Here is a 57671-nt window from a genome sequence, read left to right on the forward strand (position 1 = left end):
CAATGGCGCGCGGACACCACCGGCACGCAAGCCAATCAGCTCACTGCCATGCTTGATCGATTGCACAAACTTGCCGCCTTCAAGAAAGTCCATCAACGGCAGCAGGGCCGACATGATGCGGCGGCCTTTGTCGAAGTCCTTTTCAATCACGCAGGCTTCATACAGCGCAACGTGTTCGCGAGGAATGAAATTGGAGCCGGCGCATACCCAGCTGCGAGCGCCCCAGGCGAAGAACTCCAGGGCTTGATCATCCCAACCGCACGAGATCTGGATCGAAGGATGGGCGCAGGCCAGGCGATGCAGGCGATTCATTTCCCCGGAGCTTTCTTTGATTGCTTCAATGTTTTTGCACTGCGCAATCGCTTCGAAGAACTCATCCCCCATCGCCACCCCCATACGCGCCGGGTAGTTGTAGAGCATGATGGGGAGGCCTGCTGCCTTGTCTACCGCCAGCACATGGGCGGCGATTTCTTTTTGGGTGGGCAAGGCATAAGGCGGCGAACCCACCAGGATCGCATCTGCCTTGATCGCTTTCGCTTGCTCAGCGAAATACACCGAATCCTCGGTTCTGATCCCGCCGGTGCCGACAACCAGCGGCAGACGACCTTGCAGGACACTCTTCGCACGTTCAGCCACCGCCAGACGCTCAGCAGGCGTATGAGCGTAATACTCGCCCGTGGAGCCGCCGATAATGATGCCGTGAACCTTGGACTCGACCAGGTATTCAAGCACTTCATCAAAGACCGAGTAATCAACTTGACCATCCGAAGAGAGCGGAGTTATCGCGGGGGTAAAAATGCCGTCAAAGTTCATGCTGTTTTCTCCAGTAATTCCAAGGGTTGATCCAGGGGTTGCTAATTCAACGAGGCGGCTTGTTGCAGGTTGAGTGACCGCGTTTCAGGCGCCAGCACCCAAGACAACACGAGCCCCACCAACGAAATGGCGGCGGCGACATACAGGGTCTCGGCGACCCCTAACTTGTTCAATGAAATAGGCGCCAAGTAAGTGCCCGCGGCAGCCCCGATGCGTGAGAGCGACGTGCCTACGCCGACCGCAAAAGCGCGAATTTCTGTGGAAAACAGTTCATTGGGATAAACCAGTGTGAGCACTTGTGCGCCGCCGATAAACAGGGCGTAAACGACGAAAAAGAACAGCACCAGAAGGCTAGGGCCCGCATGGCCGATGGCCAGACCCAACAACGCCAAGCCTGAACACAGGAAACTGTAAATAAGCAGATTTCGCCGACCGATCGAATTGATTATCCGGGTGGAGATAATGCAGCCGATGACGAAGAACAATGTGATCGCAACCGAGCCCAGCGAGGCCGAATCACCGGTAATTTTCAACGCCGCCAACACCTTGGGGGCGAATGCATAAACAGCGAACAGCGGCACGACAGAACAGGTCCAGAACACCACCACAAACAACATGCGCTTACCGTAACCGGAATGCACAAGATTGAAGATCGTGATCTTTTCGCCGGAAGGTTCCTCGGGCAGATTAGCCAGCGAGAAATGCTCGCCATACACCTGCTTGATAATCGCCTCGGCCTCCGCTGTTCGCCCCTGCTTGATCAGCCAACGCGGTGATTCCGGCGTGCCCAGACGCACGATAAACAACAGGACGCCGATGACTGCGGCGCTGGCCAGTACCAGTCGCCAGGCATCCGAACCCAATGCATTGAACATGACTTCGCCGACGATGTAGGCGGTCGCGGCACCAGCGAACCAGAGGATGGTCAGCATCGCCAATCGTGGGCCACGGAATTTCTTGGGAAGGAATTCGACGAGTAACGATGTTGCCACTGGGTATTCGATACCAACGGCAATACCCAACAACAACCGCAGGAAAAATATAACGATGGCCGACTCGGCCCAATATTGCGCCAGGGACGCGACGATGAATAAGGTAGGCCCCGCAAACAAGAGATGTTTGCGCCCCATGACATCGGTCAACCAACCGCCCAGGAAGCCACCGAAAAAAATCCCGATCAATGCGGAGGCGGCAATCATGCCCTCCCAGAAATCATCCAGCGCCAGGGACTTTGACATATGTATCAGCGCGACGCCGATAATACTCAGAACGTATCCGTCAACAAAGGAACCGCCGCCTGAACGAACAGTAAGTAGCCGGTGAAACCCATTGAGCGGGACGTCTTCAATTGAAACAACAGCGCTCTTCATTTCTTGTCCTTATCCTCAGTGCTTGCAATAGCCAGCTAAAGTGACCTCAGCTTTCTCGACCGGCGCGGTACTGCCCCCATTTAAGATTTGCGTTGACACCCCACGAGAGAAACGGCTGCGGCGGGTTACTGTTCGGCCCGGGTGCGTTCAATAGAAAGTCGATCCGTTCATCACGTTGGCCCGCGAGCCACTCTGCAAGCAGTTGCCCTGTCACTGTGCCGCGGGTCACGCCTAGGCCATTGCAACCCAATGCCCCATAAACGTTGGGGGCCAACTCACCAAAGAAACCGTTGTGGTTTCGAGTCATGGCCAATGCACCGCCCCAGGTGTATTCAAAATTGACGTTGGGCAACATGGGAAAGCGTTTATCAAACGAGGCTTTATGTCGGCGTAGGAATCGCTCGTTATATCGACTGTCGCTGCGGCCGTCGGGATTAAAGCTAAAACTGTTTCTGATCAGTAAGCGATTATCCGGTGTACGCCTGACGGTGGTCCCAAATGGATCAGCTGGGATCGCGCCCCAATACGGTTTTCCACCGAGTTGTGCCTGCTCTTCTGGCGTCAATTGCCGCGTAATACTGCCGTAGGTATAGATGGGCAGCATCCGGCCCTTGAGGAAACCAAAGCGCATGCCAAATGAGTTGTTCGCGAGGATCAGCTTGTCGGCGGTGATACTTCCATTGGCATGTTTCAGTACGGTTTTCGCACCGTACTCAACTTCGAGAATCGGCGTACGCTCATACAACGTCACGTTGGCTGGCAGATGGTCAGCGAGCCCCTTGACCAGTGCCGATGGCTGAAGCAGAACGGCACCTGGCGTATATAAAGCTTTGCGGTAGAAGTGCGTACCCAGGTGATGAGGCAGCTCATCTTGCTCAATCATTTGATAAGGCTGATCCAACTTATCCAGCCCACGCCGATAGGCTTCGAGTACCGCGATGCCGCGGTCCTCCACGGCCGCCTGATACTTGCCGCAGGCCTTCATCTGACAGTCGATGCCATGTTGATCGACCAAGTCGCGCAGAATGGATTGCCCCGCCAGATTGAGCTTCAGGCTGGTCCTGGCGAGGGTGATGTCGCCGATGTAATCCTCTGCCCCAATATCATGGGGCAGATCGATAGCGAACCCGGCATTCCTGCCGGATGGCCCCAGGCCGACCTCCTGAGCCTCAACCAGCACGATCTCGTCATTCGGAAAACTCAACGCCAGTTGCCGTGCTGCCGCCAACCCGGTAAAGCCCGCACCAACAATCACCCAACGGGCAGTACTGTGCCCCTGATGGGCGGGATTAGGCTTACGCGGGCGGCTTAAATGAAACCAGCCACAGCTATTATCGTCGGCGGGTAACGAGGTAACTTTCATAATAGTAGGCCGTTAAGTTGAATGCATTACCGGGTCCAACACAACACAATGCGCAGGACGAAATAAACTGAGTAACTAACCGACGACACAGCGGCAAAACGCGTTTCAAAAACCTGCCGCAATGGCATAGCGTTCCGAATTGCTAAAGTCGCTGGAATAGTAGTTATCCCGGAACGTCATGGGCGGCAGGCCGAACAAATCCTTGAAGCGCTTATAAAAGTGCGGATAGCTGACAAAACCGGTAGCGAGTGCCACGTCCGTCAACGAGCGATTACTTTGAGTAATCAGTTGGCGGGCGCGGGTAAGTCGCAGTTCCAGGTAGTAGCGGTTGGGCGCCGCGTTTAAATAGCGCGCAAATCTGCGCTCAAGCTGTCTACGCGAAACCCCCACGTGGCTGGCGATCTCATCGATTTCCATGGGTTCTTCAATGTGGTTTTCCATCAGCGAGACCGCAACGTTCAGAGGGCGAGGTACCGGTTTAACCAGGCTGACAGCACCTAGGGTTACAGTATTGAATTGAGGCTTTTTGGGTTGATGTACACGTTTGATTTCATCCACCAGATCAGCATCGCGCTGTGAGCTGAGGTCCTGCATGATTGCCAGGATCATATCCAGCGTGGATGAAGCACCAGCGCACGTCGCGCGCCGCTGGGTAAAGGTGTATTCGGACTCCCCCGTTTTCACTTGGGGGTAATACTCGTTTATCAACGCACAACTATCGGCATGACAGGCGCAATCCTGGTCATCGAGCAAGCCCGCATCGGCCAGGTAAAACGCAGCATTCCATACACCAGCGACGATGCCCCTTCCCCCTGCCGCCTTTTTCAATGCGCGGCGAATGGTGGGGTTGCTGGACAGCCTTACCCGCTGGCCACCGATAACCACAAGTGCATCGTGATTGATTTTTTCAACGTTCAAACGTTCCGACGACAACGGTATGCCGATATCACTTTCAACCAGTCCGCCCAAGAGCGAATACGTCGATACTTTGTAGACGGTATTACTGTTGATCAGATTGCCGGTCGCCAGCGCGTCCATCGCTGTTGAGAGTGCGGTTAATGAAAAGTGGTCGAGCAAAATGAATGCCACCCGTACAACTTTTTCATGACCGACCGAGTCGGTAGTTTGCCGAAATCCAATATTCTGGAACTTCAACGAGCTTTGGAAGGTATCCATTATCTTCGCCACCTGATCACTTTATTACGTAAAACAAACGCAGCCGGTCCCGCGTACGGCCAGCTCAATCGAGCTGGCAGCACTTTCCTTGCTGTTTTCTATTGCTTGGCTGCGGCGCGCGCGTCACTCAACCAACCATCGTATTGCGCCTGGTGAGCCTTGATCCATTCGGCCGCATGGCGCTTGATGTCAGCGAGTGATTTCTCACCCTTTTGCATGCGCAGGTTCTGGGCACTTTCGTCGTCCGTGGTGATACTGACTTCCGACAGAAACTTGCGAGCCACCGGGTTCTTCTCGGCAAACTCTTTGTTCATCACAGCGTTAACGGTATCCACCGGGAAACCGAGATTTTTACCCTGATAAAAGGTGTCTTTACTGTCTTGGCCATCAGGCAACGAGGTGAACGGAACCGGCAGCCATACGACGTCGCGCCCTTCCACCAGCACGCTGGAGATCCATTGCGGCACCCAGGTGAAATACAACACGGGTTTGCCCTGCTGGAACCTGGCGATAGTATCTGCCATCAGCGCGAAGTAAGAACCCCGGTTGTCCACGACGGTTGGGCTCAGGCCATAGGCTTTCATGTGGTATTCAACCATCACTTCGCAGCCCCAACCGGGGTTGCAGCCTGTCATGTCTGCCTTGCCATCGCCATTGGCGTCGAACAGCTTGGCGATCTCCGGCTTCTTCAAATCCGAGAGATCCTTGATGTTGTATGCGTCGGCTGTTTTCTTGTCGATCATGTAGCCCTGCAGCACGCCCTTCATGACCTGGCCAACTTTCACCATGGTGTCGTCGCCGCCGCCTTTCTTATAAAAGGCAGCGTGCAGGTTCTCCCACTCATGCACGGTGAAATCCGCATCGCCATAGGAGAGCGCCAGGAACATCGCGGGGTAATCAACTTCCTTTGGGGCCTTCACGTCATAGCCAAGGTCTTTCAAGCCTGCAATCGCCACCTCACCGCGAAAACGCTCTTCAGCGATAGTCGGGAAAATAGGCGTGATGGAAACACCGTCACCCGGTTTGTTTGCATCAGCGGCGTACGCTGCCGAACATGCAGTTGCACCCAACATGGACGCCATCAGCGTCGCGACGACGGTTTGCTTGAGATTTGCAAGTTTCATATTTCACCACGCTTGAATTTATAGTAGGTGAGCAGGTGTGCTTAGTTAGTCACTGGGTGTGCTACGTTCTTTTTCTTCTTGAGTTTCATCACTAGGCCAACCGGCCCGGTTTCGTACCAACGCTGGCCGGTTGCCAGATCACTGCTGCGCTCACCCATCGCTTGGGTCAAACGATCGAGGAAGACAGCCAGGAGTACCAGGCCAGCACCGCCGACGCTGGCCAGCCCCATGTCCAGGCGGCCGATGCCGCTCAATACCATCAGCCCAAGCCCGCCAACGGATATCATCGAAGCAACGACGACCATCGAAAGTGAAAGCATAAGTGTCTGGTTCAATCCGGCCATCATGGTCGGCGCCGCAAGGGGCAGTTGGACCTTCAACAGCATCTGGGTGGCGGTGCAGCCAAACGCACGTGCGGCTTCGACCTTATCGGCGGGTACCTGGCGAATGCCCAAGTTGGTCAGGCGCACCAAGGGCGCAACCGAGAAAATAATCGTCACGATCACGCCTGGAACGTTACCGATGCCAAACAACATCACCACAGGCACCAGGTAAACGAAAGCAGGCAATGTTTGCATCGCGTCCAACACCGGACGCACGATCACTTCCATTCGGTCGCTGCGGGCACAGAAGATGCCCAGGGGAATACCAATAACCGCACAGAAGAGTAATGAAGTCAGGACCAAAGCGAGAGTCACCATGGCATCGGCCCATACACCGATCAAGCCTAGTCCGGTCAATGTAGCGATACTGAAAATTGCGATTCGTTTACCGCCGATCTGCCAACTGATCAATCCGGCGATAAGAATGAATACTGTGGGGGGCACGGAAAGCAGGCCCCACTGAACACCATCAAGCACTTGGTCAACCGGCCATCGAATCGAGCGAAAGACTTCCCGAAAGTTATGTACCAGATAAGTCAGCGTCGCTTCAACCCAAGCGCCCAATGGAACAGTGAAACTTTGGAACGGGTCCAAATAATTAAAGTCCGACATGATACTTCCTCGCCCTCAGAACTTGAGACTGCTCTGATTATTCAAATTAACTATTATTCAGGCAGCTCAGAAGATGGCCTTGAGAAATCGAGCCCTTATACAGGCCAACTTCATCCACCACCGGCATAGGCGTTGCGGAGGCCGCGACGATATGCAGAATCTCTCTGAGCGAAGCTTCTGCTTTTAGGGGGGTGTGACGACCAGGCTCATAGGTGATGCTGGTGTCCTGTTGAGCGATATCGCCCGCTTTCAGGATTCGACTGGTGTCGAATCCATTAAAGAAATCGCGCACGTATTTATTGATGGGGTTGCACAGTAACTCGCGCGGTGTACCAATTTGCACCACCCGACCGCCTTCCATGATTGCGATGCGGTGGCCGATCCGTACGGCCTCTTCAATGTCGTGGGAAATGAAGATGATGGTGCGGTTCTGCTCGGCCTGAAGCTTAATCAATTCGCCCTGCATCTCGCTACGAATCATCGGGTCGAGGGCCGAAAACGCCTCGTCCATCAACAGGATCGCCGGGTCATTGGCCAGGGCTCGGGCGAGGCCGACGCGCTGTTGCATGCCGCCGGAGAGTTGATGGGGAAAGCTGAACTCCTGACCAGCAAGCCCAACCTGGGCCAGCGCGCCCATGGCGCGGCAGTAGCGTTCTTTCTCGGCGACGCCGCTGATCTCCAAACCAAAGCTGACGTTGTCGATGACGCTCATGTGCGGCATCAGCGCAAAGGATTGAAAGACCATGCCCATGTCTTTCCTGCGCACTTGCAGAAGGTCTTTATCCGCCAGACCGGTGATTTCCTTACCATTCAGAAAGATCGAGCCACTGGTGGGTTCAATCAAGCGGTTGAACAAGCGGACCATGGTTGACTTACCGGAGCCCGACAGCCCCATGATGACAAAGATCTCGCCGCGGCGGACGGAAAAGTTCGCATCAAAGACGCCAATAGCTTGCCCGGTTTTTTTAAAGACCTCTTCTTTCGAGGCCCCATCAGCCAGCAACTTCATTGCAAGGTCCGGTTGAGTGCCGAATACCTTATAGACATTTTTGACGGAAATGATTTCGTCGGAATTAGTCATACCTTGCCCCTTCGTGTTCAGCACTATTCGCTTTAAGCGATGCGCAAACGATCGAAAATAGTTTTAAACGGCAGCGGGAATGAATAGAGAGTTTCACGACGGGTTTCCTTTTATTATTTTTTGGCCCCTAGGAAAGAGGGATGTTTCAAATTTAGTAGTAACCCACCGTCAATTCCAACTACATTTACAGGGACAATTGGATAACGTCGGGTTATAGATCGTCTCAAGCGGACAGTTTTCTTGCTGCGGCACACAGGAACGACCCGTAATGTCTCAAAAACGACCTGCACACCGTTTTTACCGCCTGGCTTCAGTTACTCTCGCGTCGCTTCGCTGGGGAGCGGCTGCATGAGGAGAACGTAAGGATGTCAAAGCATGTCGACCCTGACAGCATTCTGCTGAAAATGCCGTCGTTGAGGGCCGTGAAAGCGTTTGTAGCGGCTGCCAAGTACGAGAGCTTCACTCTCGGCGCCGAGGCGCTTTGTGTTTCGCAGGCGGCTATCAGCCGGCAGATTCGCGAGCTGGAGGAGTACTTGGGTGCGCAGCTTTTCAACCGCGTAGGGCGTGCTGTCGAACTGACTTCTGCCGGGGCAGTGTTCTTTGATGCCGCGCAGCTGTCATTTGTAAACATCGCCCAGGCAGCCGAGCGAATCCGCAGCAGCCAGTCCTCCAAAAAAATGCTGACCGTCTGCTGCTCTCCCGCCTTTTCCGCCCTATGGCTGTCAGACCACCTGCCCGAATTCATCAGACAAAACCCCGGCATTGAGTTGAACCTGGTCACGACGCAGAACTTCCTGACCATGGAGCCCGGGGTACAGCCGGACGTCTTCATTACCAAAATGGCCCGTGTCCGGGACGACTATAAAAGCTACCCGTTGTGCCATGACGTGATCTATCCCGTGTGCAGCCCGCAATTTTTGGAGCAACACCCGGAAATCTCGACGATCGAAGGCCTGAGAGACTCAGCCCTGCTGAACCTGAGCCCCTACGGACGATCCCAGGTAGCCGAGCACGTTGACTGGGGTGTCTGGTTTGCCTTTCAGTCGATTGACATTGATGATCGCCCGCAAGACAGCCCCCAGATTTTCAATGCCAACGACTACAACTTGCTGATCAGCATGGTGCTGACCCACCAAGGTATCGCCCTGGGTTGGAACCACCTGGTTACCCGGCTGGTAGAGCGTGGGGTGTTGGTGCGGCCGATCCAGCAGCAAGTTCAGCTGCGCAACAGTTCGCACTACTTAAGCTGTCGAGAAAACGCCGAGAACGAAGATGAGCTGCGCCGGTTTCGTGAATGGCTCCTGGCCAAGTTCCCCCGCTGACGCCGCATGCCTTAGAAGCAGAGTCGTCATTTTTGTTATCGATTGCCCTACGAAAATGTTGCTGGAACGGTGAGCCCTCGCTGGATCATCGTGCAGCGACACCATAATGATTTTCGTAAGGAATGCCCGGGATGTCACTGTTCGAATTTTGTCGCGATTTCGATCTCCAACAAGCACCCGCCCACACGCAAGCGATACTCAGAAACAGCCTGTTGGATATCGTCGGTGTGATGGCCGGTGCGGCATCCAATGACACCAGCGAGATAATGCGCAGCTATGCACGCCTCCACTACCCCGGTGGTGTGTACACCAGTCGGCTGATGTTCGATGGCCAGCGCGTCAGTATGCTTGGAGCCGCCTGGGCTGGCGGATTTTCCGCAGACAGCCTGGACGCTCACGAAGGGCACTTCAAATCCAAAGGGCACGCCGGCGCAACGGTGGTTCCGGCGTTGCTGGCCCTGGCCGACGCATTGCACCACAACGGCCTGGAGATCAGCGGGCACGAACTTCTTTCGGTGCTGTGCATTGGCTATGAAACCGCGCTGCGCGCTGGCACTGCATTGATGGCAACCTCACCCACCTACCACGCTTCTGGTGGTTTTTCCGCCATGGGCGTGGTGTGTGCTGGAGCACGATTGCTTGAGTTCGATGAGCCGACCTTTCGGCACGCATTGGGCATTGCCGAGTATTTCAGCGCACGCTGCCCAATGATGCGTGTGGTGCTGGCACCGACCATGTTGCGCGATGCACATGGAGCAGGCGCTTACGTTGGCTTGAATGCACTGTTGATGGCGCAGGCAGGCATGACCGGTGCCCCCGCGGAGATCGTGGAAGACCCAAGTGTCGCGCCGCACTGGGCGGATATAGGAAACCGCTGGGAAATCGATAGCCAGTACTTCAAACCATGGCCCGTATGCCGATGGGCACAACCCGCCTTGACGGCAATGCTTGAATTACAGCGCCAGCATCCCGAAGTGAGCGCGAGCACTCTTGAAACAATTCGCGTGGAAACGTTCTTCGAATCGATGTGCCTGCAGGGCCATACCCCACGTAACGCAGATGAAGCCCAATACGCGTTGGCGTTTCCGCTGGCAGCGCTGATTGTGCGAGGCAAGCTGGGGCCTGATGAAATCACGGGGGGCTCAATCACCGCACCCGATATTCTCTCGCTGAGTTCACGCATCGAGATTGTCGAAGCGGCGGATATTTCCGCGCGTTTCCCGGATGAAATTCTTTCCAGACTTACCCTTACCTTGAAAGACGGTACGATCATCGTCAGCCCTGTGACAGCGGCAAAAGGTGATCCGCACACCGCGATGACGGCCGCTGAGCTGGATGGAAAATTCGACCTGTTCAGTAGCAATCTTGGAGTTGAACGAAGCCTTGCGGTGAAGCACGCGATTCATTCATTGGGTCAGGCGCACTCAGCCATTACGACGCTGGAGCCTATATTTTCAGGCGTTACGCATTCCGAGGAAGCGGCTGATCGATAACCTGGAATTATTGATTGCCCCTACGAAATGTCGTTTGCGGGCGTCGCGACAGCCCCCTAGGCTGTCATCTATCTAAAAAAGGCCATGAAGTTATTGCACCGCTACTAAGCAGCCAACCGATGCCGAACTTTTAGAGCACTACAAAAGTCACCGTTAAAGGTGAGCGCTCACGTTATTTATCCTGGGAGGATAAGATGGATAATAAAGAAACCGTGTTTGACCTGATTGCCCAACGTAAACCATGGCACTCACTCCCGGGAAAGCTCTATAGCAGCGAAGGCGTCTATCGCCAGGACCTTGAGCAAATTTGGCACAAAGACTGGATCTTCGCCGGACACACGTTTGAACTGGAAAAGCCCGGTCAGTACTTCACGCTGCAAGTGGGTGACTACCCGGTGGCTGTGGTACGCGGCAAGGACGGCCAGGTGCGAGCATTTCACAATGCTTGCCGCCACCGTGGCGCCAAGATTTGTGAAGCCGACCATGGCAAAGTCGCCAAAATGGTGTGCCCTTACCACAAGTGGACCTACGAGCTGGACGGCAACCTGCTATTCGCCGGGAACATGGGGCAGGATTTCGACAAATCCGAATACAACCTCAAAAGCGTTCACTGCGAAATCGTGAACACCTTTATTTATGTGTGTGTCGCGAGCAAAGCACCGGATTTCGAACACTTCCGTACCGCCGTGACCCCCTTTGTCGCCCCGCATAACCTCGATGACTGCAAAGTGGCCTTTGAGTCCAATATCGTCGAGAAAGGCAATTGGAAACTGGTCTTCGAAAATAACCGTGAGTGCTACCACTGCGACGGATCTCACCCCGAGCTGCTGCAATCGTTCGTGGACAACCTTTCCGTGGGCGGCACCAGCGGCGACGACGACCCCGAGCTTTCCGCTTACTGGAACAAATGCGAAAAAGCCGGCTTGCCGAGCCGCTTGGTGATGGACATCAAAGGCCAGTTCCGCATGACCCGCATCCCATTGTCCAAGGGCGCGGTGAGCTACACCATGGATGGCAAGCCCGCAGTGACCAGCCGCCTGGATACCACCGGCGAAGCGGATATCGGCGCACTGCTGTACTTCAACTATCCGTCGACGTGGAACCACTTCCTGGGGGACCACGCTCTGAGCTTCCGCGTGCTCCCCATCAGCGCGACGGAAACCTTGGTGACCACCAAGTGGTTGGTGCTCAAAACTGCCGTAGAAGGCGTGGACTACGACATTGATCGACTGACAAAGGTATGGATCGCGACCAACGATCAGGACCGCACTCTGGTAGAAGGCACGCAGCGTGGTGTGACTTCACCCTCTTATGAGCCAGGCCCGTATTCCGAGACCGCCGAGACCGGTGTCTGCCAATTCGATGATTGGTATTGCGCCACCATGATGGAAAGGATCAAGGGGCCTATCCCCTTGAAGTCTGTCGGATAATAACGATGCCTGATGGGTAAGCCTTTCAATACAGTCGTGCATTGAAAGGCTTACGCCTTAGCAACTTGTCCCTTCCTCCTTCCAGGCCTCAGCGCAGTCGCTGCCAGGCCTTTCTTCGTGTGCCTGTTTGGGTGATTCAAATGACTACGTCATCGTTAGCGATCAACGCCAATTACGGCGAACGCACGTCAACCCGTATTGCTTTCCTGATCGCAGGGCTTGTCATGTCGGCATGGGCGCCCTTAGTGCCGCTTGCCAAGGCGCGCACGGGGTTGGACGAAAGCGGGTTGGGGCTTTTGCTGCTGGGCCTGGGCGTGGGGTCGATTGTTGCCATGCCGTTTGCCGGGCACCTCACCGCACGTTACGGCTGCCGCCCAGTCATTGTGTGTTCCACTGCGACTTTATGTGTATTGCTTGTACTGTTGAGCAGCCTCAGTTGGCTGCCGGGCCTGGCATTGGCCGTAGTGCTGTTTGGCGCGGCTATGGGCATGCTGGATTGTGCGATGAACATTCAGTCCATCATTGTGGAAAAAAACAGTGGCGAGGCACTTCAGTCGGGGTTCCATGGCCTGTACAGCGTCGGAGGCATTCTGGGTGCCGGCGCGTTGACTGCACTGTTGAGCATAGGATTAGAACCGGTGTTTTCAGTGCTGTGCGTCGTCATCGTGGTAATGGGGTGCCTGTATAAAGCGATTCCAAGTTTATTGACCTATGGAACCGAAAAAAACGGCCCGATCTTTGCGATCCCAAAAGGCATTGTCTTTTTACTGGGCGCGCTGTGCTTCATCGTTTTTTTAACCGAAGGCGCAGTACTGGACTGGGGTGCTGTCTTTCTCGTATCCAGCCGGAACATGGAGCCCACCTTGGCCGGCTTGGGTTATGCCAGTTTTGCGGCGGCGATGACCCTGGGACGGCTGACAGGGGATGCCCTCGTACGCAGATTCGGCGGCGTGCGCGTGGTGGCTTATGGCGGAATGATTGCTGCCACCGGCATGCTCGTATCGCTTGGATTCGAGGGCTGGCCTGCCTCGTTACTGGGATATGCATTGCTCGGCGCAGGATGCTCGAACATTGTTCCCGTGCTGTTTACCGCCACCGGAAAACAGGACCGCATGCCCCAAAGAGTCGCCATACCGGCGGTTATCTCCATGGGCTATGCAGGAATTTTGATAGGCCCGGCGGTGATCGGTTTCGTTGCCCATATGAGCAGTCTTTCATTTGCGTTAGGGGGCCTGGTGTTTCTTCTACTATTTGTGAGCGCTGCCGCGCACTGTCTGCGCGTGTGATCCATCAATATTTGGATAACTAGAGATTATCGCTGAATAGGGGCTGAGAAACAGGCCCGACAAGTTCGCTTAGGGATATCCACTCATATTCCATATCCTTTTCCGAACGACCACGGATTTGCCACATTCGGGTTCTCATCCAGTATCGGGAGGCGCACTGAATACCAACCACGGCCACCCAGATCCATGTCATAAATCGCCACTCGCGATCACTCCCACACCCAGTGCAATTGGGGCAAAAATTGGGGCAAAATTCTATGTTTTCTGGCTGTAACTACCGTTTTAGAGCCCAGTCAAAATGTTCTTTGGCGATCCAGAGAGCCTCTAGAAAATAAACGGTACTCACCCTTCGAACAGCCATAACCTCAAAACACAAAACCATGCCCTAACTCCCCTTCCATCCATCCCAGAAATCGCCTGACCCTGGGATAACTGGAATGAGCCTTCGGGAAAACCAGATGGTGGGCAGCTACCGCAGCGCTCAGCGCTTCGGGGGCGACTTCAATCAGTGAGCCGCTGGCGAGGTATTTTTGCGCCAGCAGTGTGCTTTCGAGGGCGAATCCCAAGCCGTGGCTCGCCGCTTCCAGGCTCATGTAGGATCGGTCAAAACTCAAGGCGTAGGGTTTTTCGGGGTGTGCCAGGCCATGCTGGGCGAACCACTCGGGCCATCGGAGCAAGGTCGCTTCGGAAAGAATCAGATCTTGCGCCAGCAGATCCGCGGCGGTGTTCACCGTGCAGCGCGCGATCAGCTTGGGCGAGGCCAGCACAGCGAAGCTTTCGTTGCGCACGGTGCGCACTTCATAGCTGGGCCACTCGGGCCGGCCATGACGAATATCGACATCGATCTTGTCGTGGCTGAAATGCAGCGATTCATACGAGCAAGACAAGTTGATTTGGATGTCCGGGTTGGTCAAGCGAAACGACTCCAACCGGGGCATCAGCCAGAGCAAGCCGAAGCTGGGTGAGGAATGCAGCCGCAGGCAATCCAGGCTCACGTCACTCGCGGCCCGCTCCGTAGCGACTTCAAGACTCTGCAACAGACCGGAAATGTCCTTCAAGTACTGCGCACCCACGGGGGTCAGCGTTACGCCGCGCGCCGCCCGGACGAACAACTGTCGCCCAATCATGACCTCCAGCTTGGCCAGTTGGTGGCTGATCGCTGAGGGCGTGAGGTCCAGCACTTCGGCGGCCCTTGCCAGGTTGCCGAAACGGGCGGTTTGCTCGAAGGCTTGAATTGCTCTCAGCGGTGGCAGCTTGGATGAAGGGATATCGTCCTGGTGCATCAGTGTCCAGCCTATTGTTTTGGTCTCGAACGGGTAATCCCATTCAAGCATTTGCGGCTTATGTTGACGAGCGCTGAATTTTATTCATGTAGCAGTGACGTTTGCGTTATTGCTCGGCCTGCCGACGGAGACCACTCTGAGTCATCGATTACTGAATCGAACCATAAAAACAATCAGAGGAAATCCTCATGCTTCTTCAAGGCAAAGTCGCGATTATCACTGGCGCTGCATCCGAACGTGGTATCGGCCGCGCAACGGCGATTACCTTCGCCAAACACGGCGCCCGCGTTGTGATCCTGGATCTCGACGAATCCGCCGCCCGTGACGCTGCGGCCTCCCTCGGCGACGGCCATCTGGGCCTGGCCGCCAACGTCGCCGATGAGACACAAGTCAAAGCAGCCGTCGCCAAGGTTATCGAGCAGTACGGCCGTATCGACATACTCATCAATAACGCCGGCATCACGCAACCGATCAAGACCCTGGACATTCGTCCCAGCGATTATGACAAGGTTCTGGATGTAAGCCTGCGCGGCACGCTATTGATGTCGCAGGCGGTCATCCCGGCGATGCGTTCCCAGGCTTCGGGCAGCATCGTCTGCATGTCCTCCGTCTCTGCCCAGCGCGGCGGCGGAATTTTCGGCGGGCCGCACTACAGCGCGGCAAAGGCCGGTGTGCTCGGATTGGGCAAGGCCATGGCGCGGGAGTTTGGCGCGGACAACATTCGCGTCAACTCCATCACGCCAGGTTTGATCCATACCGACATCACCGGCGGCCTGATGCAGGATGATCGGCGCCACGCCATCATCGAAAGCATCCCGCTGGGCCGGCTTGGCGCCGCCCAGGATGTCGCCAATGCGGCGCTGTTTCTTGCCAGCGACTTGTCCTCTTACCTCACCGGCATCACGCTCGATGTAAACGGCGGCATGTTGATCCACTGACGACAGGGATTGCCACACGCTGTCCATTAAGTTCTGGATCGAAGATACGTCGGGCCGCAAGTCCGGCGTTCTATAAAAACAAGAGATCAGACCATCATGATGACCACCATGACACTCGACGCTGTGTCCTCGGTACGCTCAAGCGCGTATCGAAAAACTGCCTGGCGACTGATGCCTTTCCTGATGCTGTGCTACCTGTGCGCTTACCTTGACCGGGTAAATGTCGGGTTCGCAAAGCTGCAGATGATGAATGACCTGTCCCTGAGCGAGACCGTATACGGCCTAGGCGCGGGCGTGTTCTTCCTTGGCTATTTCCTCTGCGAAGTGCCAAGCAACCTCATCCTTCACAAGGTCGGTGCCCGGCGCTGGATCGCGCGCATCATGATCTCGTGGGGCATCATTTCCGCCCTCTTCGCTTTCGTCGAAACCGCCTGGCAGTTCTATACGTTGCGCTTTCTGCTGGGTATCGCCGAGGCCGGTCTCGCGCCGGGCTTGCTGCTTTACCTCACGTACTGGTTCCCCTCCTACCGCCGCGCCAAGATGACCGTGCTGTGGTTCATCGCCATTCCGCTCTCAGGGATGATCGGCGGGCCGCTCTCGGGCTACATCATGACCAAGTTCGCAGGTTTTCATGGCTGGGCGGGCTGGCAGTGGATGTTCGTGATCGAAGCCATTCCGACCGTCATCGTCGGCCTGATGGTGCTGGCTTACCTCAAGGATGGCGTCCACCAGGCGACCTGGCTCACCGACGAAGAAAAAACGCTGGTGAGCAAAGAGTTGGCCGAGGACAACAGCCGCAAGGTCACCCATGCATCGGTCGGGGCGTTCCTGCGGGACCGTCGCCTTTGGACTCTCGCGTGCATCTACTTTTGCGTAGTCATGGGCCAATACGCGATCACCTTTTGGTTGCCGACGCTTATCCGCAACGCCGGGGTAGCCGACCCGATGTACATCGGATTGCTGACCAGTCTCCCCTACCTGTGCGCCATCGTCGCGATGGTCCTCATGGGGCGCAGCGGCGACAAGCACCAAGAACGCCGCTGGCACCTGGTCGGGCCCATGATCGCCGGCGCGCTGGGCCTCACGTTGGCGGCGGTGTTCGGCGCAAACCTGACGCTGTCGGTGTTGTGCCTGTGCCTTGCAGCAGCAGGTGTGCTCTCGGCGTCTTCGCTGTTCTGGATGCTGCCCACCACATTGCTCGGTGGCGTCTCCGCCGCTGCGGGGATCGCCGGAATCAACAGCTTCGCCAATCTTGCGGGTTTCTGCTCGCCGTACCTGATTGGATGGGTCACTACCACGACCGGTTCGAGCGCCATTGGCATGTACCTGATTACCGCTGTGCTGTGTATCGGTGCCTGCCTGGTGCTGCGCATTCCAGCCGCGTCGGTCAATCGTTGAGTTAACGGAGAATTTCCATGACTGTCACATTATCTCGCGCGTCGTCCACCACCCTGGTGCAGCGTGCCCATAACATTCGCCGCCATGCCTTGCGCATGGGTCAAGTCCAGGGCCAGGGCTACGTCGGCCAGGCGCTGGGCGCGGCAGATTTGCTGGCCGTGTCGTACTTTCATGCCTTGAACTACAAGCCCGAAGATCCCGAATGGGAACAGCGTGATCGCTTTTATCTTTCCATCGGCCACTATGCGATCGCGCTATACGCCGCGCTGATCGAAGCTGAAATCATTCCACTGGACGAGCTTGAAACCTACGGTTCGGATGACAGCCGCTTGCCCATGTCCGGCATGGCCGCATACACCCCCGGCATGGAAATCACCGGCGGCTCGCTGGGCCAGGGGCTGGGTATCGCGGTTGGCGCCTGCCTGGGTTTGAAGCGCAAGCAATCCGCCTCTTTCGTCTACAACCTGCTGTCGGATGGCGAGCTGAATGAGGGGTCTACCTGGGAAGCGGTCATGTCCGCTTCGCACTGGAAACTCGACAACCTGATCGCCATCGTCGACGTCAATAACCAGCAAGCCGACGGGCATTCCAGCGAGGTGCTCGCATTTGAACCCATCGTTGACCGATGGCAAGCCTTTGGCTGGTTCACCCAGCGGGTAGACGGCAACGATCTCGACGCTTTGGTCAAGGCGTTCGACGCCGCCCGCCACCATCGCGCCGCGCAACCGCGCGTGGTCATTTGCGATACCAAGATGGGCAAAGGCGTGCCGTTCCTGGAAACCCGCGAAAAAACTCACTTCATCCGCGTGGATGAGCATGAATGGGATGTGGCCCTGAACAACCTCGAAGAAGGCAAGACGCTATGAGTAACGCGACCAACACTACGGCTCAGGCGCCGGCGACCGTGAAGAAAAAACTGACAACTTCCGCAATGATTGCATCGATTGCCGCTGAAGGTCAGGCCACCAGATCCGCACCTTTTGGACATGCCTTGGCCACGCTCGCGGATCAGCGCCAGGATATCGTGGGCTTATCGGCTGACTTGTCCAAATACACCGACCTGCATATTTTTGCGAAAGCGCACCCGGAGCGTTTTTACCAGATGGGCATGGCCGAGCAGTTGTTGATGAGCGCGGCGGCGGGCATGGCTCGGGAGGGATTCGTGCCCTTCGCCACCACTTACGCGGTGTTTGCTTCGCGCCGGGCCTATGACTTCATTTGCATGGCGATTGCCGAGGAAAACCTCAACGTCAAAATCGTTTGTGGCTTGCCCGGGCTCACGACCGGGTATGGTCCCAGCCATCAGGCAACTGATGACTTGGCGATCTTGCGCGCCATGCCCAACCTGATGATTGTCGATCCCTGCGATGCCCTGGAAATCGAACAGGCCGTGCCCGCCATAGCGGCGCATCAAGGCCCGGTGTACATGCGATTGCTGCGGGGTAACGTACCGCTGGTGCTCGACGAATATGACTATACATTCGAGATCGGCAAAGCCAAGACCCTGCGCACCGGCAATGACGTCTTGATCATTTCCACTGGCTTGATGACCATGCGCGCCCTGGAAGCGGCCAAGGCGCTTCAAGCTGACGGCGTGGATGTCGCGGTGCTGCACGTTCCCACCATCAAGCCCTTGGATGAACAAACCATTCTGGCGGAGGCCAGGAAGCCGGGGCGACTGGTAGTGACGGCGGAAAATCATTCCATCATCGGCGGATTGGGCGAAGCGGTGGCAACCGTGCTGTTGCGCAATGCAGTGACGCCGACGTTCAGGCAAATCGCCTTGCCGGACGCCTTTCTCGATGCTGGCGCGCTTCCGACATTGCATGATCGTTACGGTATTTCTACCCAAGCTGTGTGTACGCAGATCAAGGGTTGGTTATAGGGTTTAAATCGGCGGGGGGCCGATCAGCCCCCTGACAAGGAGGAAGTATCCCTTGAACGTTGACCACCTGCTGGACCCCGATTACGCGTTTTTCCTTGAAGAACCCTCCAGCGAATGGACGCTCGCCGCCCTCCCCGGCATCCGAGCCCGAATAGGCGCGAACTCGAAAACCCCCGAGACGTCGCGCGGCGAACAGCGCTGGACAGGCGATACCGCAGATGCCGATGGGGTGCGCCTGTGCATTTACCGACCTGCCCCTGTTATTGAGACCCCATCGCTCCCCTCTATCCTCTACTTGCATGGCGGCGGTTTCGTGCTGGGAAGCCCGGAAATGGCCGACGATTACTTGGCCGATCTCGCTGACGAGTTGCAAGCGGTGATCGTCGCGGTCGATTATCGGCTGGCTCCAGAACATCCATTTCCTGCGCCGCTGGAGGACTGTTACACGGCGCTGGACTGGCTTTTTCGTCAAAGCCATGCGCTTGGCCTCGATCGGCAAAAAGTCGTGATCATGGGCCACAGTGCCGGTGGCGGCCTGGCTGCCACATTGGCCCTGCTGGTTCGCGAGCGCCGCGAGTATTCAGTCGCAGGCCTGCTCATGATTTACCCGATGCTCGACCACCGAACCGGCTCGGCGGCAGCACCTTCGGCCAATCCCACCACCGGCACGTTGAATTGGCGGCCACAGGCCAACCAGTTTTGCTGGCAATGCCTGCAAGGGTCGTATGCCGCCCGAGACGAAAAAGCCTGCCTGTTTTCACCCGCGCTGGCGGATGATCTAGGGGGGTTGCCACGCAGCTTTATCGGCGTCGGAAGCTTGGATCTTTTTCTTGAGGAAGGTGTGGACTTCGCACTGAAACTCTCCCGCTCAGGCGTGTCCAGCGAGCTTCACGTCTACCCGGGCGTCCCGCATATGTTCGATCAGTATCCCGGGCGAATGACCGATCAATGCAGGAGCGATGTCGCGCTTGCCCTTGGCAGAATGTGGACCGCGTCAGCGTGATCTTCACGGCAAGGCCTTTCACTTCAGCCCATTGGACAGAAACTGCTGCAGGCGCTCGCTTTGGGGGTTATCCAGAATCTCTGGCCCACCCTGTTCTTCGACAAGCCCCTGATGGAGAAACAGCAGTTGGTTCGACACCTTGCGTGCAAATCCCATTTCATGGGTCACCATGATCATGGTCCGGCCTTCTTCGGCGAGCCCCTGGATAACCTTCAATACTTCGCCCACCACCTCCGGGTCCAGCGCTGAAGTGGGTTCGTCGAACAACATGACCTCCGGCTCCATGGCCAGCGCACGGGCAATCGCTACGCGCTGCTGTTGGCCGCCTGAAAGAAACGCAGGGAACTGATCGGCAACACGGGCAGGCAAGCCGACTTTATCCAAGTACCGTCGGGCACGGTCTTCTGCATCCTTTTTGCTGATGCCCAGCACACGACGTGGGGCAATGGTGATGTTCTCGAGCACGGACATATGCCCCCACAGATTGAAATGCTGGAACACCATGGCCAAGCGGGTGCGCAATCGCTGCAGTTCTCGATCATCCGCCACCCGCAATCCAGTATGGTTTTTAACCATGCGGATCGGTTTTCCATCCAGGCTCATGGCAACGTCATCAGGGGTTTCAAGAAAATTGATACAGCGCAGGAACGTGCTCTTCCCGGAGCCGCTCGCGCCAATCAGGCTGATGACATCACCTGTTTCCGCTTGAAGGGAAACCCCTTTGAGCACCTCGTGGCTACCGTATTTCTTGTGCAGGCCGTCAACGGTCAATTTGTACATTTTCGGTAATCATCCTCTAAAGCGGAATGGCAGCAGCCGTGTCAGGCAAGGGCTCAGTGCGCCGGGCCCAGGAAAGCCAGCCAATGACGTTCGGCGACTCGGAACAGGCCGACCAGGGCAAAAGTCACTGCCAGATAGATCAGCGCCGCGATCCCAAACGATTGAAAGGTCAAGAAAGTTGCGGAGTTGGCGTCACGCGCCACTTTGAGAATGTCTGGCACCGTGGCGGTGAACGCCACCGTGGTCGAATGCAGCATCAGAATGACTTCGTTGCTGTAATACGGCAGCGAACGACGCAGTGCTGAAGGCATGATCACAAAGGCGTAGAGCTTCCAGCCTGAGAGGCCATACGCTTTCGCAGCCTCGACCTCGCCATGGGCGACGTTGCGAATGGCCCCGGCAAATATTTCGGTGGTGTAGGCGCAAGTATTCAAGGCGAAGGCAAGAATGGTGCAGTTCATGGCATCGCGGAAAAACGCATCCAGCACCGGCTGGGCACGTACCGCAGCCAAGCTGTAGATGCCGGTGTAGCAGATCAGCAACTGGATATAGAGCGGTGTTCCCCTGAACAGGTACGTGTAGAACTGCACCGGCCAGCGCACGTAGAACCTGGGTGAAACGCGAGCGATGGACAGTGGAATCGACACGACGAATCCAATGAAAATCGATGCGCTGAGCAACCACAGCGTCATTGCCAAACCGGTGATTTGGCTTCCATCGCTGTAGACGAAAGAGCGCCAGTATTCCTGCAACAATTCGATCATCGCACCGCCTCCCGTGAGCCCGCCGCGAAATACCGCTCCAGGCAACGCAGGACGACATTGGAGATGCTGGTGATGACCAGGTATGCCAGCGCCGCCAATATCAGAAAAAAGAACAACTGGTAGGTGCTCTTTCCTGCGTCCTGAGCAGCCTTCACCAAGTCGGCCAGGCCGATGATCGACACCAGTGCGGTGGCTTTCAGGATCACCATCCAGTTATTGCCAAGACCCGGAAGCGCGAACCGCATCATTTGCGGGAAGACCACGAAGCGAAAACGTTGGACGCGACTTAGCCCATACGCGGTAGCCGCTTCGACCTGGCCACGGGGAACGGCCAGCATGGCGCCGCGGAAGGTTTCGGTGAAATAGGCGCCATAGATGAACCCCAGGGTGATGATGCCGGCGACGAAGGGGTTGATCTCGATGTACTCCCAGTCCAACGCGTCCGTGATAACCGTCAGCCAGGTTTGCAGGCTGTAGAAAATCAACAGCATCAATACCAGGTCCGGCACCCCACGAATCAGCGTTGTGTAGAGCTGCGCCGGCAAGCGCAGCAGCTTGAGGCTGGAAAGTTTGGCACTGGCCCCGATCAGCCCGAGCAATACGCTGAGCGCCAGGGCGGACAACGAGAGCTTGACGGTCATCCAGGCACCCTCGAGCAGCAAGGGACCGAACCCTTTCATGCTGAATGCGCCGAGCCCCAGGGCACCTAATAGTGTTTCGAACATGATCGACAACCTATAGCGATAGACGCCCATCCAACGGACGAGCGCTGGGGGGTTATTTGCCGCTGTACAGATTCAGATCGCCAAAGTGTTGCTTCTGGATCGAATCGTAAGTGCCTTCGTCGTGCAGGGCCTGGATCGCTTTATCCAGCAGAGCCTTGAGTTGCGCATCGCCCTTGGCAATGCCGATGGCGGTTTTGGTGGGAAGATACGGGCTATCGACCGGTGGGCTCATTTCGTAATCGGCGCCCTGAGGTGACATGATAAATCCCAGCTGCGCTTGGAGGGTGTCCTGCAGGGATGCATCGAGCCGCCCAGCTACCAGGTCGTAATACACCTGGTCCTGGTTTTGATAGGACTGGATCTTTACGCCAGCCTTGTCCAGGACAGCCTTGGCGTAGGCTTCCTGGATACTGCCTTGGAAGTAGCCAACCGTCTTGCCCTTGAGTGACGCCACATCTGAGCTCAGGCCCGAGCCTTTCTTGAACACATAAGACGTGAATCCGGAAAACAGCTCATTTGAAAAATCGATCGCTTTTTCACGCGGCGGCGTCACGGTCATTGACGAGAGAATGCCGTCGAACTTGCCGGCCCTGAGACCGGGAATCAAGCCATCAAAATCGCTCTCCACCCATAAGCATTTGACTTGAAGCTTTGCACAAATCGCATTGCCTAAATCAATGTCGAATCCCTTGAGGCTGCCATCGGCCGCCTTGAATTCAAACGGCGCGTAGCTGGCATCCACTCCGAAACGCAAGGTGGCGTACTCTTTGGCTGACACCGCGTTTGTGCACAGTGCAAAGAACATTATCAAATACAGTTTTTTCAGCGAAATCATAAGTACATCCCTAGATATTGTAGTTGGATTAAGGGCAGTAGACATCTGACTGCGTTAAAACTTGGCACTCTATATTATTAGTTACAGGCCAGCGCCTTACATAAACGTTACCTGACCACAGTGACTTTACGAATATGGCAAACTGAACGTTATCATGAGCAAAATGCTCGCTTTCAGGCGGACACAAGTTTCATCATCAGCAAGCCGCTGACAATCAAAACAGCCGCCACGATCCGCAACAGGCTGGCGGGCTCCCCCATGAAGAAAATACCCGCCGCGAAGGCGCCCACAGCGCCGATACCGGTCCAGATGGTATACGCCGTGCCGAGCGGCAAGCTCTTCATCGAGAACGACAACAAGGCGAAACTGGCAATCACGGTGATAAAGGTAATAACCGTTGGCCCTAATCGCGTAAACCCTTCAGATTGTTTCATCGAAAAAGCCCAGACCACTTCAAATATTCCTGCCACGATCAAACTTATCCAAGCCACGACGCTCTCCCGAATACAAAAAATAGATAACTGGCCACGAACGCAGGCAATTCAATCAGCGATTATTAAAAAGACCCCCGCGAGCACGGGGGTAAAAAAACGGGTTGACCAAACCCTGGTTGCGTGATGCCTGTATTTAAATCAATTGAATGTTTCGTCCAGCGCGAAGCCAATATCTTTTATCAAGTCTTCCGGGTCTTCCAATCCCACAGAAAAACGCAAATGACCGTATTGGCGGAACTCTTCGGGATACTTGTCAAAGCCCCCCCGACCTTCCGCGCCCACATGCACGATCAGGGATTCGTCATGCCCTAGAGAAACAGCTGAAGTGATGATGCGCAGATTCGAAACAAACCGGTTCTGCGCATCAGGATCGCCCTTCACCGCAAAGGCCATCACCGCCCCGAAGCCTTTGCCTGCAAATTGCCGTCTCGCCAGCTCATGCTGCGGATGGGAAGGCAAACCCGGGTAATAGACGTAGGCAATCCGATCGTCGGAGTCCAGAAACCGAGCGAGCCTTTCAGCCGTATCCAGCAACTGCTTCAGGCGCAGTGGCAACGTGACTGAACCACGCATTATCATCCACGCGTTGAATGGGGAAATGGTCGCGCCAAGATCCACCAGTGCATCATTTTTGATCTTGTTGATCAGCTGATTGGAGCCAATCACCACCCCGCCCATGGCGTCGCCATGCCCATTGATGTACTTGGTCAATGAGTGAATGACGAAGTCGACGCCGTGTTCGCTTGCGCGGAAAAATGGAGGCGGAGTGAACGTGGCGTCCACTGAGATAAGTGCGCCGTGGGCATGTGCAATTTCAGCCAACGCGCTGATGTCTGCAACCTTTGTGGTGGGGTTGGCGATCGTTTCGGTGTGGATCAGCTTGGTATTGGGCCGAATGGCTTTACGCACCGACTCCAGGTCACCGACGTCTACGAACGTTGCTTCAATACCATAACGTTCAGGCAGTAGCTCTGCGAACAGGCGCCAGACTGCCTGGTAGGTGATGTCACTGACAATGACATGGTCACCGCTTTTCAAGAATGAAAAGAACACCGAGTGCAACGCCGCGACGCCGGTCGCGAAAACCACCGCGTCGTCACATCCCTCGAGGGCTGCGAGCTTCTTTTCAAGACAGACCTGGTTATGACCTTGATTACGCGTATATACGAGACCATCCGGGCTGGACCAGTCCATGGTCGCCGGATCTTCCGGGAGGAGATAGGAGTTAGCCATGACCAATGGCGTACGGACAGCGCCACTGGTGACATCCGCGACGTTCCCGCCATGAACAGCCAGCGTCGCTGCAGATAATGTCAAAAGATTGTGTTTATCGGGACGCATGTCAATTCCTCTTTATTGTTGTGATTCGTTCTGGAGTCGAGGGTGTTGCTCAGCTTCCACTCACACCGTTAATGCAAATGACCTTGGGCTGCGTCATATCTTCGTAGGCAAAACGAACCCCCTCACGGCCCATGCTTGCGTACTTGAAACCGCCGAAAGGCATTGCATCAAAGCGATAGTCCGAAGAGTCGTTGATCATCACCCCGCCCGCCTCCAGTCGTTTGGCTGCTGTCATTGCAACGTTCAGATTGCTGGTGAAGATCCCGGCATGCAGGCTGTATTCAAGTTCGTTAGCCAGCGCCAACGCTTCATCCAGGGAGGCGACGCTCTGGAGGATGACTACCGGGCTGAACGCTTCTTCGCACCACAACCTGCAATAGCGGTCGACGCCTTCCAGGACGGTCGGTGAATAGAGCGAACCGTTGCGTGTATTGCCAGACAACACGTTGGCGCCGTTGGTGATGGCGTCGTTTACCACCGCTTCGGTACGCTTGGCTGACGCCTCGGTAATCATCGGCCCCACGTCTGTCTGCTCATCAGCAGGGTTGCCGACGATCAATTGCCGGGTCTTTTCAACAAAACGCGTTTTGAATAATTCGTAGAGTGGAGCCTCGATGAGGATCCGCTGGGTACCGATGCAGTTTTGACCGGCTGCCCAGAAAGCTCCCGACACGCATGAATCGACTGTTTCATCCAAGTCACAATCAGCCATCACAATGACCGGTGCGTTACCGCCAAGATCCATGACCAGTTTCTTCAAGCCGGCCGTGCGAGAGATCTGCTCACCTGTGACAAAGCCGCCAGTGAACGACACCATGCGCACGGCGCGATGGGCGACCAGCGCCTTGCCCAGCGCGGCGCCTCCGGTGGCAACGGTGACGACAACCGGAGGCAGGCCCGCATCGATCAAGCACTCGACCAGCTTGATGGCTGATAGCGGCGTGAGCTCGGACGGCTTGAGAACAACCGCGTTCCCCCCAGCAATGGCAGGCCCCAACTTATGCGCAACCAGATTAAGCGGGTCGTTGTAAGGCGTGATGGCGACGATGACGCCCAACGGTTCACGAGTGAACCATCCCTGACGGGCTTCAGACCCGGCATAGGCATCAAAAGGGATGACCTCCCCGGCGTTACGCTTGGCCTCTTCGGCAGACAGCTTCAACGTGTTGACGCAGCGCAGCACTTCCTTTCTCGCCTGCTTGAGCGTTTTGCCAGACTCCGCGACGATCAATTTGGCGAAGGTATCCTTGTCACGCTCGACTGAACCTGCGGCTTTCTCCAAAATGCGCGCGCGCTCATGTCGCGGCATCTGCTTGGCAATCGAGGCACCTAAAATCGCGGTATCGACTATCGTGGTGGCGGATGACGCAGGCATGTCTGCCACTTCGCCTACCTTGCTACCGTCGAACGGACTGAACACCGTGATGGCCTTGTAATCAGCAGCCAGCGAGAGACTCAAGCTATTCATGATGACTGACCTGACGTGGTTTTCTGTGTGTGAATACTCACGGTATCTGCGAGCAATGCAAAAGCCGTTTCAAAAAGACCTGCCCCCGCACCCAATAAGCGGAGCCAGAGCGCGATTAACACCACCAAAACCAAGCAATGCTTTTTTATACTCAGTCACGATGGGCGTCTCATGGTTATGTTGTGATAGTGAGATAGTAATCCGCCAACTTGACTTTACGAATATGGCAAACAGAACGTTGTTGCGAGCAGAATGCTCGCACAACAGGACAATTTGCTATTTTGCGCTGGACAGAACAAACGACGTCATCGTATTCAGCACACCCGGCAACGCCGAAACTTCATTCCATATCCTGTGGATGCGATCGGCGCTCATTGCCTGAACCGTCAATACAATATCAAGATCGCCGCTCATTACATTGCAGGAGATAATCTCGGGCATCGCTCCAACGGAACGAACAACTTCCGAGTCACGCATGCGGTCTTTACGATAGACAAATATCAACGCATTGATCGGGCCGACATCACTGGAGGGCATGCCTTTGATAATTGTATAGCCCCTGATATAACCGTCGCGCTCCAACCGTTCTATTCGCAGCCTGACTGCGTTCCTGGACAAGTTGACCTTCATCGCAATGTCGTTGTGCGCCAAGCGGGAATTGCGCGTCAGCTCCTCCAGGATTTTTTCATCAGTTTTATCGAGAACACGTTTCATCTCTGGCTCCAAGCTTGTAACGAGTGAGACTCCGTGTCTTAGGACAAGGACCTGACGAGAGAAGTCAGCGCCCCGATAGTGTTAGGAATCGAATTGCAGTTTTGCTCGCTCCGTACGGGAGCGTCTTCTGACCTCAGGAAGCCGAACATTTCCAACGTATCGTCTAGCACGCCAGTGTTGTTGGGACGCGTGGTCGCCAGACAGATCATCGGTATAAGCAAGCTGCGCCTGCTGACACGGGCTGCGCGCAGGCCGATAGCGGTGTTGGGACTGATCCGATAGCCGCTCTGTGCAAACACCTCACCCATGCAATCGAATGCATCCGAATCTTCCACAGCGAGCGAATCGAACAATTTCCGCGCCTCCAGCCAGCCATCCTGCTCTAATTGAACGGCGCCCTCACCTTCTAACAATTCCATATTACGAGCTACTTTTTCGCCGCATCGATTTAAGATGCTCCACTGTAGACGCTCAAAGTTCGACGCCAGCGAAACATTCATACTAGGTGTACGGGTCGTACGGATTTCATTTCGACTGTACAGATTCGATTGGAGAAAGTGATGCAGGCCGGCATTGGCATTCGTGGCGACGATCAACTGCCGAAGCGGCAGCCCCATTTGTTTGGCAATGTGCCCGGCATAGAGCGCACCGAAATTCGCGGCCGGCACACTGAAGGCCACTTCCCTTTTAGGCGCCCCGAGCTGAAGGGCGGAATAGAAATAGAACGTCAGCTGTGCAAGTACGCGAACCCAATGCACTGAATTGAACGAAACAAGATACTGCTGCGCATGATTGTCTTGCTTGAAGAACTGCTCACACAAACGATGACAATCAGCATAATCCCCATCGACCGCTACATTTACAACGTTGCCTTCTCCAGCACTCAGTAAGCGTCGGCGATCCTCTTCCGTTATCCCTTTGGAGGGGTGCAATACCAACAAGGTAACGCCCTGCATTCCTGAAAATGCTTTTATTGCCGCGACTCCGGTATCTCCGCCGGTGCAACCTACAATTAGCGCCTTCTTTCCAGATATCAGCAAACCGTGTTCTATAAAACGAGACATCAATTGCAGGCCAAAGTCTTGGTAGACGCCTGACGGTCCATGAAACAACTCAAGTATCCACTCGTTACTTGCCGTCTGGTAAAGGGGCGCGACTGCATTGCTTGTGAAGGGATCGAAGGTTTCTTTGAGCATCCGAGACAGCAGATCTTGCTCAACCCAGCCTCCCAGGAATGGCTCGATCACATAGCGAGCCAATTCATGAAAGGGCAACCATTCAAGCGTTGAGAGTTGTTCTTTTTTCAAGCGAGGTACCTTGTGCGGTACGTACAAGCCACCGTCAGGCGCGTAGGACCCCATCAGGACCTCGCTGAATTCGAATGTTCTACCGGGCGTCCGTGTGCTGACGTACTTCATGATCCAAGACAACCTCAGGCCATTTTCGAGCGATCACCGGCAAGGTGGTGCTCCGCTGGAATTCAATGGGGCGGTTTTGATCGCCTTTGATCCAGCTTCACTCCATTGACCAGGAAAGTCAATATAATGACCTACGTATCTCCCCAACGGTGTTCCGTCGACTATTTGGCCCCAGGGCCAATCAATGAATTCTCGATCTGGACGCCTGGCATCATTTTCTGCAGGCCTTCGATCAACTTGTCCCCCGCTTCCGTCAAGGCTTCAAGCGGCATCGCCGGCAAGCTTTCGAGGATGAACCACATGTGTTTTGCATCGGCACCGAGCCGAGTTCGGACACCTTGGCGCCAGTTCCAACGACGGCAGGTCACACCTTTGTCATCTCGCCAGACCACTTCGCCCGCGTCTGGATACTCGAAAGCAGGAGCGCCCTCCTTCATGGTGTCAAAGGGCTCGGTGCCATCGGCGACGACAAGGCGCGGGGAACCTGTATAGGCCTCTATATTTTCCCCGCCGACGGGGATGGCGTACTCAATACTGATGGCGTTATAGAGATCGACGATGGGATCCAGGCTCGGCAAGCTGCCGTCACGCAGAACCCGTTTACGCAACGCTTCGGCAGAACAAGGGGTGCGCTGCGGCTTGGCCCCAAACTTTCGGAATGTTTCGGCCCATGCGGCCAGATGAGCCTCTCCCCAGCTTGGCCCACCCTCCTGCACCGCCTTGCAAGCACGGTCCAGAGCGGCCTGAGCGACTTCAGGATGGGTCAGCGGCGCGGCCTGCACCACAATGCTCAGGGCCCTGAACTGCGGAGCCAGCTCTGCAACGGCTTGGTCGATTAACGGCAGTACGGACAGCATCAAAAACCTCCAGGAATCCAAATGGCGTTTTTCATGCTATCCAGCGCCGACCACCAAAGTCAATATAATGACCAATTTCATCTACTATAACGAATGAGCCGATTGACGGGACTATTACTAACGACCGAAAATCCCCGCACATTTCTTCCCGTGACCTCATCAATGACCACGAATACCAGTCTGTCGACGACCCCAGGTGCCGATGCTCACGCCGTCAGCCTGGCCGTCGCGCGCACCCTCAAACAGGCTCGCAAGGCGCAGAAGATCACGCTGGATGAGCTTTCCCGTCGCTCTGGCGTGAGCAAAGGAATGGTCGTGGAAATCGAGAAATGCACGGCCAATCCCAGTATCGGCATCCTTTGCAAAATAGCAGCCGCGCTGGGCCTGTCCGTTGCAGACATCGTCAATGTGACCGAAGCCCCATCCGCCCATATCATCGACAGCCAAGACATCCCCATTCTCTGGACGGGAGACCAGGGAGGTACAGCGCGGCTTCTGGCGGGAGCTTCCGGCCCGAACATGATCGAGCTGTGGCGCTGGGAAATGCATCCAGGCGAATCTTTCGCTTCGCCGGGACACCCTCAAGGCACGCTTGAATTGTTTCATGTGGAGAAAGGCACGCTGAAATGCGTGGTAGGGGAAACAGAGCTGGTCATTCCGGCGGGAAGTTCAGCAGTGGCTAAAACCGATGTGCCCCATTCCTATGCCAATGCGGGCAGATCCAGGTTGGTGTTCACTATGTCCGTGACGGAAATGCATCAATAGATAGTTTGCAGGCTGGCAGCCCAGGGCGGGCGAGCCCGCCGCATTCCAAGGGCTGCCTATCCGCGAGCCGCTATCCTGCCCTCAGCACGTACAACGAACAAAAACGCCAGCGCCACCGAAAGGGTTGCTCATGCGTTCACATCCACCACAGTGCGCCCGCGCACCTTGCCTTCCAGCACCCGCCCGGCAACGGCCGGAACCTCTGCCAAGCCAACCATCTGGGTGGTGCGGGCCAGCTTGCCCAGGTCCAGGTCCTGGGCGAGTCGCGACCACGCTTGCAGACGCACCTCTTGCGGCGCATTGACCGAATCGATACCGGCCAGGGTTACGTTGCGCAGGATGAAGGGCAACACCGAGCCGGGGAGATCCGCGCCCTGGGCCAGACCGAAGGCTGCGACAACGCCGCGATACTGGGTCTGTGCCAAGGCATTGGCCAGGGTATAACTGCCGACCGAATCAATCACACCGGCCCAGCGCTCCTTGGCGATCGGTGCGCCTGCCTGCGACAAGGTGTTGCGGTCGATGACCTGCGCCGCGCCAAGGTCGTGCAGATAGTCGGCTTCCTCTTGGCGCCCTGTCGACGCGACCACTCTATAGCCCAGGCCAGACAGCAGCGCGATTGCCACCGAGCCGGCGCCGCCGCTGGCACCGGTGACTAGAATGTCGCCTCGATCAGGGGCCAGTCCGCCGTGCTCCAGTGCCAACACGCTGAGCATCGCCGTGTAACCTGCCGTGCCGACGGCCATGGCGTCCCGGGTTGAGAAAACATCCGGGATTTTCACCAGCCAGTCGCCGCTTACCCGTGCCTTCTGGGCAAAACCGCCGTGGTGGGTCTGGCTCAGCCCCCAACCGTTGACCAGCACCCGGTCGCCGGCCTTGAACCCCGGATGACTGGACGTCTCGACAATGCCGGCGAAGTCGATGCCCGGAATCAGCGGAAACTGACGAATGACCGGTGAACGTCCGCTCAGGGCCATGGCGTCCTTATAGTTCACCGTGGAGAACTCGACCGCGACGGTGACGTCACCGGGCATCAAGTCCTCGTCCCTGAAGTCGACCAACTGGGTCGAGATCGCGTCGCCGGTTTTACTCGTGAGCAGTGCCTTGAATGTCATGATTTCTTGTCCTGTTCGTTCAAACGGATCGTCATCGCAGCCGGGCGAATGCAACAGTCACAGCGACAGCTATGGCCAGGCCGAGTCAGTGTGCCTGGGAAGGCAGTTTGGTATCGAGCTTCAGCGCCTTGCGAATGCCCGTATCCAGCAAGCGCGCTGGAGCGAAGCTGCGCAGGAACTGCAACTGACCGGCCGCTTTGCCAGCGGTATAGCGCAACTTCGGACGCTCGGCGCGCGCGGCCTGCAGTACCACTTCGGCCACCACGTCGGGGCCGTCGCCGGTCGCCATGGCCTGGTTCACCACTTTCGTCACTTTTACTCGAATGGCTTCGTACACGTCGAGTTTGGCGTCGGGCTGAAGGTTGTTGGCCTCGAACTGAGTCTTGGTATAGCCAGGCTCGACCACCGTAACCCTGATGCCATGGGTACGCAATTCATGATCCAACGCTTGCGAATAACCATCCACCGCATGCTTGCTGGCGCAATAGAGGGCCGCGTAAGGAACAGCCACGACCCCGAGAATAGAGCCGATGTTGATGATGCGACCGTCACCCCGGCTTCGCATGTGTGGCACAACCGCGCGAGTCATCCGAACGATGCCGAGGAAGTTGGTATCGAAAACAGCCTTGGCTTGCTCGACCGTGCTCTCTTCCGCTGCGGCGGGTGCGATGCCGAAGCCGGCATTGTTGACCAACAAATCGATCCGCCCCTCCAAGCGCAGCAACTCCTCGATGGCCGCTTCGACGCTGGCATCGTCGGTGACATCAAGCTTCAACAATGGGAACCCCTCCCCGCCGCCAGCCCCGCCTCGCCGGCTGGTGCCATAGACGCTGTAGCCTGCAGCGACGAGCTTATGGGCGATGGCTTCCCCGATGCCGGAGGAAGCGCCAGTCACCAAATGCCACACGTTTGTTGTTCATCATTAATTTCCTTCCGGTTATCGACATTATCCGGTCGGAAGATCGCAACTGTGAGCGGTCATGGATCCGACATCAGCGCGCGTCATCGACTGGCAGGCTTATGATGATGATCATAATCGAAGCGGTCAATGTTTTTGATGCTGGATGACATCTATAAAGTCGATAGCACCCGACTAGTCACCCTCGCCGGCATTCCTTTTACCGCCCATAAGGAAAATCAAGGCGCCCATCGACGGAACAGAACGCTGGCATTGACCCCGCCGAACCCGAAGCCGTTGGACAGCGCGTGAGTGATAGGCATTTTCCGAGCCTTCAGGCCAACCAGATCGAGCCCTTCAGCCGCCTCGTCGGGGTTAATCAGGTTGAGCGTTGGCGGCACGATTTGATCGCGCAGCGCCAACACCGTGAAGATCGCCTCGATACCGCCCGCCGCGCCCAAAAGATGGCCGGTGGCGGATTTGGTCGAAGTGATCGCCACGCCCGAGCCTGTGCCAAACACCGCACGAATCGCCGCCAGCTCACCGTTGTCGCCGACCTGGGTGGAGGTTGCGTGGGCGTTGATATGCTGGACGTCGGCAGCGTTGACGGCGGCTTGTCGCAAGGCTTGCTCCATTGCGCGGCGAGCGCCGTTGCCATCCTCCGGGCCTGCCGTCAGGTGGTAGGCATCGGCGCTGGTGCCATAGCCCACCAGCTCAGCCAGGGGCGTGGCTCCGCGGGCCAATGCGTGCTCCAGCGATTCGATGACCAGGATACCGGCGCCCTCGGCCATGACGAAGCCGTCACGCTCGCGATCAAAGGGCCGCGACGCCTCCTGCGGGCGCTCGTTGAATCCGCTGGAGAGTGCGCGAGCCGCCGCAAAACAACCCAAGGTCACGCGATCAATCGCCGCTTCGGTGCCGCCGCACAGGGCAATATCCGCCTCGCCACTGCGGATGAGCCTGGCCGCGTCACCGATGGCTTGAACCCCGGCAGCGCAGGCGGTGACGGGCGCGCCGAGAGGCCCCTTGAAGCCGTGCCGGATCGACACGTTTCCGGCCGCCATATTGGCGAGGAAGGCCGGAGCGGTGAACGGTGACAGGCGGCGTGGGCCCCGCGAATCGGTGGTCCGCACAGCTTCGGCAATTGTGCTGAAGCCACCCACGCCCGATGAAATGATCGTGGCGGTCCGCTCCTGGTCCGCGACTTCTGTCGGGTGCCAGTCGGCTTGTTGCAAGGCTTCGTCGGCCGCCACGAGGGCAAACTCGATGAAGCGGTCCATCTTCTTGCGATCCTTGCCCGTAATAACCCGGTCCGGATCGTAGCCCGCACTGGCATCTTCCTCCAACGACGGCACCTGGCCGCCAACCGCAACCCCGGTGCCCTCAGTTACAGCCTCAGGCAGGTTGCGGATACCGGAGCGTCCATCCAGCAACCGCTGCCAGACGGCTTCGACCCCGCACCCCAACGGCCCGACAATGCCAAGACCGGTGACTACGATTCGTTTTTGACCCTGGGGAGTAATCATAAGAACCTCTTCATTGTTCGGCAGGCGCTCGCCTAGGCCAGCCTTGCGGTTTCAGTTTGGGCGCTATGGGCAGGACGGATCCTGAACCAGATGGAGTACATCGCCGGCAGGAACACCAGCGTCATGATGGTGCCCACGAATGTGCCCCCGATCAGGGTGTAGGCCAGCGTTCCCCAGAACACCGAGTGCGTCAGGGGAATGAATGCCAGGATCGCCGCCAGGGCCGTCAGCAGCACCGGACGAGCCCGCTGTACGGTGGCTTCGATCACCGCTTGGAACGGATCGAGCCCTTCTTGCGCGTTGTGATGGATTTGCCCGATGAGAATCAGCGTATTGCGCATCAGGATGCCCGAGAGCGCGATCAAGCCAACCAGGGCATTGATACCGAAGGGCTGATTGAAAATAAGCAATGTCGGCACCACGCCAATCAGTCCCAGGGGCGCGGTGAGGAACACCATGATCATCGCCGAGATCGAACGCACCTGCACAATGATGATCAGCAACGTCAGGGCAATCATGATTGGCACCAGGGGCACGATGGCCTTGCCGGCCTTGCCCGATTCCTCGATGGCCCCCGCCTGCTCGATACGGTACCCGTCAGGCAGTGCGTCGATCACCGGCTGCAAGGACTTGAAAATCGCGCTCGATACGTCCGGTGGTTGCAAGTTCTCGGCGATATCGCCGCGAACCGTGATGGTCGGCGTGCGATCGCGGCGCCGCAGGATCGGGTCCTCCATGCGCACATCCACCTCGCCGACCTGGGACAGCGGGATGCGCTGGCCCGACGCCCCCACCAGCGTGAAGCCTTCGATCCTGGCGGGATCGAGCCGGATATCGCCCGCAGCGCGACCGACCACCTGCACCGAACGAATGTCCTCGCGTACCGCCGTGATCGGTACCCCCGTGAGTAAAAATTGCAGCTGTTGCGCGACTGCGCTGGATGTAAGCCCGACCGCCTGGAGGCGATCCTGGTCGAGATTGAAATGCAGCGTCGGCACCAGCGGGCCCCAGTCGGTATTGACGGTTCTCATCATCGGGCTTGCCTGCATCACGCCTCGTACTTGCGCTGCGATTTCACGCAACGTCGACGGGTCTGGCCCCATCACCCGGTAAGCCACGGGAAACGGCGAATAGGGTCCGAATACCAGCTGCGTCACGCGCACGCGCGCTTCGGGCGCCAGCCCTGCGGCAACCGCCTCGCGCAGCCTAAACTTGAGGGCTTCACGCGCCTCCTGGCTGTCGGTCAACACCACAATCTTGGCGAACGATGGATCGGGAAGCTCCGGCGCCATTGCCAGGTAGAAGCGCGGCGCCCCCTGCCCTACATAAGCCGTGACGATTTTTGCCTCATCCTGTTTTTGCAGCCAGGCCTCGACCCGGGCGGCGGTGGCGCTGGTTTGCTCGATGGATGTGCCGTAGGGCATTTGCACTTCAACCAACACCTCTGGACGGTCGGATGTCGGAAAAAACTGTTTCTTGACCAGACCCATGCCGAGAATCGCCACGACAAACGTAGCAATCACCGTGCCGGCCACCCACCACTTGCGGGCGATGACACGCGTCAGGATCCGCCGGAAACGATTGTAGTGGCGGGTGTTGTAGATCGCCGCATGGCCGCCTTCGACAGGCTTGATGTCCGGCAGCATCTTCACGCCCAGGAAAGGGGTAAAGGCCACCGCCACCACCCAGGAAGCGATCAAGGCAATGCCGACGATCCAGAACATGTTGCTGGTGTATTCGCCGGCGGTGGATTGCGCGAAGCCGTTGGGCATGAAGCCGATCGCCGTCACCAGCGTACCGGACAGCATTGGCGCGGCCGTATGGCTCCAGGCGTAGGCGGAGGCTTTGATCCGGTCGTAGCCCTCCTCCATCTTCACCACCATCATTTCAATCGCGATGATGGCGTCGTCCACCAGCAACCCGAGCGCCAGGATCAGCGAGCCGAGGGTGATGCGGTCGAAATTCTTTCCGGTGGCCGCCATCACCACAAACACCACGGCCAGCGTCAACGGCACTGCCGCCGCAACCACCACGCCGACGCGCCAGCCCATGCTCAGGAAGCAAACGATCATCACCACCAGCAAGGCGACGAAGAACTTGACCATGAATTCGCCGACAGCCGAGTCAATGTTCACAGCCTGATCGGTAACCTTGGTCAGGGTCATGCCCAGCGGCATGCCTTCGTTGATCTTTTGCGTCTCGGCGTCCAGCGCCTTGCCCAGGTCCAGGCCGTTCCAGCCCTCGCGCATGATGACACCCAGCAACAACGCTTCTTCGCCATTGTTGCGCACCAGGAAGGTCGCCGGGTCTTCGTAGCCCCGTTCGACGGAGGCAACGTCCGAGAGCTTCAAGGTACGCCCCTGGATCGCGAGGGGCGTATCACGGATTTTTTCCAGTTTGTCGAAGGCCCCGTCCACCCGCAGGAAAACTTGCGGCCCGTTGGTTTCGATCGAGCCGGCCGGCGTGAGTACGTTCTGGCTGTTCAGCGCGGCAAAGATGTCTTGGGCAGACACACCGAGCGTGGCCAGTCGATCATGGGAAAAGGAAACGAAAATCCGCTCGGCCTGCTCGCCGATGATGTTGACCTTCTTCACGCCCCCCACGTGCAGCAGGCGCTGGCGCAACGCCTCGGCATCCCGCGCCAGCAACCGCTGGGGCTCGCCCTTGGCTTTCAGGGCGAACAGCGCGAAAGTCACATCGGAATATTCGTCGTTGACCAGCGGCCCGATGACCCCGGCCGGCAGCCGGGTGGCCTCATCGGCGAGCTTCTTGCGCGCCTGATAGAACTCTTCCTGCACTTGCGACGGCGGCGTGCGATCGACCAACGACACCATGGTGAAGGCCAGGCCGGGCCGGGTATAGGTTTCCGTGCGGTCGTACCACTTCAGCTCTTGCAGGCGTTTTTCCAGCGGCTCAGCGACCTGGTCCTGCATCTCTTGCGCCGTCGCACCTGGCCAGGCGGTGATGACCGTCAGTTGCTTGACCGTGAACGGCGGGTCCTCGGCACGCCCCAGCTTGAAAAACGCCAATGTGCCCGCAACAGCAATGAGAAAAATCAGGAATACGGTGACAGAGCGCTCGCGAACGGCGATTGCCGACAAATTGAGGCTCATGGATGGCTCCCAGCGACTTTCACGCCGTCCTGCTGGGCCAGTCGCACCGAGTCCCCCTCGCGCAGCAAATGCGCCCCCAGCCCGACGATACGCTCGCCGATCTTCAAGTCGCCCGCGACGCGTGCGGTGTCGTCGCTCAAGCCGACAACCTGCACGGGCCGCCAGCTGACCTTCGCGGGTTCACCGTCAATGACCCAGACACCGCTGCCTTTGCCCGGGTCGTAGACCGCCGCGATGGGCACTTGCAGCACGCGATCCTGTGCAGCGCCTCCGGCGATACGAAGCGTGACGGTGGAGCCGAGCGGCGCATTGGCCAGCGCCCCCTCCAGCACATAACGCGCCTCAAAGGTACGCGTCACCCGGTCGGCCGAATCCGAGAGCAGCCTGAGCCGGGCAGTGACTGCGCCGCTGGCCGTGCCATAAAGCGTGGCTTGCGCGGTGGCACCGGGAACCGGACGCAGTGTCTCCGGCAACTGCACGACCGCTTCGCGCTGCCCGGCCCTGGCCAGCCGGACGACGGTTTGCCCAGGGCTGACGACTTGCCCCGGCTCTGCAAGCGTGTCCATTACGACGCCGTCAGCGTCGGCCAGCAACACGGCATAGCCGGACGCATTGACGGCGACGTCAGCCTGCGCCTGGGCCGCGCTGAGTTGCGCCTTGGCGGTGTCGGCAGCAGCTTTGATCTGGTCGTAGCCCGACGCGGAAATTGCCCCCGCAGCCACCAAATTACGATAGCGCGCCTCATCGTCCGCAGTCTGTTTGGCGCGGGCCCGAGCGGCAGTGACAGCTTCTTGCTGTGCCCGCGCCTGCAACCCCAGGTCGACTGGATCGAGGCGCATCAGCGGTTGGCCGCGCTTGACCGTCTGCCCGGCGTCGACCAGGCGTTCAAGGATCTTGCCAGAGACCCGGAACCCCAGGTCACTCTGGACACGAGCCGCCACGACGCCGGTGAACGAACGCGCGATATCGGGCGAACCCTGGACCTCGGAGACCCTCACCAGAGGAGCAAGCGTGCGTGGATCTTCGGTGGAAGATTCCCCACACGCCGTCAGGACAAGGGGTAGCAGGCAAGCGGCAAGGGTGACGGGTCGAAGCCGGAGCATAGGTTCCCTTTTGATAAATAAGGACGAGAGCCGCATTCTCATTCTAGTGACTATATATGTCAATGGTCACAAAATGTGAAGCCCTGCTTCGCGTGCTTTATTCTTTGGTTTCCACGTCCATTCTTAGCGAACCCTGCCTGTGGTCGCATTGACAGGGTGTGACCATAATATAATATGGTCACACCTAGCTTGCCTCCAGGATTCCCGATGCCTCCTCTACGCCCCTTCGCTGTTTTGATGAGTGCCACCTTGATAACAGGCTGCGCGGTCGGTCCGGATTACCTGCGTCCGGACGCCCCGCTTTCGGATCGTTTCCTTCGCCAGCCTGTCGTCGACCAGCGATCCAACGCGGCGCAGGCCAGCCTTGCGGTCTGGTGGGAAGGCTTCGCTGACCCGGCGCTGACCGAGTTCGTTACCCAGGCGTTGGCCCAGAATCTGGATCTGGCCCAGGCATCGGCGCGCGTCGCCCAGGCCCGGGCAGGCTTGGGGGCGGCGAACGCGGCGCTGCTGCCGTCGGGGACCGTCAACGGCCAGGCCGCACGCGCCTATCAGTCCGTCGAGACACCGTTGGGCCAGGTTCTGGATTCGACCCCCGGTTACGATCGGTATGGAAATGCCTATGCGCTGAACCTTGAGGCAGGTTGGGAATTGGATGTCTTCGGCGGCCTGCGTCGCGGGCGCGAGGCGGCATTGGCCGAGTACCAGGCGTCCGAGGCGGGCATGGCGGCCACGCGACTGGCCGTAGCGGCGCAGACAGCCGACCTGTACATGACCGTCCGAGGTTTGCAGGCCCGACTGGACATCGCGAACCGACAGGCCAAGACCCGGCAGGAGCTGCTGGAAAAAGTTCGATTGCTTTATGATGAAGGTCTCGCCGCCCGCTATCAGGTTCACCAAGCCGAAGGCGAACTGGCACAGGTCCAGGCGACAGTGCCGGTGCTGCAAACCGGACTGGAGACGGCGATGAATGCCCTGGACATCATGCTCGGCGCGCCGCCCGGCACCCATCGCGCGCAACTGGCATCCACCGGCAATATCCCCCCGGCGCCACCCATGAACGCCACGGGAACCCCCGCCGATCTGCTGCGTCGTCGCCCAGACCTCATCGTGGCTGAGCGGCGCCTTGCCGCGTCCAATGCGCGGATCGGCGAGGCCGTCGCCGAGTACTATCCGAAATTCTCCCTCGGTGCGTTGCTGGGCAGTGCCACCTCGGTATCTGCTGGACACTTGTTCAGTGGCGGCGCCAGCCAGGCTTCGGGAGTGTTGGGTTTGCGCTGGAGACTGTTCGATTTCGGCCGCATCAACGCCCAGATCGACCAAGCCAAGGGCCAGGAAGCCGAAGCCCTGGCGGCCTATCGTCAGTCCGTGTTGCGCGCGACCGAGGATGTCGAAAATGCATTCTCCGCCCTGGTCAACCGGCAAGCCCAAGCCGTTACCCTCACCGGAGGCGAGACGTCGCTGGCACAGGCTCGCGAGTCCTCGTTCAGCGCTTATGAGCAAGGCACCGCCAGCCTGATCGATGTGCTGCGAGCCGACGAGACGCTGCTGCAGGCCTCCGATGCCCGGGCGCAAGCCCAGACAGAGTCGGCCCGGGCAGCGGTCGCCGCGTTCCGGGCGCTCGGTGGGGGCTGGCAGGCGCCCGAAGCGCAGCCCGTCGCGCTGGCCGGCCAATGACCGGACGCTCATTCAATCAGAAGCGATAGCTGACGGAAGTACCGAACCCGCTCGCGCTGTTCTTGTACCGGGCACTGTAGGCACCCCGCGTCGCGGAGGTTTCGTTGACGTGCACACTCTCCTCCCACAGATAGGAATAAGCGACGTCGATGGTGACATCGTCCACCGGCGTCCAGCCCGCACCCAAGCTGATCACCTTGCGGTCGCCCGTAGGAATGCGCGGGCCACGGTTGGTGTTGTTGGCAGGCGACTGGTCCATCGACAGGCCGGCACGCAGCACCCATTGATCGTTCAACCGGTAGGCCGTGCCGATCGCATGCGCCCAGGTGTCGTGCCAGCTCTGTTCTTCGCTGACGGTGCCCAGTTGACCGCTCAATAGTGGAGGCAAACCGCTGTTCTCGATGGTCAGCTCCTTGAAGCGACTCCAGCGTGTCCAGGTGCTGCCCAGGTACAAGGTCCAGTCATCATTGAGTTGATGCGTCACAGAGAGGTCCACCGACTCCGGCGTATCCACATCCAGCGAAGCGTCATAGCTGCGACCGCTGACGCCCAGCACGCTGAAGATCCCGCCCGTGAGCTTGGACTTGGCATCCAGGTGATAGCTGACCTTGGAGTGATAAGTAGCCCCCAGGCGCGTGCGGTCCGTCGCCTGCACGAGGATCCCGGCGTTGAACCCCAGCGCCGTGTCGTCACCGGTGCTTTTGAGTTTCCCATCGTTGCGACCAGGGCTCAGCGGATTGGGTACCATTCCGGATATCTCGCCGCTGATACGGTTGATGGTGGGGCCGAACCCGATCGAAACCTTGTCGTTGAAGGCGTAGCTGACGGTGGGCTGGAACGTCAGGGTCGTCACCTCGCTTTTGTTGGCGTAGTAACGTCCGGCATAACCGCTTCCATAATCGGTGATCAAGCCGAACGGCACATAGAAGCCGACACCGAAGGCCCATTGTTCATCGATGGGCTTGACGTAATACCCCATGGGCACGGTGGTCGCCGGGACCATGTCCCCATCCTCCTCACCGCCGAACGTACTGCGGGTCTGGCTGATATCGGTTTTGGCGACCAATGTCGCCGCACCGAGGCTGGCCTCCTCTTTTTTCAGACGAGACATGCCCGCCGGGTTGCCGAAGACGGTACTCGCATCTTCTGCCGAGGAAGAACGACCGGCGAATCCGGTTCCCATGCCGCTGATGCTCTGTTCGTTCAACGCAAAACCGCTCGCAAAACCCTGGGAGGACGCGAGCATGACGGCGAGGCCGATGGGCCCCCTGAGCAAGATTTTTTTCATTATTGGGACTCTAGGAAAACAGCAGCGGTGGCTGCGGTAGGGGGAACTCTGTCTGTGTGTCGCAATGACGTGAGGGGGGACTCCGTCATGCAACGCATCCCACCCGCCAGCCTCTCGCCGCGCCATATTTATTCATGTGACCATATGTGTCAATAGTCACGATACGGACAAATAAGAGCCCCTGTTCCGGGCAGAACAAGGGCTGGCGTTGAAGCGCTACGGCCTCGGTGCAAGGCGTGAGTTAGATACTCACGCTCAAGGCATCAGGCTACGCAAGATGAGGTTGGTGGTGAGTGTCGGGGCCACTTCCACATAGTCGAGGTTGTACTGCAGCAACAACGGATTGACGAAAGGACGAAGCGTCAGGTGGATCGCCTCCACGGTTTCATCCAGCGGAGTCCGGCGCTCAAACTCACCGAGTTCTCGACCTTCCCGCAGGATCTGCGTCACGAAACCTTTGATCTTCGCATCATAGTTACGTGAACTGGGCCAGCGCTCCGACACGGAAAATGCCGCAATGTCGTAGAGCTTGCGGTCGTTGAAAAACAGGTCCACACCCGTGGTAATCACTGTCCTGACCAGGCGTCGAAAGCGCTCCGTCGGCGAAATGCCCTCTTCATTGATGGCCTGTTCCACCGCAGCAACGATTTGCGCCAGGCAATTGGTGCAAATGGCTTCGCCGATCGCTTGCTTGGAGTCGAAGAACTTGTAGATGTAGGCCTTGGAAAACCCGATGGCCCTGGCAAGATCGGACACCGTCGTCTTGCCGAAGCCGTATTGACTGAAATGTTCATGGGCCGCCGCGACAATCTGGTCGCGAATGTCGTGATCGGCTGGACCGCGGGTGCTGGGCGAAGACGCTGATGGCTGATTCATGGGCGTAGCTTACGCATCCACAAGAATGTTGACAACTTGTGACCATACAGTAATCAAGTCACAAAACGCCCTCGTCCGGAAACCCGTCGCCTGTTTATTTCGCGAACAGCTGGCTCATATCCTTGAACGCCTTGAACTCCAGCGCATTACCGCAAGGATCGAACAGGAACATCGTGGCTTGTTCACCAACCTGCCCCTTGAAGCGAATATACGGTTCGATCACACCAGGCCCGATTGCGGGCGACACGGCAGCTTGATGCCACGCTGGTAATGGCGCTGGTCGTCGTGCAATTCCACCACGTCGATGCCCAGGCGTTCGTCGCTGGTGAAGCGATACCAGATGCCGACCTCAGCCAACAGGCGGTCGATGAAGGCCAGGTCGCTTTCATCGTATTGCATGACCTGCTCGCGCCGGGGGTAGTCGCGCACAGAGAAACTCCTACGACCCGGACTTACGCGACGGCTGGAGCTTCATCAGTTTGAGTTTTTATTGGCGCTCTGCGGTCATTTGCTGGCAGAGGCCATCAACACACCAAATCCCAGGAAAGTAACGCCCGACAATTTGCCGACGACCCTCGTCCCCTGGCCCGATGAGAGCCAGCCCCTGGCCCCGTTCGCCATCAGCCCATAACCACAATGGATCAATACGACCAGCCCGGCATAGGACGACACCAGCAAGAAAAACTGACTGTAGTAGTTGCCCGCCGACTTGATGAACTGAGGGAATACCGCAAGAAAGAAGAACCCGGCCTTGGGATTGAGCAACTGAATGGACAGCGCCTCGACAAATCGCCGCCATGGACGCGACGAAGTCGCGGTGAGTTCGGGGATAAAACCTTGGGTCCGCCACATCTTGAAGCCCAGGTACAACAGATACATCGCCCCGATGTACTTGAGCATCGTAAAGGCCGTCGCCGAGGCGGCCAGGATCAGTCCGACGCTACTGGCGCAAAGACCGGCCACGATAAACGCCCCGGACGCGATACCGAAGATGCCTGGTAGCGCACCACTCCAGCCATGGCGCAGGGCATTGGAAATCGTCAACACCACGCCGGGCCCCGGGCTGAGTACCGTCAGCGTCGCCAGCAGCAGAAAAAGTCCATAATCGGCCATGAGTCGCTCCACATGAAGGCGCATTGATAAGGCCTTCAGGTTGGCGTGACGCCTGAACGCTGACAAACGCTTTAATTGCGCCTCATATGTGACTAAATTAGACACATGATCGCCAACCTCCCCCCGCTTAACGCCGTCCGCGCCTTCGCCGCTGCCGCTCGCCACCAGAGTTTCAGCCGCGCAGCCGAGGAACTGCACGTCAGCCACAGCGCCGTCAGCCGTCATGTAAAGCTGCTTGAAGAACGCCTGGGCGTGCTGCTGTTCGAGCGTCGAACCCGTCAGTCGTTGCTCACGCCTGAGGGTAAGGCGTTTTACGAGCAGGTCAGCGAGGCACTGGCACAGATCGCCAACGCCGCTGCCGCCCTGACCCGCCACGCGTCCCAGCGCAAAGTGACCCTCAACGTGCGTCCCTCCTTCGCGGTGCGCTGGCTGATCCCGCGGCTGCCGGACTTCATGGCGCTCTACCCGGACATCAAACCCGAAGTGGTCACCAACACCCGCCCGCCAGACCCATCGCGAGACCCCTTCGACGTAGTCATCCGCCGTGGGCAGTCCGGATGGTCAACGAACGTGCAGCCCACCGTATTACTGGAAGACGACCTGCTGCTGGTCGCCGCGCCGTCGCTGCTGCAAAGCGTGCCGCTGGACAGCGTCCACGACCTGGCGCGGCACACGTTGCTGTCAGGCAAGACCCGCAGCAGCGATTGGCAGGATTGGACAGCGCACGCCGGCATCAAGCCCTTGCGCAACCCGCCAACCCTGCAATTCGACCACATGCACCTCGTCCTGCAGGCAGCCGTCGATGGCCTCGGCGTGGCGTTGTGCCCGGCTTCGTTGTTGGGCAGGGATTTGTCCAACGGGCGCCTGACCTGTCCATTGCCTGCGTTGCGCCTGCCGTTGCCTCGTTACTATTACGGCGTGTCTCGGGATGCGGTGGGTGAAGCGCAGGTTTTTGTGGATTGGTTGTTTTCGCAGATTCAGCAGTCAGCCACCGCCCAACCAAAGGCGTAATCATGCTCATCGAACCTTTCTCCATCGACATCCCCGACATCGCCCTTGAAGACCTCCGGCATCGCCTGTTGAACACGAGGCTACCGGAGCCTTTGGCCAATCAGGGCTGGAGTGAAGGCATGGACATGGGAGTGCTTCGGGGCCTTATTGCGCACTGGTCGACCACCTTCGATTGGCGCGCCCAGGAGGCAGCGCTCAATCGCCTGCCGCAATTTGTCGCCGACATCGGTGGGCAGCGGGTGCATTTCATTCATCAACGGGGTGTCGGCCCGGCGCCGATGCCGTTGATCCTGACCCACGGTTGGCCCGGTTCTTTCATCGAGATGCAGCGCATCATTCCGCTGCTGACGGACCCGGCCCGCCATGGCGGTGACGCTGCGGATGCCTTCGATGTGGTGGTGCCGTCACTGCCCGGCTACACCTTTTCCGCGCCGTTCCAGCAATTAGGCAGGGGGCCGCATGACATTGCCGGCTTATGGAATGAATTGATGAGGGGGTTGGGGTATGAGCGGTTCGGCGCACAGGGCGGGGACATCGGTGCGGGCGTGTCGACCTGGCTCGGCGTGCGGTTTCCCGAGCGGGTGACGGGCATTCATCTGAATTACATTCCGGGCTCTTATCGCCCTCCCCTTGGCGAAACCGAACCGCCGTTGACAGAGGCAGAATCGGCCTTCCTGCAACGAGCGGCGGCATTCGCCGATGCCGAAGGTGCCTATGGGCATATCCAGCGAACCAAGCCACAAAGCTTGGCCGTGGGCTTGAATGATTCCCCGGCCGGGCTGTTGGCCTGGATGGGGGAAAAGATCCTGTCCTGGTGCGATGAAAGTCCCGCCATCGATCATGAATGGCTGCTGACCAACGTGACGCTGTACTGGCTGACGAACTGCATCGGCTCGTCGTTTCGCCAGTACGTGGAAGGCAGCAAGCGACCATTGCTGTTCAACAGCGGCGAACGGCTGAAGCCTGCGGTTGGGGTGGCGCTGTTTCCCAAGGAGCTGCCCATGCCGCCAAGGAGTTGGGTGGAGCGCTGCTGCAACGTGCAGCGCTGGACCGCCATGCCCCGTGGCGGTCACTTCGCCGCGTTGGAGCAGCCGGAGTTGTTGGCGGAGGATATCAGGGCGTTTTTTCGGGGCTTTCGCTAGCGAGAGCCGCTAAAGCCCGTGGCGAGGGAGCTTGCTCCCGCTGGGGCGCGCAGCGGCCCCAAACCAGCCACCTCGTTTCGCCAGGCACAGCGCAGGCATCGGTTTTGCGACTGCTGCGCAGCCGAGCGGGAGCAAGCTCCCTCGCCACAAGGGAATGTGATTGGCCTCTGGATATGCGCAGTGGCGGTGTCTGGCCGTCCTAAATATTTGTAGGAATTTACCTCCCGTGGCGAGGGAGCTTGCTCCCGCTGGGCTGCGAAGCGGCCCCAAACCGGCCGTCTCGTTTCGCCAGGCACACCGCAGGCACCGGTTTTGCGGCGGCTGCGCCACCGAGCGGGAGCAAGCTCCCTCGCCACAGGGATCGCGTGCGTCCTACAGGTCGGTTGTTGCGGCTGGAATCGGCTTCTATAGTTGGGTCGTCACTGGCCTTGGTTGGTGATTGGGTTTCGCAGCCCGAGTGAACAAATCTAGATACCGTCAAATGAAATTCAGGCAAACTTGCCCGCTTTCATTTTATGGCGGTTGCGCGCGGGAGGCTTTCGAGTCTGCCGAGTTTTGGATTCGTTCCTCGGTCTGCGAACCCTCGCGCAACTGCCACCCCTATGATTCGCAGCAGAAAGGTGGCTCTTCTTTCTATCGAACGAGTGCAACTTTATGACAACGAATCAAGCATCTGCCCGCTTCACTCCTCTCACCCAAACCGCCACAACCCACCCCGTCCTGCTGATCGACACCCACGCCCCGCTTCCGGAACTCCACGCCTGTGTCAGCGAACGCCTGCACGCCACGCTCGATTACCTGACGCTGGTCGCCTGCAGCAGCCTGCGGGACTCAGCAGAGAGCGACATCAATACCATCACCAACGTCGCCCGGATCCTGGTGCAAGATGTAACCGACGTGTTCGGCGTGATCGAACGGCGCGGTCTCGAAGGCTAGCCAACCTCCTGTGGCGAGGGAGTTTGTTCCCTCGCCACGGGGTCGAGCATGCAGGGCTTGCCAAGCCGGTTCGCTGGCAGGTACCGTCAGGCCATGACTCTTTCTCGAATTGCCTCGACCACCACAACCACGACCACCCCAGACGGGTCGTGCGAGATGTCGTGAGTCAGTAACACACGGATCCCAAAGGCCCGCCAGCGATGGTAAGGGCCTTTTCTTTTGCCCTTGCGTCACTGGCAAAAACGCAAGGAAAACACCATGTATGCACTGTTGATTCTCGATATGCAGGTCGGGTTGTTTCATGGCCCGGATAAACCCTGGGCTGGCGATGCACTGCTCAGCACATTAAATGGCCTGTTGATTCAGGCTCGCCAGGCCGGCGCCCCGATTTTTCTGGCTCGTCATGTGGGTCCACCCGGCTCGCCCATAGCCTCCGAAAGTCCACTAACGCAACTGGTGCCGGAACTGTTGCTGGAAGGCGGCGAAGTCATCTTCGAAAAAAGCCGCCCCAACGCATTTGTCATGACGGACCTGGCCAATCGCTTGAAAGCCCGTGGAGCAGAAGGCATCGTGATCACCGGGATGAAGACCCAATATTGTGTCGACAGCACCTGCCGCGCCGCCCGTGATCTTGGGTTCGATGCCGTGCTGATCGCCGACGGTCATACCTGCGCCGATACACCAAGCCTGGCAGCGGAGGCTATCGTCGCCCATCACAATGCAACGCTGGCGGGCCCCTTCTGTCAGCTGATTCAAGCGAAAGACTGGCACTTCTAAACCAGCATAGGCCGTTCGGCTCGTTCGAGCCGAACCCCTTCAACAAACGGAGCAAACCACATGGAAGTCAACAATTGCCTCTCCCCCTCGCAGTGCGCAGGCATGGAGGATATCCGCCAGGAAATCGATACCCTCGACCAGGCTGTCATCCAACTGCTGGGCAAACGATTCCAATACGTACTGGCCGCATCGAAATTCAAGACCTCGGCGACAGCAGTGCGAGCCCCCGAGCGCTTCAACGCCATGCTTGCGACTCGGCGTGAGTGGGCCGAGGCCGAAGGGCTGGACCCGAATGCCATCGAGAAGATGTACCGCGACCTGGTGAACCACTTCATTGCCGAAGAGATGAAACACTGGTCGGCCCATCAGTCCGACACCTGAGCCATCCCACGGATCCGTGGCGAGGGAGCTTGCTCCCGCTGGGTCGCGAAGCGGCCCCCCTCATTCCGTTTCGTCAGGCACACCGCCTCGCTCGGTTATGCGACTGCTGCGCAGCCGAGCGGGAGCAAGCTCCCTCGCCACAAGGAGTAACAGTCTTCCTGGTGTAGATGCCTGTCAGGCAGCGCCCTGCGGCTCTACCAACGCCTCCAGCACCAATGGATGCAGCACCGCATCGGGATGCTTCTGCTCCCACCCCGCCAATTCCCGGCGCATGCCCGGGGTCCAGAAGCTCTTGATGTGCTGGCGAACGCCATTCACCGCCAGCGTGTGGTCCGGCTCACTGGCGAAGTATTGGGCGATCTGGTTGGCCATCTTGATCAGGCTTTCAGAACTCATCGACGCACCTCGGCTTTTTCGGCATGGCGACGCTCCTTGAGCAGGCGTCCTTGTTCATCGCTGAAGGCCTGATAGCGTTTCTGCCATTCCGAAGGCTGGCTGACCCGCACGATCTCCACCGCCGTAACCTTGTATTCCGGGCAGTTGGTGGCCCAGTCGGAGTTGTCGGTGGTGATCACGTTGGCGCCCGATTCCGGGAAGTGGAACGTGGTGTACACCACGCCCGGCGCCACCCGTTCGGTTACCTTGGCCCGTAGCACTGTTTGCCCGGCGCGACTGCCGATGCCAACCCAATCGCCGTCGACGATGCCGCGGTTTTCGGCGTCGGCCGGGTGGATTTCGAGGCGATCTTCCTCGTGCCAGGCCACGTTGTCGGTGCGCCGCGTCTGGGCGCCGACGTTGTACTGGCTGAGGATGCGCCCGGTAGTCAGCAATAACGGGTACCGGCTATTGACCTTCTCCTCGGTCGGCACGTAGCCGGTGAGCATGAAGCGCCCTTTGCCGCGAACGAATTCGTCGATGTGCATGGTCGGCGTGCCGTCCGGTGCGGCATCGTTGCACGGCCATTGCAGGCTGCCGTGACGGTCCAGTTCGGCGTAGCTGACGCGGGTGAAGGTCGGTGTAAGGCTGGCGATCTCGTCCATGATTTCTGATGGATGACGATAGTTCATCTTGTAGCCCAGGGCGTCGGCCAGGGCGATGGTGGCCTCCCAATCGGCCTTGCCGGCCAGGGGCTCCATGACCTTGCGCACCCGAGAAATGCGGCGTTCGGCGTTGGTGAACGTGCCATCCTTCTCGAGGAACGAGCTGCCCGGCAGGAACACATGGGCGAACTTGGCCGTTTCGTTGAGAAAGATGTCCTGGACGATGACGCATTCCAGGGCACTCAGCGCTGCGGTCACGTGCTGGGTGTTAGGGTCGCTCTGGGCGATGTCCTCGCCCTGGCAGTAAAGCGCCTTGAAGCTGCCGTCCAGGGCGGCCTCGAACATGTTGGGAATGCGCAGGCCCGGATCGGGCTGCAAGGTCACGTTCCAGGCCTGTTCGAACTGGGCACGCACGGTTTCGTTGGAGATGTGCCGGTAGCCGGGCAACTCGTGGGGGAACGAGCCCATGTCGCAGGAGCCCTGGACGTTGTTCTGCCCACGCAACGGGTTCACCCCGACGCCTTCGCGGCCGATGTTGCCGGTGACCATTGCCAGGTTGGCGATGCCCATCACCGAGGTGCTGCCCTGGCTGTGCTCCGTGACGCCGAGGCCGTAGTAGATGGCCGCGTTGCCGCCGGTGGCGTAGAGCCGTGCGGCGGCGCGGATCTGATCGGCGTCCACGCCACAGACCGGGCCCAGCACTTCAGGCGAGTTTTCCGGCAGGCTGACGAAGTCGCGCCAGCGGGCAAAATCTGCCGCCTCGCAGCGTTCCTCGACAAAACGCTGGTCGACCAACCCTTCGGTGACGATCACGTGAGCCAGTGCGTTGAGCATCGCCACGTTGGTGCCTGGGCGCAGCTGCAAATGCAGGTCGGCGCGGGCGTGGGGGGAATCCACCAGATCGATACGGCGCGGATCGATGACGATCAACCGCGCGCCCTGACGCAGCCGACGCTTGAGCTGGGAACCGAACACGGGGTGCGCATCGGTCGGGTTGGCGCCCATCACCAGGATAACGTCAGCCTTCATCACCGAGTCGAAGTTCTGCGTACCGGCGGATTCCCCCAGCGTTTGCTTGAGGCCATAACCGGTAGGCGAATGGCAAACCCGGGCACAGGTGTCGACGTTGTTGTTGCCGAAGGCGGTGCGCACCAGTTTCTGCACCAGGTAGGTTTCTTCGTTGGTGCAACGACTGGAGGTGATGCCACCGATGGAGTCGCGCCCGTACTTGAGCTGGATGCGGCGCAGCTCGCCGGCAGCGTAAGTGACGGCCTCATCCCAGCTGACTTCTTGCCACGGGTCGCTGATGTGCTTGCGGATCATCGGCTTGGTGATGCGGTCCGGGTGCGTGGCATAACCCCAGGCGAAACGACCCTTGACGCAGGAATGGCCGTGGTTGGCCTGGCCGTTCTTGTCCGGGACCATGCGCACCAATTGCTCGCCTTTCATCTCGGCGCGGAAAGAACACCCCACACCGCAGTAGGCACAGGTGGTGATGACGCTGCGCTCCGGTTGACCGATTTCCACCACGCTCTTGTCGATCAACGTCGCCGTCGGGCAAGCCTGCACGCAGGCACCGCAGGAGACGCATTCGGAGTCGAGGAAGTTGTCACCGCCGGCCGCTTCCACCCGGGAGTCAAAGCCGCGCCCGGTAATGGTCAGGGCGAAGGTGCCCTGGATTTCCTCGCAGGCTCGCACGCAGCGGCTGCACACGATGCATTTGCTCGGGTCGTAGTCGAAATAGGGGTTGGATACGTCCTTGGCCTCGGCCAGGTGGTTGGCGCCTTCGTAGCCGTAACGTACTTCACGCAGGCCAACCTGCCCCGCCACCGTCTGCAGTTCGCAGTTGCCGTTGGCCGGGCATGTCAGGCAGTCCAGCGGATGGTCGGAGATGTACAACTCCATCACATTGCGCCGCAGTGTTGCGAGCTTGGACGTCTGGGTGCGCACCACCATGCCCTCGGTCACCGGCGTGGTGCAGGACGCCGGATAACCGCGCATGCCATCGATTTCCACCAGGCACATGCGGCAGGAGCCGAAGGCTTCCAGACTGTCGGTGGCGCAGAGCTTGGGGATGGCGGTGCCGAGCAAGGCCGCCGCGCGCATGACCGAGGTACCGGATGCAACACTGATTTCGCGACCGTCGATGGTCAGCCTTATTTGCACGTCGCTTTCACGCGCCGGGGTGCCCAGGTCCATGTCACTGCTGGGATCGAAGATGTTGATCATTGGTCGGCCTCCGTGGTCGCCAGACCGAAGTCGGCGGGGAAATACTTCAGGGCGCTGGCGACAGGGTAGGACGTCATCCCACCCAGGGCACAGAGCGAGCCGTATTGCAGGGTGTCGCACAGGTCTTGCAGCAACGCAGCCTGTTCCTGACGGGCAGCGGGATCGGTGCTGGCAATCAAGCGGTCCACCACTTCCACCCCACGGGTGGAGCCGATCCGGCATGGCGTGCATTTGCCACAGGATTCCTCGGCGCAGAACTGCAAGGCGAAGCGGGCCATGTGGGCCATGTCCAAGCTGTCGTCGGCAACCACCACGCCGCCGTGGCCGAGCATCGCACCCATGGCAGCGAACGCTTCGTAGTCCAGCGGCGTATCGAATTGCGCAGGGGGCACCCAGGCGCCCAATGGCCCGCCCACCTGTACGGCTTTAAGCGGTCGACCGCTGGCTGTGCCGCCGCCGTATTCTTCGACCAGTTCGCGCAAGCTAAGGCCGAAGGCGCGTTCCACCAGCCCGCCGTGACGGACGTTACCGGCCAGTTGAAACGGCATCGTGCCCAGGGACCGTCCCATGCCGAAGTCGCGATAGAACTGTGCGCCCTTCTCCAGGATGATCGGCACCGAGGCCAGGGTCACCACGTTGTGTACCAACGTCGGCAGCCCGAACAAACCTTGGATGGCGGGCAGCGGTGGCTTGGCGCGCACCGTGCCGCGCTTGCCTTCGAGGGATTCCAGCAGCGCCGTTTCCTCACCGCAGATATAGGCGCCGGCGCCCACCCGTACTTCCAATTCAAAAGCATGCCCGCTGCCACTGACATCGGCGCCCAAGTAACCGGCTTCCCGGGCGATGCCCAGGGCCTCGTTGAGGGTGCTGATGGCAGCCGGGTATTCCGAGCGCACATAGATGTAACCCATCGTGGCGCCTACGGCGATGCCTGCGATGATCATGCCTTCGATCAGCAAGAAGGGATCGCCTTCCATCAGCATGCGGTCGGCGAACGTCCCGGAGTCACCCTCGTCGGCGTTGCACACCACGTATTTCTGCGCACCGACAGCATCGCGCACGGTGCGCCACTTGATGCCCGCCGGGAACGCCGCACCGCCGCGACCGCGCAGGCCCGAATCGAGCACGCTGGCGACCACGTCGGCGCCGTCCATCTGGATGGACCGGGCCAGGCCCGAAAACCCGCCTTGATTGCGGTAGTCGTCCAGGGACAGCGGCTGGGTGATGCCGGCGCGAGCGAACAGCAGGCGCTGTTGGCTCTTGAGATAAGGAATGTTTTCCACCAGCCCCAGGGCCGAGGAATGACTGCCAGGATCATGGGCGAGTGCGTCGAGCAGCCCCGGCACGTCCTGTACCGCGACAGGGCCAAAGCCCAGCCGGCCCTCGGGCGTTTCGAGTTCAACCAGCGGTTCGAGCCAATAGAGGCCCCGGGAACTGGTGCGCCGTATTTCGAGGGGCAATTGGCGACGTTCGGCCTCGAGGACCAGCGCATCGACCACCCTGTCCGCGCCGACCGCGCGGGCCACTGAATCGCGGGGAATGCAGAGCGTCAGCATGAACCATCCTCCAGGCAACCATTGACCAACTGGCGCAGGCGCTCGGGGGTGAGCCTGGCGTGTAGTTCGCCGTCCAGCTCCAGGGCTGGCGAGCACACGCAGGCTCCCAGGCAGTAGACCGGCCGCAGGCTGATGCTGCCGTCGGCGCTGGTGCCGTGGTCGTCCAGCGAGAGTTGTTCACGCAACTGCGCCGCCAGGCCCTCGGCCCCCATGCTCTGGCAGGACTCGGCCCGGCACAGGCGCAGGGTATGGCGCGCCGGCGGCGTGGTGCGGAAATCGTGGTAGAAGCTGATCACCCCGCGCACTTCAGCCTGGCTGAGGTTGAGGGCATGGGCAATTTCAGGGACGGCGACGTCGGGCACGTACCCGCAGCCTCCCTGGATGGCATGGAGAATCGGCAGCAAGGCACCGGGGGTGTCCTTCTCGCGCTCCAGAACGCTGTGGATCAAGGGCAGGTGAAGCGTCTCATCAGGCATAAACGTACCTCGGCATCTCGAACGACACCGCCGCATGGCGGCAGCCGTCCGGAGTCTTGGCTTGGGCGTCGGCCCACGTCACGGTAGCGTGGCAGATCCGATCGCCATCCTAGCTCTCCGGCCAAGTGTCTTTGGCGCACCTGATCCGGGGCATCTTTACAGCTTGCCACTCCCGGGGGTTGGCGATTGCACGTGGACGACAAAACCCGTCCTGAAAGCGACTCGGCGCAAGAAGTCGTCTGGCGGCGTGCGAGGCCAGATACGCTAATGATTGTAGGCGACTTGTGGCTGTCGGTTGGGATGGGGCCAGCACTCAAGCCAAAACCTATTCTTGCCTGACGATATCGACCGAGATTTCCACCGCCGCTATGGCGCCTCTGTTCTCAAGCCAGTGTGTGGTGTTCCTGTCCTCGGGCCAGCCCACGCCTGGTCCGTAGTCCGTGGCGATTCCATTTCGATGGTCAGTAATCGTTCCCTGCAAGATGTAGACAGTGCCGGGCCTGTCCTTGTGGTCGTGCATCGGCCCGAAGACGCCTCCAGGCTCGATGGTCACCTTACGCATTCGAAGTTGGCGCCCTGCCATTCCCTCGATTTCCGGCCCCAGGTCAATCGATTCAAGTAACTGCACCGTAACCCCTTTCGTCTCGGGCACCCTTCCTTCGTTGCTCATCCTGCACACCTCTCTGCACGCCCGGGCTCTGACTAGAATCTAGACGCTCGCGAGGCTGTGACGAGGCGTGAGGCGACCAAGGGTCGAAAACGGGAAAACACCACCTAGCCGTTTCTTTATTTATAATTCCAGTCGGAGCCACATGCCACCGGCCCTGAGAGCCAGGTCGAACACCATGAATGAACGTCAAAAAACGATTAAGAACACGATCGACGCCAGGGTGATTGGAAGCGACTCCGACGAGATTACCTATCAATCGGAGTGGATCGGTTACCTCCCCTTCCCGGTTGATCATTGGGTTGAACATCTGGGTAAGGACTTCTCCAGCGAATTTCCTTCTGAATGGACCCTTGAAGACCTGGCTAGCCTTGAACAATCGGGGTTCCTGGAAAAACTCGAAGCTTACGAAAACCCGGAAGACTCGTTTGATCGGCATATCAGGTATCGCGTTTGGGTTGAATGCGGGTAACGGTCGACCCGGACCGAACCCTTGAGCGCACAGGCCCCGCTGGGCAGTCGCCTACCCCCCGCACGCCTCCCGATACTGCCCCAACACCTGCCCAATCGCCGCCAATACCAGCTCACGTGCCGTGCTGCTTTCCTGTCCGCTCGCCACCTGCGGGTACAGGAGCGGCAGATACTGGCTCACCAACGTTTCAGGAATCGGCTCATCACCGAAGGCCAGGAACATCTCCTCCACCGCGCGACTCGCCGCTGCAAACGGCCAGTAGTAGCGGATGCGGTCGCTGTAGCTGAAGTGTCGCTGCACGCGCAATGCGGCGTCGTCACCGTGGTAATAGTGATCCCAGTAGTGCGGTTCAGCGAGCATCAGTGACTCCATGGTCCTGCGCAGGCTTTCTTGCTCCGGCACTGAGCGCAGCGCGGCAGCGATGTGGTCCAGCGCGTAGAGCGCTTCACGCAGGGCGAAGGTCAGGCCGGGGCCGACCTTGAGAATCGCAAAGCCGTCGCGCACCAGATGCTGCAGCGCGCTGGCTGGCTGGTAGTCGGTGGAGTGAGCCTCGAATACCAGTTGCGGCTCACCCTGAAGAATGGCGCTGAGGGCCCGGGCCTTTTCAGGTTGATAGACCACTACGTTCTCATTGCCGAACTCGACACCAGGCTGGACTACCAAGCCAATGACTCGCGCAAACACGCTGTCGAGGCCTTGGGCGATAAAAGCCTGGCGATGCAGTGCGATCGTTTCCAAGGCTGATTGCGGGGTGGTCACCTCAAGGTCCTCAACCTTCTCCGAGGCGCCGCCCGGCACCGGCACTTCGGTGCCTATCACGTAGAACGGTAACGGCAGGCCGGCATCGTTCACCGTTCGCTCGACCACGGCCGCCAGGCGTGCCGCACGTTCGGCCACCAGCGCGCCGTCGAGCGGATCGCTCTCGCCCATGCAGGCCATGCTCGTATCAAGGTGAATCTTGCTGAAACCTGCCCGGGCGTAGGCTTCCAGCATGCGTTCGGCGTTGAGCATGGCTAGCTGCGGCGGCAGGTGGCGCCAGGGATTCGGCCCCAGGTGGTCGCCGCCGAGGATCAAGCGCTGCGGATCGAAACCCACGCGCTGTGCAATCTCCAGCACAAAGCGGCGGAAGTCCGCCGGGGTCATGCCGGTATAGCCACCCTCATGGTTGACCTGGTTGCACGTCGCCTCGATCAGCACCGGCGCCGTGCCGGCCTGGCCGCAGCGCAACGCCGCTTCAATGACCAGGGCGTGTGCCGAACACACCGACGTAATGCCGATGGCGCGGCCTTGGCCGTGGGCACCTGACAGTTTTTGAAGATAATGACCTTGCATGAGCAGTGCCTCTCGATGACGTGGGAGATCACCATACGAGAGGAAAACGATCAACTTCAATCATTATTTTGATTGACAGTGATTTTTTTGGCTCTATATTTCATTCCTATGAATCACTAATGAGCAGCCCAAGTGACTAAAGACGAGCGCCTTTCACTGATCTGTCAGCACCTCTACAGCCATGGCGAAAGCACTATCCAGACCATCGCCGAAGTCGCCGATGCATCCCTGGCGACCGTGCGCCGGGACCTGCTGAGTCTGGAGGCCGACGGCACCATTCACCGCACCCATGGCGGTGCGCGTATCGCCAAAAGCGCCGGGGTCGAGGTGGCCTTCGACCTGCGGGAAAACCAGAACCTTTTCGCCAAGCGCGCCATTGCCGAACTGGCCTACGAGCAGATCGCGCCGGGCTCGACCATCTTCCTCGACGCGGGCACCACGGTGCTGCAACTGGCCCGCCGCCTGCGCCTGGACCCGATGCCGCTGTCGGTGTTCACCAACTGCCTGAACGTCGCTCAAGTGTTGATGAACACACCGGGCATCAAGATCGTCCTGCTCGGTGGGCAGTTGCGGGCAGAGAACGCATCGATGGTCGGGGCCCTGGCCGAAGCGATGATCGAAAATTTGTGGTTCGATCAACTGTTCCTCGGTGCCGGTGCCATCGCGCCGGATGCCTGCATCTACAGCCTCGATGCCAGTGAAGCGCAGCTCAACCAGAAGATGCTCGCCCGCGCCGCCAAAACCCTGCTACTGGCGGACTCGAGCAAGTTCGATCAGCGCCTCACCTACCGTGTTGCCCCGCTGGACAAGAACCTGACGGTGATCAGTGACGAACAGTTGTCTGCCAGTTGGTGGGCGCGCTTGCACGAACAGGGCTGCGCCACGTTGCAAGCCTCCAGCCAAGCCATTGCCGCCCGGGACGTACAGGCATGAATGATTGCGTGTTGGGGCTGGACAGCGGCGGCTCGAAAACCCGGGTGACGGTAGCCGATCGCCAGGGCCGGGTGCTGCACTGTGAAACGGCGGCCGGACTTGATCCGATCGCCAATCCACAGTGGTCCGCTCAGTTGCACGCACTGCTGCAAGCGGCCGCCAGGCTGCCGTTGGCCGCCGCCGTGCTCGGGCTGCCGATGCATGGCGAACTGGCCGAATGTTCCATCGCCCAGCGCGACACCGCGCAACGCGCATTGTCCTGCCCGGTCCTTGTAGAAAACGATGTGCGCATAGCCTTCGACGGTGCATTCGCCGGGCAAGGCGCAGGCGTGTTGATTCTCGCAGGTACCGGTTCCATGGCCTGGGCCAGCCGTAACCAGCCCGGTGCCGAGCATCTACGCGTCGGCGGTTGGGGCGATGTATTCGGTGACGAAGGCAGCGCCTATTGGATCGGTCGGCAAGCGTTGACCCTTGCCAGCCGCAGCCTCGACGGCCGCGCCTATCAGCCACACCTGACCCAGGCCCTGCTCGATCACTTGGGCCTGGCCCCCGATCAACTGGCGGATTGGGTCTACGGCCTAGCCAATCGCCGGGCCTCAATGGCGGCCCTGGCCGAATGCGTGTCGACCTCGGCGGTGGCCGGCGATGCTGCGGCAATCGCAGTGATGGACGAGGCCGCAGCGCACCTGGCCGAACACATCAACACTGCTTGGCGCCGACTGGGCCTGAGCGGGCCGGCGACCTGGAGTTACGCCGGGGGTGTCTTCGCCCACACGCCGATGCTCGATGGCATTCGCCGTCGCATTGGCGCCGTCGCCTGCCCACCCCGCCTGCCTCCCATCGGTGGCGCCTTGTGGCGCGCCGCTCACAACGCGGGATGGAACCCCGACCAGCGCTGGATCGAACAACTGTCGCTGAATCGTTAGCCCCTTGCACTGCCGTCAACCTCCCCTTTCCCGATGAAGAGGTTTTGCCATGCTCCGACGCCATTTGCTTGCATCGCTCGCGCTGTTGCCGTTGTCGTTTGCGGTCCCGACTTTGGTACCGCTGGCCGCCGCCGCCACCAGCATTACTGAAGTGCTGTTGCCGCCCTGGGGCACCCTGCCCAAGGGCATGACCGACCGCCTCGCCAGCGAGACCGGCGTGACGCTGGATACGCAGACGCTGGGCTGGGACCAGATCCTGACCAAGGTCGCCACCTCGATGATTGCCGGCAGCCCACCGGCCGACACCACGGAAGTGGACTGGTCATGGGTCGGTCAATTTGGCGCCGCCAACTGGTACCTGCCGCTCAACGATGCCGTGGACGCCGCGACCCTGGCGGACATCCCTTCGGCGAAATTCTTCATGGTTGAGGGAAAGCTGTTGGCGGTGCCCTATGCCAACGATTTCCGGGTGCTGATCTACAACCGCGACCACCTCGACCGTGCGGGTATCAAGACTGCACCCACCACGCCTGAGCAGTTGCTGGCCGACGCCAAGGCGATCAAGGCCAAGAACATCACGCAATACCCGATCGCCCTGCCCTTGTCCGCCACTGAAGGCAGCGCCACCGCTTGGTATCTGCTGACCAAGGTGTTTGGCGGTGAGCTGTTCAACGAGCAATTCGAACCGCAATTCATCAAGCCCGACTCGGCCGGCTACCGGGCCATGGCGTTTGAAATCGAAGCGCTCAAGCAAGGTCTGATCAGCCCAGCGGCGACCGGCCTCAAGGACGTCGAGGTGCAGGAGCTGTTCAAGAAAGGTGACGCCTCGTTCGACCTCGCCGGTTGGGCCGGCAACGTCGCGGTCTACAGCGACCCGAGCAAATCCCAGGTGGCCGAACACGTCGCCGCCGCGTTGATGCTGAGCACCACCGGAACCGCGCGCACTATCGGCCTGCCGGAAGCCAT

The 57671-nt window shown here is 58.8% G+C and carries 52 protein-coding genes and 2 pseudogenes (2 of these 54 running past the window's edge); 20 read left to right on the plus strand and 34 right to left on the minus strand.

Annotated features, from left to right (window positions below):
- From PFLQ2_RS13865 to PFLQ2_RS13835, 7 genes are all read right to left on the minus strand, one after another.
- A protein-coding gene (locus PFLQ2_RS13865) for a dihydrodipicolinate synthase family protein (protein WP_003181843.1) crosses the window boundary here: on the minus strand, window positions 1–813 show its 5' portion. It extends 90 nt beyond the left edge of the window; 813 of the gene's 903 nt are visible here — the first part of the coding sequence; it begins with the start codon at window positions 811–813; its stop codon lies beyond the left edge, outside the window.
- Between the two features lie 41 nt (window positions 814–854).
- Complete coding sequence (locus PFLQ2_RS13860; RefSeq protein WP_003181845.1) at window positions 855–2183, minus strand: MFS transporter; 1329 nt, start codon at window positions 2181–2183, stop codon at window positions 855–857.
- 46 nt (window positions 2184–2229) lie between these two features.
- On the minus strand, window positions 2230–3549 hold the full coding sequence (locus tag PFLQ2_RS13855; protein WP_033046026.1) for an NAD(P)/FAD-dependent oxidoreductase: 1320 nt from the start codon (window positions 3547–3549) through the stop codon (window positions 2230–2232).
- A 102-nt stretch (window positions 3550–3651) separates the two neighbouring features.
- Window positions 3652–4722 carry a GlxA family transcriptional regulator gene (locus PFLQ2_RS13850; RefSeq protein ID WP_003181849.1) on the minus strand — a complete coding sequence of 357 codons (1071 nt, stop codon included), beginning with the start codon at window positions 4720–4722 and terminating at the stop codon, window positions 3652–3654.
- 98 nt (window positions 4723–4820) lie between these two features.
- Window positions 4821–5846, minus strand: coding sequence for a glycine betaine/L-proline ABC transporter substrate-binding protein ProX (gene proX, locus PFLQ2_RS13845; RefSeq protein ID WP_003181851.1), 1026 nt, complete (start codon window positions 5844–5846; stop codon window positions 4821–4823).
- A gap of 41 nt (window positions 5847–5887) precedes the next feature.
- Complete coding sequence (gene proW / locus PFLQ2_RS13840) at window positions 5888–6841, minus strand: glycine betaine/L-proline ABC transporter permease ProW (protein ID WP_003181853.1); 954 nt, start codon at window positions 6839–6841, stop codon at window positions 5888–5890.
- A gap of 46 nt (window positions 6842–6887) precedes the next feature.
- Entirely contained in the window at window positions 6888–7922 is a 1035-nt protein-coding gene (locus tag PFLQ2_RS13835; protein ID WP_003181855.1) for a quaternary amine ABC transporter ATP-binding protein, read from the minus strand.
- A 365-nt stretch (window positions 7923–8287) separates the two neighbouring features.
- On the opposite strand from PFLQ2_RS13835, the gene PFLQ2_RS13830 reads away from it, so the two are divergent.
- The 4 genes from PFLQ2_RS13830 to PFLQ2_RS13815 all read left to right on the plus strand — a co-directional run bounded on the left by PFLQ2_RS13830 (window position 8288) and on the right by PFLQ2_RS13815 (window position 13453).
- Entirely contained in the window at window positions 8288–9244 is a 957-nt protein-coding gene (locus tag PFLQ2_RS13830; RefSeq protein WP_003181858.1) for a LysR substrate-binding domain-containing protein, read from the plus strand.
- Window positions 9245–9375: 131 nt separating this feature from the next.
- Window positions 9376–10737 carry an MmgE/PrpD family protein gene (locus PFLQ2_RS13825; RefSeq protein WP_003181859.1) on the plus strand — a complete coding sequence of 454 codons (1362 nt, stop codon included), beginning with the start codon at window positions 9376–9378 and terminating at the stop codon, window positions 10735–10737.
- Between the two features lie 194 nt (window positions 10738–10931).
- Entirely contained in the window at window positions 10932–12167 is a 1236-nt protein-coding gene (locus PFLQ2_RS13820; protein WP_003181861.1) for an aromatic ring-hydroxylating oxygenase subunit alpha, read from the plus strand.
- Window positions 12168–12307: 140 nt separating this feature from the next.
- Window positions 12308–13453, plus strand: coding sequence for an MFS transporter (locus PFLQ2_RS13815; RefSeq protein WP_003181863.1), 1146 nt, complete (start codon window positions 12308–12310; stop codon window positions 13451–13453).
- 365 nt (window positions 13454–13818) lie between these two features.
- Here the strand turns inward: PFLQ2_RS13815 and PFLQ2_RS13810 are convergent, their stop codons facing one another.
- Window positions 13819–14736: a LysR substrate-binding domain-containing protein gene (locus tag PFLQ2_RS13810; protein ID WP_033046508.1), complete on the minus strand. Its 918-nt coding sequence runs from the start codon at window positions 14734–14736 to the stop codon at window positions 13819–13821.
- Between the two features lie 188 nt (window positions 14737–14924).
- Between PFLQ2_RS13810 and PFLQ2_RS13805 the strand changes: the two genes are divergently transcribed.
- From PFLQ2_RS13805 to PFLQ2_RS13785, 5 genes are all read left to right on the plus strand, one after another.
- Window positions 14925–15674, plus strand: coding sequence for an SDR family NAD(P)-dependent oxidoreductase (locus PFLQ2_RS13805; protein WP_003181868.1), 750 nt, complete (start codon window positions 14925–14927; stop codon window positions 15672–15674).
- A gap of 96 nt (window positions 15675–15770) precedes the next feature.
- Window positions 15771–17072: an MFS transporter gene (locus PFLQ2_RS13800; RefSeq protein WP_003181870.1), complete on the plus strand. Its 1302-nt coding sequence runs from the start codon at window positions 15771–15773 to the stop codon at window positions 17070–17072.
- Window positions 17073–17089: 17 nt separating this feature from the next.
- Window positions 17090–17938: a transketolase gene (locus PFLQ2_RS13795; RefSeq protein WP_003181872.1), complete on the plus strand. Its 849-nt coding sequence runs from the start codon at window positions 17090–17092 to the stop codon at window positions 17936–17938.
- Window positions 17935–18957, plus strand: a complete 1023-nt coding sequence (locus PFLQ2_RS13790) for a transketolase family protein (protein ID WP_003181874.1) — start codon at window positions 17935–17937, stop codon at window positions 18955–18957. The genes PFLQ2_RS13795 and PFLQ2_RS13790 overlap by 4 nt, the downstream gene beginning before the upstream one ends.
- A 52-nt stretch (window positions 18958–19009) precedes the next feature.
- Window positions 19010–19960, plus strand: a complete 951-nt coding sequence (locus PFLQ2_RS13785) for an alpha/beta hydrolase (RefSeq protein WP_003181876.1) — start codon at window positions 19010–19012, stop codon at window positions 19958–19960.
- Between the two features lie 18 nt (window positions 19961–19978).
- Here PFLQ2_RS13785 and PFLQ2_RS13780 read toward each other — a convergent pair whose 3' ends face one another.
- The 10 genes from PFLQ2_RS13780 to PFLQ2_RS13735 form a co-directional block, all read right to left on the minus strand.
- Window positions 19979–20740, minus strand: coding sequence for an ABC transporter ATP-binding protein (locus PFLQ2_RS13780; RefSeq protein WP_003181878.1), 762 nt, complete (start codon window positions 20738–20740; stop codon window positions 19979–19981).
- A 53-nt stretch (window positions 20741–20793) separates the two neighbouring features.
- Complete coding sequence (locus PFLQ2_RS13775; protein ID WP_003181880.1) at window positions 20794–21504, minus strand: ABC transporter permease; 711 nt, start codon at window positions 21502–21504, stop codon at window positions 20794–20796.
- Entirely contained in the window at window positions 21501–22229 is a 729-nt protein-coding gene (locus PFLQ2_RS13770; protein WP_003181882.1) for an ABC transporter permease, read from the minus strand. The genes PFLQ2_RS13775 and PFLQ2_RS13770 overlap by 4 nt, the downstream gene beginning before the upstream one ends.
- 52 nt (window positions 22230–22281) lie before the next feature.
- The gene (locus tag PFLQ2_RS13765; RefSeq protein ID WP_003181884.1) at window positions 22282–23064 is read right to left on the minus strand and encodes a transporter substrate-binding domain-containing protein; all 783 of its coding nucleotides are present in this window, start codon (window positions 23062–23064) and stop codon (window positions 22282–22284) included.
- 173 nt (window positions 23065–23237) lie between these two features.
- A complete protein-coding gene (locus tag PFLQ2_RS13760; RefSeq protein WP_003181886.1) occupies window positions 23238–23555 on the minus strand; it encodes a DMT family transporter in 318 nt (105 codons plus the stop codon).
- A 141-nt stretch (window positions 23556–23696) separates the two neighbouring features.
- The gene (locus PFLQ2_RS13755; protein WP_003181888.1) at window positions 23697–24899 is read right to left on the minus strand and encodes a trans-sulfuration enzyme family protein; all 1203 of its coding nucleotides are present in this window, start codon (window positions 24897–24899) and stop codon (window positions 23697–23699) included.
- 49 nt (window positions 24900–24948) lie between these two features.
- On the minus strand, window positions 24949–26367 hold the full coding sequence (locus PFLQ2_RS13750; protein ID WP_003181891.1) for an aldehyde dehydrogenase family protein: 1419 nt from the start codon (window positions 26365–26367) through the stop codon (window positions 24949–24951).
- A 276-nt stretch (window positions 26368–26643) separates the two neighbouring features.
- Complete coding sequence (locus tag PFLQ2_RS13745) at window positions 26644–27081, minus strand: Lrp/AsnC family transcriptional regulator (RefSeq protein ID WP_033046029.1); 438 nt, start codon at window positions 27079–27081, stop codon at window positions 26644–26646.
- 38 nt (window positions 27082–27119) lie between these two features.
- A complete protein-coding gene (gene thrC / locus PFLQ2_RS13740; RefSeq protein WP_003181895.1) occupies window positions 27120–28499 on the minus strand; it encodes a threonine synthase in 1380 nt (459 codons plus the stop codon).
- A 161-nt stretch (window positions 28500–28660) separates the two neighbouring features.
- Window positions 28661–29356, minus strand: a complete 696-nt coding sequence (locus tag PFLQ2_RS13735) for a B3/B4 domain-containing protein (RefSeq protein WP_003181897.1) — start codon at window positions 29354–29356, stop codon at window positions 28661–28663.
- 162 nt (window positions 29357–29518) lie between these two features.
- On the opposite strand from PFLQ2_RS13735, the gene PFLQ2_RS13730 reads away from it, so the two are divergent.
- Complete coding sequence (locus tag PFLQ2_RS13730; RefSeq protein ID WP_003181898.1) at window positions 29519–30121, plus strand: helix-turn-helix domain-containing protein; 603 nt, start codon at window positions 29519–29521, stop codon at window positions 30119–30121.
- Between the two features lie 128 nt (window positions 30122–30249).
- On the opposite strand, the gene PFLQ2_RS13725 is transcribed toward PFLQ2_RS13730, so the two are convergent.
- The 5 genes from PFLQ2_RS13725 to PFLQ2_RS13705 all read right to left on the minus strand — a co-directional run bounded on the left by PFLQ2_RS13725 (window position 30250) and on the right by PFLQ2_RS13705 (window position 37876).
- Window positions 30250–31236: an MDR family oxidoreductase gene (locus PFLQ2_RS13725; RefSeq protein ID WP_003181899.1), complete on the minus strand. Its 987-nt coding sequence runs from the start codon at window positions 31234–31236 to the stop codon at window positions 30250–30252.
- Between the two features lie 85 nt (window positions 31237–31321).
- Window positions 31322–32134, minus strand: coding sequence for an oxidoreductase (locus PFLQ2_RS13720; protein WP_343228931.1), 813 nt, complete (start codon window positions 32132–32134; stop codon window positions 31322–31324).
- Window positions 32135–32373: 239 nt separating this feature from the next.
- On the minus strand, window positions 32374–33660 hold the full coding sequence (gene fabF, locus PFLQ2_RS13715; RefSeq protein WP_003181903.1) for a beta-ketoacyl-ACP synthase II: 1287 nt from the start codon (window positions 33658–33660) through the stop codon (window positions 32374–32376).
- A gap of 32 nt (window positions 33661–33692) precedes the next feature.
- On the minus strand, window positions 33693–36773 hold the full coding sequence (locus PFLQ2_RS13710) for an efflux RND transporter permease subunit (protein ID WP_003181906.1): 3081 nt from the start codon (window positions 36771–36773) through the stop codon (window positions 33693–33695).
- Window positions 36770–37876 (minus strand): efflux RND transporter periplasmic adaptor subunit, encoded by a 1107-nt coding sequence (locus tag PFLQ2_RS13705; RefSeq protein ID WP_003181907.1) that lies wholly within the window; start codon window positions 37874–37876, stop codon window positions 36770–36772. The genes PFLQ2_RS13710 and PFLQ2_RS13705 overlap by 4 nt, the downstream gene beginning before the upstream one ends.
- A gap of 207 nt (window positions 37877–38083) precedes the next feature.
- Between PFLQ2_RS13705 and PFLQ2_RS13700 the strand changes: the two genes are divergently transcribed.
- Complete coding sequence (locus PFLQ2_RS13700) at window positions 38084–39550, plus strand: efflux transporter outer membrane subunit (RefSeq protein WP_003181909.1); 1467 nt, start codon at window positions 38084–38086, stop codon at window positions 39548–39550.
- 16 nt (window positions 39551–39566) lie between these two features.
- On the opposite strand, the gene PFLQ2_RS13695 is transcribed toward PFLQ2_RS13700, so the two are convergent.
- From PFLQ2_RS13695 to PFLQ2_RS13680, 5 genes and pseudogenes are all read right to left on the minus strand, one after another.
- Entirely contained in the window at window positions 39567–40838 is a 1272-nt protein-coding gene (locus tag PFLQ2_RS13695) for an OmpP1/FadL family transporter (protein ID WP_003181911.1), read from the minus strand.
- 255 nt (window positions 40839–41093) lie between these two features.
- Window positions 41094–41714 carry a TetR/AcrR family transcriptional regulator gene (locus tag PFLQ2_RS13690; protein ID WP_003181913.1) on the minus strand — a complete coding sequence of 207 codons (621 nt, stop codon included), beginning with the start codon at window positions 41712–41714 and terminating at the stop codon, window positions 41094–41096.
- A gap of 94 nt (window positions 41715–41808) precedes the next feature.
- Window positions 41809–41937: pseudogene (locus PFLQ2_RS29865) on the minus strand (VOC family protein); the annotation flags it as partial.
- A gap of 2 nt (window positions 41938–41939) precedes the next feature.
- Window positions 41940–42143, minus strand: a pseudogene (locus PFLQ2_RS13685) (contractile injection system protein, VgrG/Pvc8 family); the annotation flags it as partial.
- A 75-nt stretch (window positions 42144–42218) separates the two neighbouring features.
- Window positions 42219–42827 carry a LysE family translocator gene (locus PFLQ2_RS13680; protein WP_003181920.1) on the minus strand — a complete coding sequence of 203 codons (609 nt, stop codon included), beginning with the start codon at window positions 42825–42827 and terminating at the stop codon, window positions 42219–42221.
- A 105-nt stretch (window positions 42828–42932) separates the two neighbouring features.
- On the opposite strand from PFLQ2_RS13680, the gene gcvA reads away from it, so the two are divergent.
- From gcvA to PFLQ2_RS13655, 5 genes are all read left to right on the plus strand, one after another.
- The gene (gene gcvA, locus PFLQ2_RS13675; protein WP_003181922.1) at window positions 42933–43838 is read left to right on the plus strand and encodes a transcriptional regulator GcvA; all 906 of its coding nucleotides are present in this window, start codon (window positions 42933–42935) and stop codon (window positions 43836–43838) included.
- A gap of 2 nt (window positions 43839–43840) precedes the next feature.
- Complete coding sequence (locus PFLQ2_RS13670) at window positions 43841–44980, plus strand: epoxide hydrolase family protein (protein WP_003181924.1); 1140 nt, start codon at window positions 43841–43843, stop codon at window positions 44978–44980.
- Window positions 44981–45634: 654 nt separating this feature from the next.
- On the plus strand, window positions 45635–45916 hold the full coding sequence (locus tag PFLQ2_RS13665) for a hypothetical protein (RefSeq protein WP_003181925.1): 282 nt from the start codon (window positions 45635–45637) through the stop codon (window positions 45914–45916).
- A gap of 258 nt (window positions 45917–46174) precedes the next feature.
- Window positions 46175–46693 (plus strand): cysteine hydrolase family protein, encoded by a 519-nt coding sequence (locus PFLQ2_RS13660; RefSeq protein ID WP_003181927.1) that lies wholly within the window; start codon window positions 46175–46177, stop codon window positions 46691–46693.
- A gap of 60 nt (window positions 46694–46753) precedes the next feature.
- Window positions 46754–47074 carry an isochorismate lyase gene (locus PFLQ2_RS13655; protein ID WP_003181929.1) on the plus strand — a complete coding sequence of 107 codons (321 nt, stop codon included), beginning with the start codon at window positions 46754–46756 and terminating at the stop codon, window positions 47072–47074.
- A gap of 174 nt (window positions 47075–47248) precedes the next feature.
- Here the strand turns inward: PFLQ2_RS13655 and PFLQ2_RS13650 are convergent, their stop codons facing one another.
- From PFLQ2_RS13650 to PFLQ2_RS27790, 5 genes are all read right to left on the minus strand, one after another.
- The gene (locus tag PFLQ2_RS13650) at window positions 47249–47470 is read right to left on the minus strand and encodes a formate dehydrogenase subunit delta (protein ID WP_003181931.1); all 222 of its coding nucleotides are present in this window, start codon (window positions 47468–47470) and stop codon (window positions 47249–47251) included.
- Complete coding sequence (gene fdhF / locus PFLQ2_RS13645) at window positions 47467–50343, minus strand: formate dehydrogenase subunit alpha (RefSeq protein ID WP_003181932.1); 2877 nt, start codon at window positions 50341–50343, stop codon at window positions 47467–47469. Before fdhF ends, PFLQ2_RS13650 begins: the two co-directional genes overlap by 4 nt.
- Entirely contained in the window at window positions 50340–51899 is a 1560-nt protein-coding gene (locus PFLQ2_RS13640; protein ID WP_003181933.1) for a formate dehydrogenase beta subunit, read from the minus strand. Before PFLQ2_RS13640 ends, fdhF begins: the two co-directional genes overlap by 4 nt.
- Entirely contained in the window at window positions 51893–52375 is a 483-nt protein-coding gene (locus PFLQ2_RS13635; RefSeq protein ID WP_003181934.1) for a formate dehydrogenase subunit gamma, read from the minus strand. The genes PFLQ2_RS13640 and PFLQ2_RS13635 overlap by 7 nt, the downstream gene beginning before the upstream one ends.
- Window positions 52376–52700: 325 nt before the next feature.
- Window positions 52701–53045: a cupin domain-containing protein gene (locus tag PFLQ2_RS27790; protein ID WP_033046035.1), complete on the minus strand. Its 345-nt coding sequence runs from the start codon at window positions 53043–53045 to the stop codon at window positions 52701–52703.
- Between the two features lie 175 nt (window positions 53046–53220).
- Here PFLQ2_RS27790 and PFLQ2_RS13630 point away from each other — a divergent pair, with 175 nt between their 5' ends.
- The gene (locus tag PFLQ2_RS13630; RefSeq protein WP_003181935.1) at window positions 53221–53514 is read left to right on the plus strand and encodes a hypothetical protein; all 294 of its coding nucleotides are present in this window, start codon (window positions 53221–53223) and stop codon (window positions 53512–53514) included.
- A gap of 51 nt (window positions 53515–53565) precedes the next feature.
- Here the strand turns inward: PFLQ2_RS13630 and PFLQ2_RS13625 are convergent, their stop codons facing one another.
- Complete coding sequence (locus tag PFLQ2_RS13625) at window positions 53566–54846, minus strand: D-tagatose-bisphosphate aldolase, class II, non-catalytic subunit (RefSeq protein WP_003181936.1); 1281 nt, start codon at window positions 54844–54846, stop codon at window positions 53566–53568.
- 132 nt (window positions 54847–54978) lie between these two features.
- On the opposite strand from PFLQ2_RS13625, the gene PFLQ2_RS13620 reads away from it, so the two are divergent.
- The 3 genes in view from PFLQ2_RS13620 to PFLQ2_RS13610 are tightly spaced (at most 49 nt apart) and all read left to right on the plus strand, a layout consistent with a single transcriptional unit that may run on beyond the window.
- Window positions 54979–55779, plus strand: a complete 801-nt coding sequence (locus tag PFLQ2_RS13620; RefSeq protein ID WP_003181937.1) for a DeoR/GlpR family DNA-binding transcription regulator — start codon at window positions 54979–54981, stop codon at window positions 55777–55779.
- A complete protein-coding gene (locus PFLQ2_RS13615) occupies window positions 55776–56705 on the plus strand; it encodes an N-acetylglucosamine kinase (protein WP_003181938.1) in 930 nt (309 codons plus the stop codon). Before PFLQ2_RS13620 ends, PFLQ2_RS13615 begins: the two co-directional genes overlap by 4 nt.
- 49 nt (window positions 56706–56754) lie before the next feature.
- Window positions 56755–57671 carry the 5' portion of an extracellular solute-binding protein gene (locus tag PFLQ2_RS13610; protein ID WP_003181939.1) on the plus strand. The gene runs 346 nt beyond the window's last position, so only the first 917 of its 1263 coding nucleotides appear in the window; it begins with the start codon at window positions 56755–56757; its stop codon lies beyond the right edge, outside the window.

Source organism: Pseudomonas fluorescens Q2-87 (genome assembly GCF_000281895.1).
Taxonomy (GTDB): domain Bacteria; phylum Pseudomonadota; class Gammaproteobacteria; order Pseudomonadales; family Pseudomonadaceae; genus Aquipseudomonas; species Aquipseudomonas fluorescens_S.

Excerpts from the sequence above, each read along its gene's own strand:
- PFLQ2_RS13860 (WP_003181845.1), bottom strand. The coding sequence starts at position 2,183 with ATGAAGAGCGCTGTTGTTTCAATTGAAGACGTCCCGCTCAATGGGTTT.
- PFLQ2_RS13850 (WP_003181849.1), bottom strand. The coding sequence starts at position 4,722 with ATGGATACCTTCCAAAGCTCGTTGAAGTTCCAGAATATTGGATTTCGG.
- proX (WP_003181851.1), bottom strand. The coding sequence starts at position 5,846 with ATGAAACTTGCAAATCTCAAGCAAACCGTCGTCGCGACGCTGATGGCG.
- proW (WP_003181853.1), bottom strand. The coding sequence starts at position 6,841 with ATGTCGGACTTTAATTATTTGGACCCGTTCCAAAGTTTCACTGTTCCA.
- PFLQ2_RS13835 (WP_003181855.1), bottom strand. The coding sequence starts at position 7,922 with ATGACTAATTCCGACGAAATCATTTCCGTCAAAAATGTCTATAAGGTA.
- PFLQ2_RS13830 (WP_003181858.1), top strand. The coding sequence starts at position 8,288 with ATGTCAAAGCATGTCGACCCTGACAGCATTCTGCTGAAAATGCCGTCG.
- PFLQ2_RS13825 (WP_003181859.1), top strand. The coding sequence starts at position 9,376 with ATGTCACTGTTCGAATTTTGTCGCGATTTCGATCTCCAACAAGCACCC.
- PFLQ2_RS13820 (WP_003181861.1), top strand. The coding sequence starts at position 10,932 with ATGGATAATAAAGAAACCGTGTTTGACCTGATTGCCCAACGTAAACCA.
- PFLQ2_RS13815 (WP_003181863.1), top strand. The coding sequence starts at position 12,308 with ATGACTACGTCATCGTTAGCGATCAACGCCAATTACGGCGAACGCACG.
- PFLQ2_RS13810 (WP_033046508.1), bottom strand. The coding sequence starts at position 14,736 with ATGCACCAGGACGATATCCCTTCATCCAAGCTGCCACCGCTGAGAGCA.
- PFLQ2_RS13805 (WP_003181868.1), top strand. The coding sequence starts at position 14,925 with ATGCTTCTTCAAGGCAAAGTCGCGATTATCACTGGCGCTGCATCCGAA.
- PFLQ2_RS13800 (WP_003181870.1), top strand. The coding sequence starts at position 15,771 with ATGATGACCACCATGACACTCGACGCTGTGTCCTCGGTACGCTCAAGC.
- PFLQ2_RS13795 (WP_003181872.1), top strand. The coding sequence starts at position 17,090 with ATGACTGTCACATTATCTCGCGCGTCGTCCACCACCCTGGTGCAGCGT.
- PFLQ2_RS13790 (WP_003181874.1), top strand. The coding sequence starts at position 17,935 with ATGAGTAACGCGACCAACACTACGGCTCAGGCGCCGGCGACCGTGAAG.
- PFLQ2_RS13780 (WP_003181878.1), bottom strand. The coding sequence starts at position 20,740 with ATGTACAAATTGACCGTTGACGGCCTGCACAAGAAATACGGTAGCCAC.
- PFLQ2_RS13775 (WP_003181880.1), bottom strand. The coding sequence starts at position 21,504 with ATGATCGAATTGTTGCAGGAATACTGGCGCTCTTTCGTCTACAGCGAT.
- PFLQ2_RS13770 (WP_003181882.1), bottom strand. The coding sequence starts at position 22,229 with ATGTTCGAAACACTATTAGGTGCCCTGGGGCTCGGCGCATTCAGCATG.
- PFLQ2_RS13765 (WP_003181884.1), bottom strand. The coding sequence starts at position 23,064 with ATGATTTCGCTGAAAAAACTGTATTTGATAATGTTCTTTGCACTGTGC.
- PFLQ2_RS13755 (WP_003181888.1), bottom strand. The coding sequence starts at position 24,899 with ATGCGTCCCGATAAACACAATCTTTTGACATTATCTGCAGCGACGCTG.
- PFLQ2_RS13750 (WP_003181891.1), bottom strand. The coding sequence starts at position 26,367 with ATGAATAGCTTGAGTCTCTCGCTGGCTGCTGATTACAAGGCCATCACG.
- PFLQ2_RS13745 (WP_033046029.1), bottom strand. The coding sequence starts at position 27,081 with ATGAAACGTGTTCTCGATAAAACTGATGAAAAAATCCTGGAGGAGCTG.
- thrC (WP_003181895.1), bottom strand. The coding sequence starts at position 28,499 with ATGAAGTACGTCAGCACACGGACGCCCGGTAGAACATTCGAATTCAGC.
- PFLQ2_RS13735 (WP_003181897.1), bottom strand. The coding sequence starts at position 29,356 with ATGCTGTCCGTACTGCCGTTAATCGACCAAGCCGTTGCAGAGCTGGCT.
- PFLQ2_RS13730 (WP_003181898.1), top strand. The coding sequence starts at position 29,519 with ATGACCACGAATACCAGTCTGTCGACGACCCCAGGTGCCGATGCTCAC.
- PFLQ2_RS13725 (WP_003181899.1), bottom strand. The coding sequence starts at position 31,236 with ATGACATTCAAGGCACTGCTCACGAGTAAAACCGGCGACGCGATCTCG.
- fabF (WP_003181903.1), bottom strand. The coding sequence starts at position 33,660 with ATGATTACTCCCCAGGGTCAAAAACGAATCGTAGTCACCGGTCTTGGC.
- PFLQ2_RS13710 (WP_003181906.1), bottom strand. The coding sequence starts at position 36,773 with ATGAGCCTCAATTTGTCGGCAATCGCCGTTCGCGAGCGCTCTGTCACC.
- PFLQ2_RS13705 (WP_003181907.1), bottom strand. The coding sequence starts at position 37,876 with ATGCTCCGGCTTCGACCCGTCACCCTTGCCGCTTGCCTGCTACCCCTT.
- PFLQ2_RS13700 (WP_003181909.1), top strand. The coding sequence starts at position 38,084 with ATGCCTCCTCTACGCCCCTTCGCTGTTTTGATGAGTGCCACCTTGATA.
- PFLQ2_RS13695 (WP_003181911.1), bottom strand. The coding sequence starts at position 40,838 with ATGAAAAAAATCTTGCTCAGGGGGCCCATCGGCCTCGCCGTCATGCTC.
- PFLQ2_RS13690 (WP_003181913.1), bottom strand. The coding sequence starts at position 41,714 with ATGAATCAGCCATCAGCGTCTTCGCCCAGCACCCGCGGTCCAGCCGAT.
- PFLQ2_RS13680 (WP_003181920.1), bottom strand. The coding sequence starts at position 42,827 with ATGGCCGATTATGGACTTTTTCTGCTGCTGGCGACGCTGACGGTACTC.
- gcvA (WP_003181922.1), top strand. The coding sequence starts at position 42,933 with ATGATCGCCAACCTCCCCCCGCTTAACGCCGTCCGCGCCTTCGCCGCT.
- PFLQ2_RS13670 (WP_003181924.1), top strand. The coding sequence starts at position 43,841 with ATGCTCATCGAACCTTTCTCCATCGACATCCCCGACATCGCCCTTGAA.
- PFLQ2_RS13665 (WP_003181925.1), top strand. The coding sequence starts at position 45,635 with ATGACAACGAATCAAGCATCTGCCCGCTTCACTCCTCTCACCCAAACC.
- PFLQ2_RS13660 (WP_003181927.1), top strand. The coding sequence starts at position 46,175 with ATGTATGCACTGTTGATTCTCGATATGCAGGTCGGGTTGTTTCATGGC.
- PFLQ2_RS13655 (WP_003181929.1), top strand. The coding sequence starts at position 46,754 with ATGGAAGTCAACAATTGCCTCTCCCCCTCGCAGTGCGCAGGCATGGAG.
- PFLQ2_RS13650 (WP_003181931.1), bottom strand. The coding sequence starts at position 47,470 with ATGAGTTCTGAAAGCCTGATCAAGATGGCCAACCAGATCGCCCAATAC.
- fdhF (WP_003181932.1), bottom strand. The coding sequence starts at position 50,343 with ATGATCAACATCTTCGATCCCAGCAGTGACATGGACCTGGGCACCCCG.
- PFLQ2_RS13640 (WP_003181933.1), bottom strand. The coding sequence starts at position 51,899 with ATGCTGACGCTCTGCATTCCCCGCGATTCAGTGGCCCGCGCGGTCGGC.
- PFLQ2_RS13635 (WP_003181934.1), bottom strand. The coding sequence starts at position 52,375 with ATGCCTGATGAGACGCTTCACCTGCCCTTGATCCACAGCGTTCTGGAG.
- PFLQ2_RS27790 (WP_033046035.1), bottom strand. The coding sequence starts at position 53,045 with ATGAGCAACGAAGGAAGGGTGCCCGAGACGAAAGGGGTTACGGTGCAG.
- PFLQ2_RS13630 (WP_003181935.1), top strand. The coding sequence starts at position 53,221 with ATGAATGAACGTCAAAAAACGATTAAGAACACGATCGACGCCAGGGTG.
- PFLQ2_RS13625 (WP_003181936.1), bottom strand. The coding sequence starts at position 54,846 with ATGCAAGGTCATTATCTTCAAAAACTGTCAGGTGCCCACGGCCAAGGC.
- PFLQ2_RS13615 (WP_003181938.1), top strand. The coding sequence starts at position 55,776 with ATGAATGATTGCGTGTTGGGGCTGGACAGCGGCGGCTCGAAAACCCGG.